Origin of the sequence: Insulibacter thermoxylanivorax (assembly GCF_015472005.1) — a bacterium.
In the GTDB taxonomy this organism is placed as follows: domain Bacteria; phylum Bacillota; class Bacilli; order Paenibacillales; family DA-C8; genus Insulibacter; species Insulibacter thermoxylanivorax.
In genome coordinates this window covers 57672-106987 of record NZ_BMAQ01000002.1, presented here as the reverse complement: position 1 = coordinate 106987, position 49316 = coordinate 57672, and the positions used below count along the sequence as shown (strand labels likewise).

39 protein-coding genes, 1 tRNA gene, 2 pseudogenes and 1 other annotated feature (1 of these 43 only partly in view) are annotated in these 49316 nt (G+C 52.4%); of the genes and pseudogenes, 14 read left to right on the top strand and 28 right to left on the bottom strand.

Annotated elements, in window-relative coordinates; all coding sequences use genetic code 11:
• From PRECH8_RS14680 to PRECH8_RS01610, 15 genes and pseudogenes are all read right to left on the bottom strand, one after another.
• Nucleotides 1–176: pseudogene (locus tag PRECH8_RS14680) on the bottom strand (IS1380 family transposase); the annotation flags it as partial.
• Between the two features lie 134 nt (nucleotides 177–310).
• Nucleotides 311–688: a DUF1878 family protein gene (locus tag PRECH8_RS01675; protein ID WP_200965335.1), complete on the bottom strand. Its 378-nt coding sequence runs from the start codon at nucleotides 686–688 to the stop codon at nucleotides 311–313.
• A 24-nt stretch (nucleotides 689–712) separates the two neighbouring features.
• Nucleotides 713–1153 carry a YqxI family protein gene (locus PRECH8_RS01670; RefSeq protein WP_200965334.1) on the bottom strand — a complete coding sequence of 147 codons (441 nt, stop codon included), beginning with the start codon at nucleotides 1151–1153 and terminating at the stop codon, nucleotides 713–715.
• 549 nt (nucleotides 1154–1702) lie between these two features.
• Nucleotides 1703–3004 (bottom strand): annotated as a pseudogene (locus PRECH8_RS01665) (IS1380 family transposase).
• Between the two features lie 367 nt (nucleotides 3005–3371).
• A complete protein-coding gene (locus PRECH8_RS01660; protein ID WP_200965333.1) occupies nucleotides 3372–5621 on the bottom strand; it encodes an alpha/beta hydrolase in 2250 nt (749 codons plus the stop codon).
• Nucleotides 5622–5712: 91 nt separating this feature from the next.
• A complete protein-coding gene (locus PRECH8_RS01655) occupies nucleotides 5713–6432 on the bottom strand; it encodes a nucleoside phosphorylase (protein ID WP_200965332.1) in 720 nt (239 codons plus the stop codon).
• A gap of 89 nt (nucleotides 6433–6521) precedes the next feature.
• The gene (locus PRECH8_RS01650) at nucleotides 6522–11408 is read right to left on the bottom strand and encodes a PKD domain-containing protein (RefSeq protein WP_371871159.1); all 4887 of its coding nucleotides are present in this window, start codon (nucleotides 11406–11408) and stop codon (nucleotides 6522–6524) included.
• Between the two features lie 257 nt (nucleotides 11409–11665).
• Complete coding sequence (locus PRECH8_RS01645) at nucleotides 11666–13189, bottom strand: S-layer homology domain-containing protein (protein WP_200965330.1); 1524 nt, start codon at nucleotides 13187–13189, stop codon at nucleotides 11666–11668.
• A 186-nt stretch (nucleotides 13190–13375) separates the two neighbouring features.
• Nucleotides 13376–13744 carry a hypothetical protein gene (locus tag PRECH8_RS01640; protein WP_200965329.1) on the bottom strand — a complete coding sequence of 123 codons (369 nt, stop codon included), beginning with the start codon at nucleotides 13742–13744 and terminating at the stop codon, nucleotides 13376–13378.
• A gap of 121 nt (nucleotides 13745–13865) precedes the next feature.
• Nucleotides 13866–15749: an FAD-dependent oxidoreductase gene (locus PRECH8_RS01635; RefSeq protein ID WP_200965328.1), complete on the bottom strand. Its 1884-nt coding sequence runs from the start codon at nucleotides 15747–15749 to the stop codon at nucleotides 13866–13868.
• A gap of 278 nt (nucleotides 15750–16027) precedes the next feature.
• Nucleotides 16028–16270: an S-layer homology domain-containing protein gene (locus PRECH8_RS01630; RefSeq protein ID WP_200965327.1), complete on the bottom strand. Its 243-nt coding sequence runs from the start codon at nucleotides 16268–16270 to the stop codon at nucleotides 16028–16030.
• A gap of 201 nt (nucleotides 16271–16471) precedes the next feature.
• Nucleotides 16472–17680 (bottom strand): ROK family protein, encoded by a 1209-nt coding sequence (locus PRECH8_RS01625; RefSeq protein WP_242457380.1) that lies wholly within the window; start codon nucleotides 17678–17680, stop codon nucleotides 16472–16474.
• A 22-nt stretch (nucleotides 17681–17702) separates the two neighbouring features.
• Nucleotides 17703–18248, bottom strand: coding sequence for a chromate transporter (locus PRECH8_RS01620; RefSeq protein WP_200965325.1), 546 nt, complete (start codon nucleotides 18246–18248; stop codon nucleotides 17703–17705).
• Between the two features lie 14 nt (nucleotides 18249–18262).
• Nucleotides 18263–18892, bottom strand: coding sequence for a chromate transporter (locus PRECH8_RS01615; RefSeq protein ID WP_242457379.1), 630 nt, complete (start codon nucleotides 18890–18892; stop codon nucleotides 18263–18265).
• Nucleotides 18893–19174: 282 nt separating this feature from the next.
• On the bottom strand, nucleotides 19175–20032 hold the full coding sequence (locus PRECH8_RS01610; protein ID WP_200965323.1) for an AraC family transcriptional regulator: 858 nt from the start codon (nucleotides 20030–20032) through the stop codon (nucleotides 19175–19177).
• Nucleotides 20033–20185: 153 nt separating this feature from the next.
• Here PRECH8_RS01610 and PRECH8_RS01605 point away from each other — a divergent pair, with 153 nt between their 5' ends.
• Nucleotides 20186–21475 (top strand): Gfo/Idh/MocA family oxidoreductase, encoded by a 1290-nt coding sequence (locus PRECH8_RS01605; RefSeq protein ID WP_200965322.1) that lies wholly within the window; start codon nucleotides 20186–20188, stop codon nucleotides 21473–21475.
• 1424 nt (nucleotides 21476–22899) lie between these two features.
• On the opposite strand, the gene PRECH8_RS01600 is transcribed toward PRECH8_RS01605, so the two are convergent.
• The 4 genes from PRECH8_RS01600 to PRECH8_RS01585 all read right to left on the bottom strand — a co-directional run bounded on the left by PRECH8_RS01600 (nucleotide 22900) and on the right by PRECH8_RS01585 (nucleotide 27724).
• Complete coding sequence (locus PRECH8_RS01600) at nucleotides 22900–23091, bottom strand: hypothetical protein (RefSeq protein ID WP_200965321.1); 192 nt, start codon at nucleotides 23089–23091, stop codon at nucleotides 22900–22902.
• 82 nt (nucleotides 23092–23173) lie between these two features.
• A complete protein-coding gene (locus PRECH8_RS01595; RefSeq protein WP_276569080.1) occupies nucleotides 23174–25276 on the bottom strand; it encodes an ABC transporter ATP-binding protein in 2103 nt (700 codons plus the stop codon).
• Between the two features lie 6 nt (nucleotides 25277–25282).
• Complete coding sequence (locus PRECH8_RS01590; RefSeq protein ID WP_200965320.1) at nucleotides 25283–27214, bottom strand: ABC transporter ATP-binding protein; 1932 nt, start codon at nucleotides 27212–27214, stop codon at nucleotides 25283–25285.
• A 213-nt stretch (nucleotides 27215–27427) separates the two neighbouring features.
• Nucleotides 27428–27724 (bottom strand): hypothetical protein, encoded by a 297-nt coding sequence (locus tag PRECH8_RS01585; protein WP_200965319.1) that lies wholly within the window; start codon nucleotides 27722–27724, stop codon nucleotides 27428–27430.
• Nucleotides 27725–27753: 29 nt separating this feature from the next.
• Between PRECH8_RS01585 and PRECH8_RS01580 the strand changes: the two genes are divergently transcribed.
• Nucleotides 27754–28575, top strand: a complete 822-nt coding sequence (locus PRECH8_RS01580; protein ID WP_200965318.1) for an AraC family transcriptional regulator — start codon at nucleotides 27754–27756, stop codon at nucleotides 28573–28575.
• Nucleotides 28576–28724: 149 nt separating this feature from the next.
• Entirely contained in the window at nucleotides 28725–29801 is a 1077-nt protein-coding gene (locus PRECH8_RS01575; protein WP_200965317.1) for a lactonase family protein, read from the top strand.
• 207 nt (nucleotides 29802–30008) lie between these two features.
• On the opposite strand, the gene PRECH8_RS01570 is transcribed toward PRECH8_RS01575, so the two are convergent.
• The gene (locus PRECH8_RS01570) at nucleotides 30009–30206 is read right to left on the bottom strand and encodes a hypothetical protein (RefSeq protein WP_200965316.1); all 198 of its coding nucleotides are present in this window, start codon (nucleotides 30204–30206) and stop codon (nucleotides 30009–30011) included.
• A 74-nt stretch (nucleotides 30207–30280) separates the two neighbouring features.
• Between PRECH8_RS01570 and carA the strand changes: the two genes are divergently transcribed.
• From carA to PRECH8_RS01540, 6 genes are all read left to right on the top strand, one after another.
• Entirely contained in the window at nucleotides 30281–31468 is a 1188-nt protein-coding gene (gene carA, locus PRECH8_RS01565; RefSeq protein ID WP_200965315.1) for a glutamine-hydrolyzing carbamoyl-phosphate synthase small subunit, read from the top strand.
• 147 nt (nucleotides 31469–31615) lie between these two features.
• Nucleotides 31616–32491: a hypothetical protein gene (locus PRECH8_RS01560; protein WP_200965314.1), complete on the top strand. Its 876-nt coding sequence runs from the start codon at nucleotides 31616–31618 to the stop codon at nucleotides 32489–32491.
• A 169-nt stretch (nucleotides 32492–32660) separates the two neighbouring features.
• Entirely contained in the window at nucleotides 32661–33230 is a 570-nt protein-coding gene (locus PRECH8_RS01555; RefSeq protein ID WP_200965313.1) for a hypothetical protein, read from the top strand.
• A gap of 167 nt (nucleotides 33231–33397) precedes the next feature.
• Nucleotides 33398–33988 (top strand): nitroreductase family protein, encoded by a 591-nt coding sequence (locus PRECH8_RS01550; protein WP_200965312.1) that lies wholly within the window; start codon nucleotides 33398–33400, stop codon nucleotides 33986–33988.
• 11 nt (nucleotides 33989–33999) lie between these two features.
• The gene (locus PRECH8_RS01545) at nucleotides 34000–34716 is read left to right on the top strand and encodes a DsbA family oxidoreductase (RefSeq protein ID WP_200965311.1); all 717 of its coding nucleotides are present in this window, start codon (nucleotides 34000–34002) and stop codon (nucleotides 34714–34716) included.
• 33 nt (nucleotides 34717–34749) lie between these two features.
• A complete protein-coding gene (locus PRECH8_RS01540) occupies nucleotides 34750–35757 on the top strand; it encodes an LLM class flavin-dependent oxidoreductase (protein WP_242457378.1) in 1008 nt (335 codons plus the stop codon).
• Between the two features lie 179 nt (nucleotides 35758–35936).
• Here the strand turns inward: PRECH8_RS01540 and PRECH8_RS01535 are convergent.
• Nucleotides 35937–36008, bottom strand: a tRNA-Thr gene (locus PRECH8_RS01535).
• A gap of 633 nt (nucleotides 36009–36641) precedes the next feature.
• Here PRECH8_RS01535 and PRECH8_RS01530 point away from each other — a divergent pair.
• Together PRECH8_RS01530 and PRECH8_RS01520 are read left to right on the top strand one after the other, a co-directional pair.
• Nucleotides 36642–36830 (top strand): hypothetical protein, encoded by a 189-nt coding sequence (locus PRECH8_RS01530; protein ID WP_200965310.1) that lies wholly within the window; start codon nucleotides 36642–36644, stop codon nucleotides 36828–36830.
• A 405-nt stretch (nucleotides 36831–37235) separates the two neighbouring features.
• Nucleotides 37236–37541 (top strand): LysM peptidoglycan-binding domain-containing protein, encoded by a 306-nt coding sequence (locus PRECH8_RS01520; protein WP_200965308.1) that lies wholly within the window; start codon nucleotides 37236–37238, stop codon nucleotides 37539–37541.
• 153 nt (nucleotides 37542–37694) lie between these two features.
• Here the strand turns inward: PRECH8_RS01520 and PRECH8_RS01515 are convergent, their stop codons facing one another.
• Nucleotides 37695–38321 (bottom strand): helix-turn-helix domain-containing protein, encoded by a 627-nt coding sequence (locus PRECH8_RS01515; protein ID WP_200965307.1) that lies wholly within the window; start codon nucleotides 38319–38321, stop codon nucleotides 37695–37697.
• Nucleotides 38322–38518: 197 nt separating this feature from the next.
• Nucleotides 38519–40495 carry a glycoside hydrolase family 15 protein gene (locus PRECH8_RS01510; RefSeq protein WP_200965306.1) on the bottom strand — a complete coding sequence of 659 codons (1977 nt, stop codon included), beginning with the start codon at nucleotides 40493–40495 and terminating at the stop codon, nucleotides 38519–38521.
• A gap of 323 nt (nucleotides 40496–40818) precedes the next feature.
• Between PRECH8_RS01510 and PRECH8_RS01505 the strand changes: the two genes are divergently transcribed.
• From PRECH8_RS01505 to PRECH8_RS01495, 3 genes are all read left to right on the top strand, one after another.
• Entirely contained in the window at nucleotides 40819–42216 is a 1398-nt protein-coding gene (locus PRECH8_RS01505) for an ABC transporter substrate-binding protein (RefSeq protein WP_200965305.1), read from the top strand.
• Nucleotides 42217–42366: 150 nt separating this feature from the next.
• Nucleotides 42367–43209 carry a carbohydrate ABC transporter permease gene (locus tag PRECH8_RS01500; protein ID WP_200965304.1) on the top strand — a complete coding sequence of 281 codons (843 nt, stop codon included), beginning with the start codon at nucleotides 42367–42369 and terminating at the stop codon, nucleotides 43207–43209.
• Nucleotides 43209–44051, top strand: coding sequence for a carbohydrate ABC transporter permease (locus tag PRECH8_RS01495; protein WP_200965303.1), 843 nt, complete (start codon nucleotides 43209–43211; stop codon nucleotides 44049–44051). Before PRECH8_RS01500 ends, PRECH8_RS01495 begins: the two co-directional genes overlap by 1 nt.
• A gap of 64 nt (nucleotides 44052–44115) precedes the next feature.
• On the opposite strand, the gene PRECH8_RS01490 is transcribed toward PRECH8_RS01495, so the two are convergent.
• From PRECH8_RS01490 to PRECH8_RS01470, 5 genes are all read right to left on the bottom strand, one after another.
• Nucleotides 44116–45048, bottom strand: coding sequence for a S1C family serine protease (locus tag PRECH8_RS01490; RefSeq protein ID WP_200965302.1), 933 nt, complete (start codon nucleotides 45046–45048; stop codon nucleotides 44116–44118).
• A gap of 429 nt (nucleotides 45049–45477) precedes the next feature.
• Nucleotides 45478–46563 (bottom strand): aspartate-semialdehyde dehydrogenase, encoded by a 1086-nt coding sequence (gene asd / locus PRECH8_RS01485; RefSeq protein ID WP_200965301.1) that lies wholly within the window; start codon nucleotides 46561–46563, stop codon nucleotides 45478–45480.
• An 80-nt stretch (nucleotides 46564–46643) separates the two neighbouring features.
• Nucleotides 46644–46907 (bottom strand) — a binding site (T-box leader).
• Between the two features lie 415 nt (nucleotides 46908–47322).
• Complete coding sequence (locus PRECH8_RS01480; protein ID WP_242457377.1) at nucleotides 47323–48048, bottom strand: SDR family NAD(P)-dependent oxidoreductase; 726 nt, start codon at nucleotides 48046–48048, stop codon at nucleotides 47323–47325.
• 89 nt (nucleotides 48049–48137) lie between these two features.
• Nucleotides 48138–48848, bottom strand: coding sequence for a response regulator transcription factor (locus PRECH8_RS01475; RefSeq protein ID WP_200965299.1), 711 nt, complete (start codon nucleotides 48846–48848; stop codon nucleotides 48138–48140).
• 134 nt (nucleotides 48849–48982) lie between these two features.
• On the bottom strand, nucleotides 48983–49316 hold the end of the coding sequence (locus tag PRECH8_RS01470; protein WP_242457376.1) for a sensor histidine kinase. The gene runs 863 nt beyond the window's last position; only the last 334 of its 1197 coding nucleotides appear in the window; its start codon lies beyond the right edge, outside the window; it ends in the stop codon at nucleotides 48983–48985.

The window sequence follows — 49316 nt, the reverse complement described above, 5'->3', positions numbered from 1 at the left end:
ATCCGATAAACGGGAAAGAGGGAGTTGCTGGCCTTGGCACTAGGAAGACATTGTAGAGCCTTCGCAAGCTTAATCTTTTCAAGGTACGCTAAGAAAATCTTAAATCCGCCGTAGCTGGTTGCATTCTCTAACGAAAATTGTGTTTTCATTTTACTAATAGTTGTGTTAGACTTCACCTTAAGGGTGCTCCTCTCTTTGTGGGTGATGTTGTAGGTAAACACCATTCTACCAAAGATTCGGGGCACTTTTCATGTTTTTAGAGCATGTTACTTTCGAAATTTAGGTTTAATACTGGACATCTCAGCCAATACTACTTGCCCTTTAAATAGAAGTCTGCAAGCTGATTGCAAATCTTCATATTTGACAGTCTTCTAATCATCTGCAATACAAACTTTTTGTCTACTTCAAAAGAAGCATCAGATCTTCTGACTGTGAGAATTTTCTTAATCTCTTCGGTAAAAGCTTCAAGAGATAAATCTTGATTGTCTTCATTTGAGTGCAGTAATTTCATGTTGTATTCCTTGGCAACATCAATAATTGCTCTAACCTCTTCCCTGTTTAGCCTGTGTGAGATCGCCCAATCCCAAAAAATAAAATGTTCTTGATCAACAATGTAATCCCGCAGAAGATCGATGTAATATTCAAGCCTTTCTACTTTTTCTTCCAATGTCTCACTGAAGTCTGACATAATACGCTCCTCATCTTCACATTTTCAGAATGCCAAGAATGTAAATATGTTGGCAATTGTTCGGGCTGTCGAAAGAGGTACACCCAGGTCGTAAAGAGCCCCTGCAATCTGATCAATGATAGTCTGTTCAAGAACTTGGGATTGTTTCGCAAGCTCGTCTAATACATCAGCAATATCATCAAGATGCTTTGTAAAATACTTCGCTTCTTTAGCTCCGAGTTGACTAGCGATATCGTCTATTAATGAACCTCCGTTCCTTAATGCCCAAGCTACTGCCTTAATTGTTTGCTGCGCAATCCATCTTTTGATTCCTTGTGGTTCTACTATACCATCATCGCCCGGATAAATGATCCGTTGATCGATTTCAAGATTTGAAATATTTGAAGCAGCAAAAGCACCAGAAGGAAGTAAAAAACTCAACGTCGAAATAGCCAAGATTAGTACTATTACCCTTTTTCTAAACATTCATACCTTCCTCAATTTCTAAAATTTGGAAGATCCATAAGTATATTATCATAAATACTAGTTTCTTTCCACCTTTTATATATAAATGAATAATAGTACTAATTTTGGTTTCTCGATAACTTATTACTATAGCCTGGTTAATACTGCTTTTGCCTCATAAGTTGATTGAGCAAATTTTTACGCATCTATCTCACCACGTTATTCATGATCTTTCTTGTTTCGATCAGCCATCATTCTCCTACCGAGCTGTTCAATCACAAACTGCCAAACAATGATACCCCCATTATAACCAACAAATGCATATCCAAGATAATGCATCCAACGGCAATCCAGACGTTTCTTTGACGATGACCCCGACGGGGGACGATTGTTAAACCTGAATTTCGAAAGCCCATGATATCAAGGACCGGGCATGAACCAAACGTCACATCAGCTGTAAAAAGAAGGGGATTTTCCAGTAGAATCGAGTCCGATCCTGCGTATGCGGATGGTTCTTCCCCCTCCCCATTGAAGAGGCTTCTCGGTTTCCATGTAAAATTGAGGAAGAAGTCATTCCAGTATGGCGATTCTGGCTTCGATTCGCTTCCAGACATGCCGATTCGCAAAATCCTTCGCGAGCTTGAGAATCACATTGCGGCTGTGCCGAATCAGCGTCGCGGCGCAATGAAAGAACTCCAGCCGGAAACGGGCAATCGTGTAACCTTGATGAACCGGCTCACAGCAGTCACGCTTGAACCGTTCGAACAGGTTATACGCCAGTAGTTTGACCAGCAGGTCGATTTCATTCGCCTCAAAATCGCTGGTCGCGATCCGGTTAATCGAGAAACCATGTTTGGCTTCCTTGATATAGTTCTCCATCGAGCAGCGCTGGTTGTAGAACCGCCATAGGTCAATCGGCTCCCATTCCAGATTGGTCACGATCGCTTCATATTGCCAATCGGTGTCCAGCACCAGACAGGCTTGCCCGTCTTCGATGACTTGCGTTTTGCGTATAACTACAACGCGGCGAGGCTTTTTCCAGGATGTCGCCTTGTAGATCAGTGTAATCCCTTCGATGATCCAGTCTTCATCGACAAATCGTTTCCAGTACCGGCAGGCCGCAACCTCTGCCGCAAGGCGCTTTGTCCACTTCAACTTGCCGACATAGCCGATGTTCTTGCTTTACCACAGGCTATAGAAATCTTCGCCGCCGAAGCCCTTGTCGAATCTGGCATATTTCACCGGGCGTTTGCCAAGGAGTTCGAATGTTTCGTTCAAGAACGAAGCGGCATCCGTAGAGGAATGCGTGTTCCCTGATCGGAGGACAGCATTAAGGCACAGACGGGACTGCCCCTCAAATGCCAGCAGTGGGTGGTAGCTTTTGCGGCCGGGCTTATGTGGGTTTGTGCCTTTCGCAGCGCCAGCCTGATCGCCGTATACGGTTTCCACCGTGGAGTCCAGATCCAGGATGAGCGCTGACGGCAGGCAGGGCTGAATGACTATCTGATTGAGCGTTCGCAGTTCCGATCGAAAATGGGGGCAAGATGTTCTCAGACGGATCAGTTCTTTATACAGTAAGGAGTGGTGTGGGCATCGCCCACCGAGAAATCGCTTTAGAAGCGAGTCGTGCTGCAGTTTGCGAAAATGAAAGAGCCGCTCGCAGCCAAGCATCCATCCAACGATGAGGTAAAGCAGAATGCGATAAACCGGAAATAACGAGTTGTGAGCTTTCCCACACGACAACCCGCGTAATGCCTGGGAAAGCTTGATTTTCTCCAGGTACTCCAGAAAGATTTTGACGCCACCGAAGCTGGTGGCATTCTCCAAGGAAAATTCAGTCTTGATTTTGCTGACGGGTGTGGTAGACTTCACCTGAAAGGTGCTCCTCTCTTTGTGGGTGATGTTGTCTGCAAACACCATTCTACCAAAGATTAGGGGCACTTTTCATGTTTTCAAAGAGCGATACTTTCGAAATTCAGGATTACTATTATACAATATTATACATCAAACAAGTAAGGTTTCGCTAGGTTCATTTCGATTTTCTTCATTCGAATCTTAATTCGATGATCTATCTTTCTAACTTACTTTGATTATTCTTCTGTCGCTGACAGAATCCCGATGGCTGATTCGGTCTGCCTCGTTCATTCCGGTCCACGATGCCGTGATCATCTTTTTACTTGATGCGGTGTTCGGGGTTCCATAAGCAATTAACCCAAGGAACCGATCCTGGATGTTGGAATCAGAGATATCTTTCCTCGACGAAACCGATGTCATCCAGCACAAATCTCGAAGGCCCTTCATCAAAATAAAACGTAATCCGCTCCAAACGCCCCGGCTCAAAATCCGTTTGTTCTAAATCCAACTGCTCGATCGAAATCTCCACCGTCTGGAACACCGGTGTCAGATGATTCTTGTACTTGCCGTCCCGCAGCCGATCCTCCAGCAAAGGAAACACGGTATACTGCGTCTTCGGCATCGTCAGGATATGAGAATAATCATCCAAGGGGATATGAACCGAAGCGCCGTCCAGGTCTTCAAGTTCAACGATAATCTCCAGCTCAGGGGACAGAGCAGAATCAGTCGTTTCCAATTCATGTTCAGCATTCATGATCGAGAAGGTGAATACCGCTTCCGATGGGTCTTCGATGGCTTCCAGCAGCTTATCCCGGTACTGTTCTGACAGTTCGATGGTGAATTCCGCCTGCTCTTCCCATTCAAGCACGGCGCCTTTTGTCCCTTTGGAAACGCCGTTCTTATTATTCACATCCTGCACTTCCCATACGGTGAATCCCTTCGCTGTAATCTCCGAACCGTCCATGGCGATGATGTCGCTGTCAACATGCTCAAAATCATGAAGCGGCAGGAATGCCCCGCTTTCGAAGCGGTTGAAGTACCGCGAATGTTCGGGCAGCCAATCACCGGCCGCACGGAAATCACGGAACATAGGCATATATTCCCGTTTATCGTGGAAGACGATCTCTAAGAAAGCTGATACATACAGCTTCGTGACCTCTTCTTGCTTTTCTCGCGGCATCGTATCCTGCTGATTCAGAAACACCCCTTCAGGCAGCGCAAGATCATACGGCCCCCACGATTCATTAAAATAACTGTGATTCGCACTCTCGATGAATAACGCGGATTTGAACCGATGGGGATCTGAGAAAGTCGTGCGGGAATATTGTTCATCGCCATTTAGCGTGTTGACATCCGCATCCCGTCCGCCGTAGATCGTAAGGTAATAGACATCATGCAGATAAGGGGCTTTGTGATCGACATTCACATCTGTCGGAGCGATCGCTGCTACGGCTTGAATCGTATAATCTTCCGGAGCGGGCAGCGCGTCCTCTTCGCCGAACCAGCGGCTTGCATCCGCCGCCATCGCCGCTGCCTGACCGCCTCGCGAGTGGCCGACGAGGGCGATCTGATGCATATCGATCTGCCCATAGAAGGGATTGCCCGGCTGTTCATTAAAATGCCCTAACTCTCGGATATGCTGCAACAAGATCCAGGTCCGCAGCTTGTAGTTATCATTAGGGATGCCGGACCAATAAGAGTAATTCAAGAAGTTCTGATCGACGGAGATCGCGATCATTCCTCGACTGGCCAGCAGTTCACCGAGGTACGCATAACCGTCATCGGAGAATTTCTCCATCGTATGGTTGCCGTGGACGATCAAGACCAGCGGATAGGGTCCTTCTCCCTCGGGCATCCACACCCTGCCGTTCAGCGGAAGTTCTGATTCGTCGAAGCCCCAGAAGATCCTTCGCCACTCCGGCCAATCCTGAATATAGTCCGAAGCATCCACAGAGCGGGAGTGCAGCGTCACTGCCTCTGCGAACTCCGGACGGTGTTTGTCGCTGCCGCTGCCATAGGTGAATATGGTATAAGCCATCTCACCGGGCAGCGCAGGATTGTCAGCGGTCATCGATAATTCTTCGGCATCACTTGCTGCCGCAGATGTGCTGTAGATTGCTGCTTCATCTTCAGGCGGTAACGATCCGCTGGTTACGGGAAGAATCCACTTGGAACTTACCAAAACAACAAAAATGCACATCATCATGAGCGAGATCAAACGAGTCCGCGGCCGGGACATGCGGTCGAAGATCAAATGCAGCAATACGCCGGCTGCCGATCCGCAGACTACTGATCCCATACTGATGACAAGCGAAGCGATGGCATCGAAGTCCACGGAGTAGTACATAATCGCAAAGGTTACCGGCAGCGAATAGAGGAATGTTCCTAGGTATACGCGTGGAATAGCTCGGTGCACGGGCAGCAGGAGCAATGAGAGGATGCCGATGCTTGCACTGGATCCGATCATATGGATGAGCAAAGCGACGAGTATATCGAAACCTCGGCCAATGCCCGTCGGCATCCCCAAAGCCAACAACACGAACCATACAGCTGTAGACAACCATAGACCAACGGAGGCGGACCAACTGCTTGGAGTATCATACTGCAGCATCTTGATCCGAAGACTTACCCACATATTCTATCTCCTCCCTCCACTCACATCCAGCTTTCCTCGGCCGCCGCTTGCTGTATCGATCAGTTGCATCAAGAGAAATGCACAGTCGCAATTACAGCGATGCTAATGTGCGCAGCGCAATATCCATCTCCGCTTCCACAGCTTTGCTGACTGCGTCGGTATAAGGATCATAGACATCCGCCAGATCCGCATCGGCATAACCGTCGGTGGCAACGATGGCAGCCGCTTTGGCTCCGCGAAGCGAAGCAATGGTATAGAGCGCGGAGATCTCCATCTCCACCGCGAGAACGCCTGCTTGTTTGTACAGTTTGTGCGGGAATTCCACGACACCGTTATAGAACACGTCCAAGGTTAAGGTGATTCCCTTGGCCGTGTTGATTCCTTCTACTTGCGAAGCTTGGTTGTAGAGGGCCAAAGCCAGTTCCGGATCAGCCACAGCAGGGAATCCTTCCGGTACCAGCTGTGCGGTCAAGCCGTCCGTGCGTACCGCCGCCGTGCTGACGACGAGGCTTCCGGGAGGCAGATCCTGAGTATAGGAACCGGCTGTGCCAACGCGGATCAAGGTCTTCACACCGCCGCGGATCAGCTCTTCGAAGCACACCGCTGCCCCCGGACAGCCGACACCGTGGCTGACAACCGCGATACAAACCCCCTGATACGTGCCGACGAAGGTGCGGTATTCCCGGTTATAAGCCAGTTCCTTCGCATCTTCCATACGATCAGCGATCAATTTCGCTCTGCCGGGGTCGCCGCAGACGACAGCGCGGTCAGGCAAATCTTCGGAATTCAACTTTAAGACTGGCAGAAACATTCGATCATTCTCCTTCTAGTTGGTAAGTATCTCAATCGTCCAAGATGGTTCATACTTGCACATTGTACCAAATTATTGGCCAAAAATCTTCACTGCCTCCGATGAACCCCCGCCGATTCCAACACGTGCCCGATGATGCGAATAGGAACGATCGCCGTCTTCACCGTTCCATTCATATAGCGAACACGGAACTTAACAGCATGCAGGCCGACCGCCAAACCCTCGTCCAGTGAGGAGAAGGACTCATCATAAAGTTCACCCTTGTAATGTTCACTGTCCCGAACACTTTCTAGTACGGTCTCCACCTGCACCGGCTGCCCCTGCCGATCAACAGCGACCAATACAGCACTCACTCGCTGAACAGGGACGGGAGACGTCATGGCGTTTAACAGGAATTTTTCACCCGAGTAATAATCCTTCGGATGCACCTCCGTCTCATGTCCTGCCTCACGATGGTGCTCGTACCAGTGATCCGTATGATGCACATCGGCACCAAGGGTCAATTCTCGTACCGCCAAAACCGCCTGCTTCATATCCGTAAACCTTCCGTCGGATACCGTCAATTGAACAGCGTGATTTCCAATCTGTGTTAAGCGCAGTTCAATATGCTGCTTATTCGATGTATATACCGTCCCATCCGGATAAGTGATACGCCAGGAATAGGTGAGCGGATCCCCGTCGGGATCATAAGATCGATTGCTAAAGGATACCGTGTCCCCTTCCCAGATCGTGCTGGGCGACCAAGTAAAATCTGCAACGGGCGGACGATTATTGATCACTTCTACAGTCCGATCGATGGACTGCGAATTGCCGTTGGGTGTAACAGCCGTAAATCTGACCTGATAATGTCCGTCAGGAATCACCGGAACTTGGTAGGATGCATGCCATGTCTTCAAGTCACCCTTTCGCGTTCCTGCAAGCTCTTGTCTGTTCTCATATCTCGTACCTCTGAACATCGTAACGGTAACGCTGCTTGCATATTTGCTCGTAGTTGCTTCCAGGGCGGTGAGTTCTCCTGTTAACAATTCTGATGCCAGATTCGGCACAAGATTAATCGGGGTGTTCACGCGAATCGGGAAATCGATGTCCGCTCTAATCCCATTCTGTCCAACAGCGCTTAGGCGTAAAACATACTGCCCATCCGGCAGCGTCTCTGGAATCGTATAGACGATATCCTCCCAGTAGATGTCGCTCCCCCGCTTCGTCCCCGTATGATTGGCCACGGTCACCGGGGTCGTCATTCGAGTCGTTGCTGCGCTGTTATAGATCGCTACTTCCAAATCATGCCGATAAGGATATCTCGTCCAGATCTCATAGATTCGCAATTGTTCACTGGCTGGAATATTGCGCAAGCTGAACCTAGCCAGCTCTGCCCGCGCCTTCGCATCGATCTGCGGCGGCGGCTCCTCAGCGAGCGTGAAGGTCAGCTTGTAGGGATCCGACCAAGCACCCTCGATATCACGGACGGTATATTCCAATTCGTAGCTCCCCGCTGTCAATTCATCTGGAATATAATACAGCCATTCACCGCTGTTCCTCCTAAACCGTATCTTCCTCTCCCGTATGCCCCGCTGCGGATCCCGATATTGATGATCCAGATCATAGGATTGATCCACCCAAGTCGTCTCATAGAGTCCGGTTGCAGGGTTATAGGTCCAGTCCAACACCGCTTGTGCGATCGGCTTGCGATGGGCGGCGATGCTCATATAGGCTTCGTTGGAGTAATAGGAATACTGCGGTTTGCTGACGGGATTGTCTCTAACCCTGCGGTAGATCGTATACAGCCCGGGTTTGTCCAGACTGTTGCGGAGCAGCTGGGATTGGTAATGATTCGCATCATATTCAGATACGGCATAGGAAGCGCGACCTTGGGGGTTATCGTAATAGTTCGGGTCATGCACGTATAACGTCTGCGGCTGGATGATCGGATCATCCTCCGGATCGATCTCGATCGTATGCATCGTGAACGGCTGATTGACCAGCACGGTCATTGAGGCACGGGGCGGATTCAGAGCTGCGATTTTCTCCACAACGGTTTGAATGATGGATTCGATCGATTGACCGTTGTTGGTGATGTAATGATCATGGGGAGCTTGATTCCGGATACTCGATTTCCCTGCCAAGATCACCTGCGCATCGGACTTCTGGACAACGTTCGTGAAGTCTGCCGGCTCGCTGATATTACCGTCGCTGATATATACGATGTACTTAGCAGAAGTCGTGCTTTCCCAAGGCGTGCGGTAAGGCTCGCGGACATGGCGGTAAACGGTGCCGCTGTAGTACCCTGTGTAATTGTCGTGGGTGATCGTATATGGAACCTCGATTGTCCTCGTGATCGTCTCGGTAACGACTTTGTACCACATATCTTCTGTGTGATTGCCGCATACCTTCACATCCCACAGCATCCAGGGTGAACCCGGCCAGGTTTTGGAACAAGTATATTCATAATAGGTTCTGTTCTCTGTGACCGTTTCAGTTCGCGTGTGATGGGTTGTATAGGGATTGTTGCTGACACTGTAGCGCTGCAGCGTGCCGCTGTAACCCTCCTGATCATAATAGTAGGTCGAGCTGGGATAACTGCTTCCTGTGTTCCTTGATGTGCTGACGGATTTAGAGTAGGTATAGGTTTTCATATCCCATTTTTTGACGAGCGGATCCAAGGACTCCTGTCGGAAGCGATTCGTGATGCCTATGACGTTCTGATTCACATAATCGATCTTCGCTTGTGCCAAGTTCTTGTCCAGCATGAAGAAGATCTCGACTTCCGCCTGTTCATAGGGGAGATCCGCGTAGATGTCTGCGTAAGGGATATAATTCTCTACCTTAAAATAGGTCTCCGACGCCGAAGAACGCTTGCTGTCTTCCGTAAGATGCTGTGTGAGCGTCAGTTGGCCGAACACCTCTTCAGCCGTCGTAACCACCTTATACTGACCAAGACCGTGCCTCGGCGTGTATTCCGTGAGGGGACCGAAGATCGTATCGACCAGTTTGCTGTAAGACTCGTCGCCCCGCTCGTCATAATAGATGCGATGCACTTCGTTTACGATCTCATCGCCGTCGATGCTGACCACATGGTTGTAGAAGGTAATAGTCTCGCCGCGCGCCGCTTCGCTCGAGTATGCATGCTGGATAATCGCCGGCGGCACGTCCTCGATGATGCTGAACTGGACCACGTAGGCATCCGATACTCTACCAAGGGCGTTGGTCGTCGTAAGCGAGATCTGATAGCGTCCGGGCTTGGTGTACATCAATTCCTTGTAGAGATCCGTGTCCGTTCCCATCTTGCGCTCGCCGGTGCTGCCATCCAGCGCCTCGAACGACCACTCATGGCTGACGATCGGATAACGAGCTTCCACATAGGGATCAACCGCTTGCGAACTCGTATTCCGCACGAAGATCGTACGGTTCTCCTTCCAAGTGCCGCCGTCCATATCAAATTCCGCCCGCGGCTTGGAATCATGGACAAGCACCCACTTGTCGAAGGTGCACTTCAGCCCCGAGCTCAAACGATACTCCACATAGACATGATTCAGTCCATCGGCATCATCGCCGAAGATATATCGGCCGGAGAAAAACTGCTCATAACTGACGACCTGGCCGTTCACCGTAACATAGACCGATCTGACCCGCGACAGATCCGTCGTCTCCGAGACATCGGTGAAGGGCAGGATATCGATGGCGTGATCGCCGATGTTCGGACTGCAGTATATGGGGTCGGGATCGCTCGAAGGCGGATCGCCTCCTCCCGGATGGGATGGAGAGCCGGGGTCATCGGGTTCATCGGGCGGATCCGGCAGAGGCGGCGGGGTGACTCCGAATCCTTGCTGATAACTGGTGACATGTTGCCGCTTCTCCCCGTCTCCGAAGGTGACCTGTGCGGTTACCGTGATCACCATCGTTCCCCCTTCGGGATAGTCGGGCTTGCGGATCGGTATCTTCACATCCGTATAAGCGTAAGCTCGGCCGTGGTCAATCACCAGATCATTGCCTGTATAGGTGCCAAGGGTAACTGCTGATTTGCCCGGATGCTTAACGGTGACCGTGAGGGCCCAGCTTTTTACATCATCTCTTGTATAATACTTCACCCGATCATAGCGGTTATGGTAATAGGCATCATCCAGCAGCCTGCCGCTTACTCGGTAAGGGAGTTCGAAGGTGTCGTGGATTTGTTTCTCCATCTTGTAATTGGGTGTGATGCCCGGTCCCGGTTCGATTCCGGCTTTCACCGGTGTGTTGTACTTCATCTTCCGCTGGTCGATTACATGCGAGGAATACCAGATCTTGCCCGTATGGTCAATGGACCACATCGTCCCCGCTCCCGGCGCCCAGACCGTAGGATCCTGCGTCACATAGATGTAGTCGAATAGGTTCTTATTCGGATCCTCTGCGAAGGTGGAGTACTTGACTTGTACGGCTTGTGATTTGATGATGCTGTTGACTTCGTTTACTCGATTTAGTTGGTATATATCATCTAAACTTCTATAAACAGAGGCTAACATCGGGCTGATATTACTAGGTTGATTAGAAACGTTTTTTAATAGAGGATTAGACCACGGACGGTAAACCCAAGTTCTTTCAGAACCTTTCTGTACTCTCATATCAGGTATGAAATACGGATTTACATAAGGTTGCCCGTTTCGATCATAACCAAGATAACGGTATTCCCCCTTAACCCCGTTTTTCGTAAAATACGGATGTTTGGGAGTAAGAGGACCGCCCCCATCGGGGTAATCTATTTCATGCTGAGGATCAGCGTAACCCGCCTTAAAGTTTCTTGGCCCCTGGTTAAAAGGCAACAGCTCTGGATTTCCGTATACGATAACTCCTAAGTCATCCCATAACTTTTGCTGAAATGGATATCCGTTTGTGCTGCAGTAAGGAAATCCTGGAGGTACATCAAATCTGTTTTTATATAATCTAATACATAGTTCATATTGAGTTTCTGCTAAGAGTATTGGAGGGAAAATTGATGGCATTATAGTGAATAGGCATAACACAATAATTATGACCTTTCTAATCAAACTCAAATCACCGCCTTATATTTGTTGCAATTCTTTAAGAGATTAGAGATCAAAGAGATTCAATATAACTCAAATAGTTGCTATTTGATTGTTGATTCCTTCCTATAACCATAAATAAAACCGTCTTTTCCAACATCTTTTGTGGAAAAGACGGTTCTTCCGTACACAAATACTTCGTTGAACCAAAATTATCTCACGCAATTCTACACTCTCTATTCGAATCGAATAGAAAAGTAAGGAATTTCCCTATAGAAATAACTTATAAGTATTTTATAGTCCCCTACTTCTTTTTCAGAATAGTAATTTGTGATATATTCAGTCTCATGTATTTTTTTGTAATTTTCCAAAATAAATAGCTTTGCTTCTATGTAATCATCGTATAAGATCGATTCTAATAAAATATCTAAAATGTTTTCATATCTATCTAGTGTTTCTTCAGTTGCTTTGATCACCAGGTCAAATCCTGATCCTAAAGGTCCTACTCCTAAGTCATATCTTAGTAATCCATCAAGCAAATCTCTAGATTCCATATGTCTTTCATATTGACTTTCGTCTTCATAAAAATAAAAAGAAGAAAACTCTTGAATTGAGAAAAAATCATCTTCATGTCTAACAGCCTGTACAATAATCTCATAAACCTCTTTCTGTTTCTCATTCATAAAGATGTGCACCTGATCCGGATAGCCGTTTGCTCCGGGTACGATCGCATACGGATACGGACTCAAGTCAATCTCAGCAGGTTCACGTAAGCTCTTATCATGGATGCGGGAGATGATCGTCAATGCCTCAGCCCGCGTCAGCTGCCTCTGCGGATTGAACTCCCCGCCCGGACCGCCTTGCATCAGTCCGAGAATAGCTGCCTTGCCGGCAAAACGTGCATACATGCTGCTAAAATGCCGAAAATCCTTAAATATCGTCGCCGCTATATCGCCGTATTCATTCTGAATGAACCCATCATATACCATGCTGAAATTCACAGCGATGGATGCTGCTTTCTCCCGAGTCAACGGCTTTGTATACTCTTCCTCGAATTGAAACCTGCCGATGAGCGAGATGTTCATCGCCATATCCACATAGTTCTGATACCAAGGATCTCCGTAACTAAAATCATGCCCGGCAAACTTCAAGATGTTCTTCTTCGACTGCGTGACGATCCGTTCCAGAAACGCTTCATCCCAATCGCGCACTCCTTGCTCATCCACGCGTGTACCGCTGTTTATAACCATCACGATGAACTCCGCCGTCGTCACTGGCTGATCCGGCCGGAAGGTTCCGTCAGGAAAGCCGTTGATGATGCCGCCATCCGCATACTGCATGATGATCTCCTCCGCCCAATGCCCTCGAATATCCGGGAAAGGCAAGGATGCGGCCGTCTCCGAAGAGGGGTCACCAGTATAGTCATTTGCCTCACCGGTTTCGGCAACAGACTCACCAGTTTCAGCATCAGTCTCAACAGATTCTGCAAGAGCTTCATCGGTTGCTGCATAAGCATTCTCAGAATCTGCATAAGACTCAACAGAAACGGAATCTGTAACAGATTCTCTGGCATCATCATAAGTTTCTCCAGACTCAGCATAAGACTCCGCGCCTTCTGCATCAGTCCCATCAACCTCATCAGACTCAGCAAGAAGCTCCTCAATACCCACATAAGCCTGATCGTGCTCAGCATGCACCAACTGCGGCGGTGTTAACAGCAGCAGTGCTGCCAAGATGATGAACATCTTTCTCATCTTCATCTCCCTTTCCTTCCATTCCACCAAAAAATAAAACCGTCTTCTGCAACAGATGTTGTAAAAGACGGTTCTTCCGCGCGCGAATATTCCATTTGAACTACCTACAACTTACCACGGGCAGATCCTTTCGTCAATATATTCCAGTGGAATTCTGTTATTTTAGTAAATTCGAACTATGCGATTGCTTGATCAACTCTGATTCACCACAAATTCAAAGCTTACCTCGCACCTCGGCTCATCGGCAGCAAATGCAAAATCCAAAGCATAATAATCGACCATCTTCCCAAAATGATCCTCCATCGTCAACCATTCGATCCCGTACCTTCCGATGCTCCCCTCTCTGAGGCCGCAGTGATCATCGGCGAAACGCGCTCGCAGGGTGGAAACCGGGATCTCAACTTCGGGGTACAGTTTCTTCATATAATGAGTTAGTCCCATATGTACATGGCCCGTCGCATCCGAGTCAGCGAAGTTCACGACGTGCTTGGTTCCAAACGGGTCATAACCGTTCCCCCTTCTAGATGTCCACTGCAAGTATGTATCAAGTATACCGTTCATTAAGCAAGCTCTTCACCACAGAATACAAACAAACACCCCAGGTCCATCACCTGAGGCGCGATCTCCAACATACGAATGCACTTCAAAAAATTCTTCTGTCATACAACTCTATACAACGCTCCTACTGCAAACTCTTCACGAGCAGCCGCGCTGCCTCCCGTGCGCTGGAGAAGGCTCGCTCCGCCAGCTGCCCCTTCCCTTCGCAGCCATCGCCGCAGAAGAAGAACGGCACGCCCTCCAGCTGCACCGGCAGCATGCGATTGCCCGCGATATGCTTCACGCTCTGCACCATCGCCTTCTTCGACATCCGCTTCACGACGATCTCGTCACGCCAACCGGGGTAATGGCGGTCGAAGAGTTGCTCCATCTCCGCCACGCGCCGCTCCTGATAAGCTTTACGCTCCTCATCGGATTCGAAGTTGTCATGCAGATAAGCGATACCCTGCAGCAGTTGACCGTCCGGCGGCGCGATCGTGTGATCCGTCGCCGAGATGTCGCTGATGAACACCTTGCGATCGATATCGCTGATATAGGAGAACGGCCGGTTCACCACCCGCTTCAAACCGACGTCGTACACCAGCACCTCCGTCGATTCGTTGTTCTCATAAGGGGCAAGCTCGCTTTCCCAGGGCGTTCCCTTGAGCAGCTTCGCCGCATGCTGCACCGGCATGGCGATGATCACATAGTCGAAGAGCTCGCTTCTCTTCTTCGTCGTCAAGCGGAACTGCTCCCCTTCCGCCGCCACCTCCTCGACGGCCTCCCGCACCGACAGCTCCCATCTTCCGGAACGCTCGACCTTCTGCGACAACTGATTGGTGATCACCGCCCAACTGCCCAGGATGTAGCTGACCGGCCGCTGCGCGAGGAAGAGATTCTGATAATATTCGCAGATCACCTGACCCGGCACCTTGCGCGCATCCTCCGGCGAGATGAAGAAATTCGAACAGACGAGGTGTTCCCACAGCTCCTTGATCTCATCGCTCACCGTCGACTCCGCGAGGAAATCTCCGAGTGCGGCATAATTCTTCATCTTATGGATGTTGGTGACGATGCTGACGATCTCGCCGACGAAGCGCACCTTCTCCATCGGTCCGAGCAGTTCCGTTCGCAGCATGTTGATCGCATCGAGGGGCGCCGGTGTCATTCGTCCGTTTTTCTCATAGATGACCTGCCGCTTATCCACCTGCTTGCTGCTGAAGGAGAGCCCCAGCTCCCGGCGAACCGTGCTGATCGTATGGCGGTCGATCCCGTAGATGGCATGAGCGCCGTAATTGAGGGTGAAGCCTTCTTTTTCATAAGTAAATGCCCTTCCTCCCAGCTGCGGACTGCGTTCGAACAGGATCCCCTCGATGTTCGGATGCTCGCTGAGATAGGCGGCCGCTGTTAAACCGGCCAAACCTCCGCCGATCACCCCGACACGAATCTTGCGCGAGCGGTCGATCGGTGTGATCCGCAGCTTGCCGTCGTCATCGACGATGCCATGCCACAGCACCTTCAGCCGCTGCTGCACCATGTCGTTCAGATCCCCGCCGTCCTCCAGCGACCATTGCAGCAAAGCGCCGATATACACCGTGATCAGCGCATCGACCTTCTCTTCTTCCGGGATCCATTTGCTGAGCGCCTTATGCAGGCGGCTGTACAACCCTGCATAGGATTCGCCGACCTTCTCATGCTGCACAGCTAAGGCGAGCATGCTGCCGATCAGCCTCGGCATCTCCTTGAGAGAATCGGACAGCTCCATGAACAGACGTTGGATATGCCCTTCCAGAGAGGCGATGTTCTTCGGACTGTCTTCCTCCCAGCGATCGATGATCTCGATCTGGCTCTTGCCGAAATCCAGCAGGATATCCTCTTTGCTCTCAAAATAATGGTAGAACGTCCCCTTCGAAATCCCCGCTTCCTGGAGAATCTCGTCCACGGATACGTTTTCATAACCGCGTTCAGCGAACATTCGCAGCGCCTGATCGATGACCCGCTGGCGCTTCTGCATCGTAACATCCCGCATCCCTATCACTTCCCCCGCTGTAACATCTTGCTAAACCCAACTTGAGTATAGAAGATTACACGGGAAGTGTCTATATATTTTTAGACTATCGGTCTATTATTGTGATGTTTATCATTGATCTAGGGTGATTAGGGGCGAAAATAATTCGGTTAAAGCGACGCGCTGCGAAAGTAATCGCGCACGGTGCGGATCCAATCTTGATAGAGGTCGATATGGATTACGTTCATGGATTTTTGCGTTCCTTTCTTAATTTATAGAATCAATGACGCATCATTCCTTCAACCATACCACAACTCGCAGCCAAACAGCATACACAAAAAGCCGATCAGCTGACCTTCCTCAGCTGATCGGCGTCGATAACCATTGATGATGCCGCGATCCGTCAAATACTCGATCTCCGCCTTCGCCCAGTAGTCCGCGCTGACATCGCTGAACGTTTTGGCCTCGGCTTCACTTCTTGGGCTGAATAAGCCGACAGCCAGAGCAAGTCCCAGGGATGCGGCGATCTTCGATAACTTCATAAGTATGTAACCTCCCATGCTGCGATTTGTTCGTCCCTACCATCGTAACCCTTCGGGGCCTGCATCACCAGCGAATATATGGAATCTGACCCAGATCGAACAATAGTATTTATTGCCTAAACACAAAAAAAGACACAGCGTCCGCCGGCCCAAACCCGGCTGAATCCCTGTGCCAATTTCCTGAATTGCCTGATCCCGTACCTAGATGCTTAACTGCTGGATGACCATCGACGCCGCACCGATGGCAACGGCATCATCCTGCAGCCTGCTCTTAAGAAACTTCACCTGATATTCCGGATAATAATACGTGTTCTGAATTGCGATGCGGATCCCGTCATCATAGAAACAATCGATATGACCGGCGATCGGCCCGCCAAGGATGACGATCTCGGGATGCAGGATATTGAGCAGATTCGCAAGCCCGATCCCGAAGGACGCCGCTGCATTCAGATAGATCTCCCGTGCCAGCGGATCCCCTTCTGCGTAGGCCTGTTCAAGATGCGCATAAGTCAGCTGTTCCACATCCTCGACCATGCCGCACATCCTTGACTCCCGCCCCCGTTTGATCTGGGAGACGGCGGTGCGTACCAGCGCATGCGTCGTCACATAGGACTCCCAGGCGCCGTAATTGCCCTTGCCGCTGATCGGGGCTGCGCCGTCGCTCTGGATGATCATCTGGCCGACAGCCCCTTCCATATCGAAGGCGCCGTGGGCGATCTTACCGCCCACCATCACCGCTGAACGGATGCCCACCCCAACATGCACATAGAGCATGTGATCCGATCGATGCACTGGATCACTCCAATATTCTCCGAGCAGTGCCGTATTCGCTCCGTTGTCGAGATAGACCGGCAATGCAAGGCGTTCGTTGAGGATGCGGCAGATCGGTATACTCATCCAACCTTCGGCCGGGAAGCCCTGCGGATCGAAGATCATACCCGCATGTCGATCAAGGGGTCCGACAGCTCCAATGCCGATGCCCAGCACATCCCCATGTTGTATATGGTGTTTGGCCAGCATGGCCTTCGCCGCGGCAACCGCCGCATCGATGAGATGCTCCGGCGTGCTGCGGGAATTCATCGGCCAGATAACGCTGTCCAGCTTGTTCAGGTGCATATCACAGAGCACGATGCGCGATGTTGCCCGGGAAATATCCAGCCCAAGCACATATCCGTAGTCCGCCCGAATTCGGTACAAAGTCGGCCGGCGCCCGCCGGTGGACTCGCCGAATCCAGTCTCCTCGATGAATCTCAACTCGACTAACTCCTCCAGCAGCCTTGTCAGCGTGCTGATCGTATATCCGGTAGCCTCCTGCAGTTCCTGTTTGGAGATCGTTCCCTTCAAGCGGATGCGCTGGAAAACCTCCTTCGCTTTGCGATTAGGCAGGCGGCTTGCTACAGGGTCCCTCACAACACCACTCCCCCGGTTCATATCAGCTATATAGTACCGCGCCGACCACACCGGAGACAAGGATGACGATGACGGGGTGCATTCGGAAGAGGAGCAGAGCAATCAGGCACCCAGCGAAGATCAGCAGCTGGCTGATCGTATGCCAGGACCAAGGTGCGATCAGACCGTTGTTCCACGCCATCGCGACAGCCGCATAGACGATCAGACCGGTAATCGCCGGTCTAAGTCCATAGAACGCCGATTGCAGCAGTTCGCCCTTGCCCCGCATCCGCATCATCAGTCCAGCCGCTATGAGGATGATCACGAAGGAAGGAAAGACGATGCCCGCTGTCGCGATCACGCTTCCTAAGAGTCCCGCTTGATGATAGCCGACGATCGCCGCGCTGTTGGCGGCAATCGGACCGGGGGACATGCCGGCGATCGCGACCATATCGGTGAATTCCGCGCCGTTCATCCAGCCGCTGCGGTCAACGATGAATTCATGCAGAAGCGGTACCATGGCATAACCGCCGCCGAAGGAGAGGAGCCCGACGATGAGGAAAACAACAAACAATTGCAAATAGATCAAGCCGTCATCCCCCTTCAGATCCCCTCACCGAGATCCATCTGCGAGGATTGCCCCTTCGCCGGCGGTTTCTTCTGCAGTCTCTTGCCATATCCCAATCTGCCGCGGATATAGACAAGGCAGATGCCTGCGACACCTCCGCAGATGATGATGAGCAGCGGATGTACGTCGAAAACGGTCAGCAGGACCAGCGCAAGAATGAACAACGCCGCCGAACCCAGATCAACGACGGCCGTCCTGCCGAAACGAAAGGCCGCATAAGCGATCAAGGCGATGACCGAGGCCCGAATCCCCGTAAAGGCCGCCGCGACGACTGGATGATGCTGAATCTGGAGGAAGAATAGACTGAGCAGCAGCACGATAAGGAAGGTGGGCAGGAGCACTCCGATCGTCGCTGCCGCAGCCCCCCAAGGTCCCGCCAGACGATAGCCGACATAAGCAGCGGAATTGATCGCGATGGCTCCCGGCACGGAACCGGCCACCGTGAAGACCTCATGCATCTCCTGCTCCTCCAGCCAGCGCCGCCGCTCGACGATCTCCCGTTCGATCAGGGGAAGCATTGCATATCCGCCGCCGAAGGTGACGGGACTGATCTTAAGAAAGGACATAAAAAGCCGCAGCAATAACTTCGTATTTGCAGATTTCAAGACGTCACTCCCCTGCTGTAGTCCGTTCATTCTGGTCTCATGATGGTTTCACGATCGGATCGGTTCATCATCGGTTCATGATCATGTTTTCTCATATAGGTTCATGATGGGTTCATGATGCATACATATTGTTCGTGATCGCATGATTGTTGTCACTATGTCCATTGTAGCAGACTTTCGTTCATTTTGATATAAACTCATAACTTGCATTCAGGGGAATCGACGAAATTTACACAAAATCAACAAAATTAATTCCATATATTCCGATCTATCTTCTTTACTTTATTTCAAAATAGAAGAATGTTCTGGGTGTTCCTTAAGGGTTTCCTGATATTCCTTGCGGTATTGCATTGGCGAGACATGAGAGATCTGTTTGAAGACGCGGCAGAAATGATGGACGTTCTCGAATCCGGAACGCTCGCAGATCGTCATGATTTTATCATCGGTCTCACGCAGCAAGCGCTGGGCTTCCCGGATGCGCAGCAGATTGACATAACTCGTGAAGGTATAGCCGGTATTCTGCTTAAACAAACGGCACAAATAATACTTGCTGATCGAGAACTTCTCCGAGATCTGTTCCAAACTTAAGGACGGATCGCGGAAATTCATGCTGATCCAGCCGATGATCTCGCGCAGCGTCGGATGGAAGACATCCCTTTGTTCCAGCGACTTGGGATTGCTGCGCGCCGCTCGGATGAGCAGATGGACGAGCAGCATTTTGATGTTCAGTTCACCGAAGGCTTGCTGCTTAGCACTTTCCCGCACCAGCTCGAAGAGGATGGATTCGATCTCCTTGCGCTCTTTCGCTGCCAGCCGAATGATCTGCCCGCCTCTGATGAAAAGTTCGGACAAGAGATCCGATGTTTCTATCTGCAGCGGCTTCAAGAACTCTGGAGCAAATTCGATCAAGATCCGTTCATGATGCGAGATTCCCGTATCCCTCGTCTGATGCAGCGCATATTGGTCGATGAAGACAAGATCGCCGGCTTGCACCAGATACATCTGATTATCTATAAAATAAAACCGCTCTCCAGACAGCAGGTAATAGATTTCATACCGGTCATGAAAGTGACTGTACATCATATCCATCCGCTGATCATGGCGCGACCGTTCGATGTGGATGATCTTCTTATGGGCCATCGTTCTTCCCCTCCTATCGTGCCCGCACAGAGGTTCACACTTAGATTATAGCAATATACGCAAAGTTTATCACGATATAAGCAATTTATACAAAGATATTTTAACCTAAATTGACTATGATGGAGACAAAGAATGAAGGAGGTTATGGATCCCATGGCACAACGCAAAAGATATGCACTGATCGGTACAGGCGGCCGGGCGGAGTTTTTCTGGGGAGCCCTTGTCAGAGATTTCCGTGAGACCTCTGAACTCGTCGCTTTCTGCGACATCAACTCGATTCGCATGGACTACTCCAACAAACTGCTGCAAGAGAAATACAATCATCCGCCGGTACCTGCCTATACAGCCGATCGTTTCGATGATATGATTCGTGAGACCAGACCGGATTATATCATCGTGACGACGATGGACCGCACACACCATACCTATATTATCCGTGCGATGGAGCTCGGATGCGACGTCATCTCGGAGAAACCGATGACCATCGACGAAGAAAGATGCCAGGAAATCCTCGATGCCGTGAAGCGGACAGGCCGCAATCTGCGTGTAACCTTCAACTACCGCTATGCACCGCATAATACCAAGATTCGCGAACTGATTCGCGACGGTGTGATCGGCGAAGTATACTCCGTTCATTTCGAATGGCTGCTGAACACGCAGCATGGTGCGGACTACTTCCGCAGATGGCACCGCGATAAGCGGAACAGCGGCGGTCTTCTGGTACACAAGTCGACGCACCACTTCGACCTCGTTAACTTCTGGCTGGATACACAGCCGAAGCGCGTATTCGCCCTGGGCGATCTTCGCTTCTACGGACGCGAAAATGCGGAGCGCAGAGGCGTGACGAAGTTCTATCAACGCGCGCATGGCAGCGAGATTGCGAAGAACGATCCGTTCGCGATCCAGCTGGCAGAGAACCCTCACCTGAAGGCCATGTATCTGGACGCAGAGTCCGAAGACGGTTACCAGCGTGACCAAAGCGTATTCGGCGACGGCATCAGCATCGAAGATACGATGGGCGTGCTGGTACAGTACAAGAACAAGGCGATCATGACCTATTCCTTAAACGCTTACCTGCCTTGGGAGGGCTTCAACATCGCGATCAACGGCAGCAAAGGCCGTATCGAAGCGAAGGTTGTCGAGCAATCCTACATCAACTCCGGCGGCGACAAAGCGCTGGAAGGTGCTGTAGTCGGCAAGACGATCAACGTCTTCCCGATGTTCGGTGAGCCGTACAACGTACCGATCGAAGAGGCCGAAGGCGGCCACGGCGGCGGTGACCCGATCATGCTGAACGACCTGTTCGGCGTACCGCAGGACGACCCGCTGAACCGTGCAGCCAGCCACATCGATGGCGCAATGTCCATCCTCACCGGAATCGCCGGCAACATCTCCATCCGCACCGGCATGCCGGTTGATATCGATGGTCTGGTGAAGTTTTAATATCACTGCATAATAGATAATTGACATCACTGCATAATAGATAATTGACGCGATACAAAAACGCCGGACGGCATGGCCGTTCGGCGTTTTTTCTTTGGTATGTGTGTACGCTGTATGCTGTGTGATTCGTGCTGCGACGTGTGTGCTGTATGCGCTGTGTGCTGCGCATGCTGTGAAGTGTGTGCTGTATGTGCTGTGTAACGTGTGCTGTGAAGTGTGTGCGTATGTGCTGTGTGGTAGGTGCTGCGAGGTGTGCGCAGTAAGCACTGGGTGGTGTGTATTGTATGATCTGTGTGTGCTTGCTGTTTTTGATGTATTTCCTGTACGGGAGCGCTTAGATTGCATTGCCTACCGCGTCTACTGCTCCAATGGATTTTGTGCGATTTTTAGGATAAAATCGCATTGTGTTTGCATGTTGTGCGCACGCTGGTGCTAACGGAACAGGAGAACCTTATTTGGCTGTTTGGGGAGGTTTTTTCGAGCTAACGGAACCTGGGTGCGTTATTTCATCGTTTTGGATCTGGATCCCATGGATTCGATGCGAATAGCGTACTGTAGTTCCGTTAGATTTATATAACACCGCTTTTTGACGAAATAGCGTACTGTAGTTCCGTTAGCGAGGGTTGCGGGGGTGCAACAGCTGCGCGTGTGCTGCGACGATTGCAGCTGCGTTTGCATGTTATGCGCATGCCGGTGCTAACGGAACAGGAGAACCTTATTTGGCTGTTTGGGGAGGTTTTTTCGAGCTAACGGAACCTGGGTGCGTTATTTCATCGTTTTGGATCTGGTTCCCATGGATGCGATGCGAATAGCGCACTGTAGTTCCGTTAGATTTATATAACACCGCTTTTCGACGAAATAGCGTACTGTAGTTCCGTTAGCGAGGGTTGCGGGGATGCAACAGCTGTGCGTGTGCTGCAGCGCTTGCAGTTGTGTTTGCATGTTGTGCGCATGCGTGTGCTAACGGAACAAGAGGACCTTATTTGGCTGTTTTGGATCAAAAACCGGATCTTAGCCCATTCCTCTGAGGTTTCTGTCCTAATTTTCGTATAAAACGCCCGGGCTCCACCCGCCACAAACTTCCCCATCCGCTCCGTCACCATCGTCATCCACCGCATCTCCATCATATGGTCATCTGCCGCCATCCTGCCTACATCCGACACGGCATTGTCCATCATCTGCCATCATCATCCGCCGACATCCATCGCCTTCCGGTCGTGATCCGACTGCATCACTATCCACCGCCATCACCTTCCGCTATAAGGACTCGATCCACTGCATCACTATCCACCGCCATCACCTTCCGCTATAAGGACGCGATCCACTGCATCACCATCCACTGCCATTACCTTCCGCTATCGGGACACGATCCGACACCATCGCGATACGATCCACCGCCCTTCCCTACCATACACCACTCACCCTTACCATACCGCATCCTGCTGAAACTCCACCCGATCCCGCATCATCTCCCCCTGCCTTATACAAAAAAGCCTGCCGCACGCATGGCTGCACCCCATCACCATCATGATGATACCGTGCAGATGCGTACAGCAAGCTTGCAGTTCCGCTGCATATTCAGCAGGTATTTCGATGATCTGCTTATTGCATGTCACTTATATTCGCATATGCACTTATTCGCACATCCGCTTATCCAAATGCGCATTAATTCGCATATGCAATACTCCTCAAATCCGCTTATCCCGCAGTTGTGGCCGACGCCGCAGCGCGGCTTTCGCCCAGCTGCATCTGATACATCTGATAATAGCGGCCGCGCAGCTTCATCAGGGTGTCGTGATCGCCGCGCTCGACGATTTCGCCGCGGTCCATGACGAGGATGAGATCGGCGTTCTTGATCGTCGATAAACGGTGCGCGATGATGAAGGTCGTACGTCCTTTCTTCACGACCTCCAACGCCTCCTGGATGATCGCCTCCGTCTCGGTATCGATGTTCGATGTCGCCTCATCGAGGATGAGGATCGCTGGATTGAACACCAGAGCGCGGGCGAAGGAGATGAGCTGCCGCTCCCCGGAGGACAGCGTCCCGCCGTTCTCGTGCACCGGTTCGTCCAGTCCACGCGGCAGGCGCCTCAGCATCCGTTCCGCACCGACATCCTTAAGGGCCTTCTCCACCTGCTCCCGCGTGATCGACGGATCATCGAGGGACACGTTCGATAAGATCGTGCCGGTGAACAGGAAGGGATCCTGCAGCACGATGCCCATATGCTCGCGCATCGCCTGTCTTGGCAGTTTGCGAATATCGATGCCGTCGATGGTGATGCTGCCCTTCTGCGGATCGTAGAAACGGAAGAGGAGGTTGAGCACCGAGCTCTTGCCGGAGCCGGTATGACCGACAAGCGCCACCGTCTGCCCTTGTTTCGCCTCAAAGTTGATGCCCTTGAGCACATATTCATCATCTTGATAAGCGAACCAAACATCGCGGAAGACCACGTCGCCCCGATAGCGCTCGATGCGCTGCTCGGATACGTCCTCGCCCTCTTGATCCATCAAGACAAACACCCGCTCCGCCGAGACGAGGGCCGTCTCTAAGTTCGGCAGCTGATTGATGATGTTCACCACGGGTTGGAACAATCGATTCAGATAATCGACGAAAGCATAGAGCACCCCGACGGTAACAAAGCCGGCAGCCCCCGTCAGCGTAACCCCGCCGAAATACCAGATCATCGCTACGAAAGCGATATTACGCACCACGCCGATCAGATTCCATCCCGTTAAGGAATTAAGATTCAGCATCTTATTGCGGTACGTAAAGTGCCGCATGTTGTGTTCCTCGAACTCCTCGAAGATCTCCTGTTCCTTGCGGAACGCTTGGATCAGCGGCATCCCTTGGATCGCCTCGTTGATCCTGCCGTTCATCTCGCTCACTTCACTGCGGATGATCCGGTTATAACGCTTAGCCAGTTTACGGTAGAAATAGATCCACACTGCCAGCACCGGAATGATGAACAAACAGATCAGCGCCAGCCGCACATCCAGGAGGAACAGCATGCCGAGGATTCCAATCATATACACGGCACCGGAGAAGAAATTCGCCAGCACAGTGACATACAGCTCGCGGATCGCCTCGGTGTCGTTGGTTACCCTCGAGACGACCTTCCCCGCCGGCAGGTTATCGAAGAAGCGAACCGGCAGACGGTGAATATGGGCGAACACCTGCGTGCGCATATCGCGGATGATGCGGTTCGCCGAGTACTGAAGATAGAACCGCTGCCCGTAGCTGAACAGCGCCGAGATCAAGATCAATCCGAAGTAAAAAGCACTGAGCTGCAGCACGCCGCTAAGCTCGCTCATGAAGAACGGCAGCACCTCATTGACCTGCAAGGGTTTACCCGCATATTCATGCACACTTCCATCCTCAGCGGTGATGCGGATCTGCCCTGTCTCCGTTACACTGCGTTGTCCATCGGCTTCGATGCTCTGCGGGATCCAGTAGAAGCGCTGGCCGATCTGCAGGATCCTTGCCTCGCTCCCCCGCTCTTCCCCTTCTGCAAAGCGGTCTGCTCGCTTATAATGTTTGCCTTCGAAGGAGACGGCATAGCTGTCCCTGCTCGCCGTCTCATACCAAGGCCGTTCGATGCCGGCGATATGCTCATCGATGATCCGCTTCGCCACCAGAGGACCGGCGATGTCCGTCCCCACGGCGATCAGCAGCATGATGAGCGCACTGATTAGATGGATCTTATAGCGCATCGCATATTGGATGAGTCGTCTGCCGGTGCGCAGCTCTTTGCGCGTTTTTCGGTTGAGATCCAGATCGAATATATCTATATCTATGCTCATATCCTATCACCTGCTTTCATGATCAGACCGGGTTATATTCCGGTCAGATTGGGGACGATCCGGGCTAACTTGCATGCTGTTCTTGCCAGCTTCGTTCATCGATGAACCGGAATCGGACCTGTTCGGACCAGTTTGAATCATATCCTGACCAACCGGAATTCTCTTGTGACCAACTTCGATTACATCCTGATCCGCTTCGATCATCGTCCCTTCCAGCTGCTGGCGTTCATACTGTATCTTATACCAGCCGCCAAGGGCCATCAGTTCATCATGGGTTCCCCGTTCGACGATGCGTCCCTCATCGAGTACGAGGATCAGATCCGCATGGGCCACCGCCGACATGCGGTGCGTCGCGATCAGAGTCGTCTTGCCCCGGCGGACGCGGCGAATATTCGCGATGATCTCCGCCTCCGTACGGGCATCGACGGCCGAAAGGGCGTCATCAAGGATGAGGATCTCCGGTTCAGCAACCAGAGCCCGTGCGATCGACGCGCGCTGCTTCTGACCGCCGGAGAGCGCGACCCCCTTCTCCCCGACCAGCGTATCCAAACCTTGCGGCAGAAATTTCATGTCCTTCTTAAGGGCGGACAGTTCCAGGGCCTGCTCCAGCTGCTCCTCACTTGCTCCGCGATTGGCGAACAGGATGTTATCGCGCAGCGGCTTCGAGAAGAGGAATTGCTGCTGCGGCACATACCCGAACCATCTCTTCAGCTGATCGAACGGAATCTGCTCGATCGGCACGCCCGAGATCGTGATCGATCCTTCGCCGAGCGGATACTCCCTGAGCAGCTGCTTGAGCAGTGTCGATTTGCCGCTGCCTGTGCGGCCGACGATGCCGATGGTCTGCCCCCGTTCGATCGTAAAGGAGATATCGACGAGATTATCCGCCTTGGATGACGGATAGCGGAAGGTCACCGAACGGAACTCGATGCGCTCCGGCACCTCCACCTCCACCGGGTCTACAGCATCTTGAACGTCTTCCTTGGCCGCCAGCGTCTCGTTTACCCGATCCATGCTGGCGTTGCCGCGCTGCATGATGTTGATCATCTCGCCGATGGCGAACATCGGCCAGATCAAGAAGCCGAGGTAGACGTTGAACGTCACAAGAGTTCCGATCGTCATTTCGCTGTGGTAGACGAGATAGGCTCCGTAACACAGCCCGATCAAGTAACTCGCCCCGACGAGGATCTTCACCGTCGGATCGAAAAGCGCCTCGATGCGCACGACGGAAAGATTCTTGTCCAGGACATCCTGCGTGATCTTCGCAAAGCGCTGCATCGCCGATTTCTCCTGCACGAAGGCACGGATCACGCGAATGCCGGAAACGGTCTCCAGCACATCATCATTCATCCGGCCGAAGGCATCCTGCGCCGCAGTGAACCGACGGTGGATCCAATTGCCGTAGATATTCACGAGGATCGCCAGCACCGGCAGCGGCAGGATCGAGGCCAGCGTCAGCTTCCATGAGATGAAAGTGCACATCGTGATGAGGACCGTTCCCATCCACAGCGTCGAATCGATGAACGTCAGCACACCGAAGCCGGCGGTCATCGAAACCGCATGGAGGTCGTTGGTCGCCCGCGCCATGAGATCGCCGGTACGGTTCCGCTCATAGAAGGACGGCGTCATCCGCAGCAACTGGCGCAAGAATCTGGAACGCAGCATTCTCTCTACCAGATGGGAGCCGGCGAACAAGCGGACGATTCCGACGTAGTTCACGATATATGCGAAGATGGCAATCGCTGCGATTAGCAGCAGGGTCTCCGTGAGACTTTGCCAAGTAATCGTGCCCATCGCAATCTCATCGATCGATCGACCGATCAGCATCGGCGGGATGATCTCACAGACCCCGGTAAGCAACAGACAGATCACTGCTATGGTATATCGCTTCCACTCCTGGCGGAAGAACCAACCCAATTTGTGTACGATCCCAAACATAAACCTCTACCCCCTGTATCCGCTGAACAGAAGGAACCATCACGAGCTCCGACTGGTGAAATCTCGATCATGATTCCTGAGTGATAGACCCCAAGATAAAGACAAAAAAACACACCGCCCCAGCGATGTGCTCAGAATCTTCGCATACAAAAAAGCGCACGCTGCGGATCTAGCAGCCCGCGCATTCGAAACTCATTCGGAACGAAACGTCGTTTATGGGCATACCAACCCTTCAACCGCTAAGTTCGCTGCGGAGGCCGCATCATGAATCTTATTCAATTTCATCCCACCCAGAAGAATAACGTTAAACTTTATCATGATGATGACCCCTCCTTTCGCAAACTTATCATGATATCGGTAAATTACCACGATTTCCATACAGGTGTCAACCATTTTTTTACGAATGATCTCAAACACCCATTCTTGAAGCCTCTCTAACTTATGCGGCTTGCGGTTTTGCAGTTTACAAGCCTGATCGCCAATTCCTATAATAATGGCAGCAAGAATCATGGGAGCAGCAAGTGCAAGGGGGAACGCCGATGAACAAGCCGCATCAGGAACATCTCGGAGTCCAGGTATATGCCGCTGGATATGCCTATCATCAGAAGCCCTATTACGGCAAAAATGAACCCCGGTCAAGCTTCCTCCTCCGCATCCAGACCGAGGGACTGAGCCGCACATGGATCGACGGTGAATTCAAGCTCGTCGAAGCCGGGGATGTGCTGATCGTGCCCCCGGATGCCTTCTATGAGTTAAAGATCGATGAGGAAGATCATCGGGGCGAACGCAAGATCGAGAGCGGGGATTATTTTATCTTCTTCGACGGTGATTGGGCAGCGGATTGGTGGCAGCAGCGAACGCGCCCCTTCAAGCTGAAGGTGCCCCTGGAGGAAGGATTCCTGCAGCTCTGCCGCTTAACCGTCGTTGAGCATCGGCGCGATTCCGCAGAATCTAAGAAGATGACGGATTACTTGATGCGGGTCATCCTGATGACCATCGACCGCATCATCACCGAACACCGCCCGCAGAAAGGGAACGCCTTCCTCGCCTACCGGATCAAAAACTACGTCGAAGAAAATGCCGCGAACAACTTCCAGCTGCAAGACATCGCGGATTACTTCAACATCAGCGTATCCCGCGCCGTTCATCTCTATAAGGAGATGTTCGGGAAGAGCATCATGCAGCATGCTCTCGACGTGCGGCTGGAACTCGCCCGCGAGCGGATCATCTACACGAGCATGCCTCTTGAGCTCATAGCCGAGATGTCGGGCTTCTCCAGCTATACGTATTTTTATCGTACATTTAAGCGAAAGTTCGGGTTGGCACCGAAGGAATACCGCATGCAGAACCGGCTGTTGTAGATACGGTATGATAAGCAGCTTAAGGCGGTGAATCAGCCGCTTGCAGCTGCCCTAGATTCGATCATCAGGTTGCTTATCCTGATGCGTCATGATACGGTATAGGGGAATTGGTACAAGGTCCTAATCTTCGATAAGGAGTGATCATTGAGATGAGTGCAGCCGACACGAAGCAGCTGTTTGCTTATATCGGTTCCTATGCCGATCCTTCCGGGCCAGGTATATATGCTTGCATATATGACACGGAGACGGGGCAGTTGAAGATCCAGAGTGAAGTCAGTGGTTTGCAAGATCCGACGTTCTTAGCCGTTGACCGGGAGAATCGGAAGTTGTACTCCATTGGTTCAGTGATGGACGAGCAAGGCAAGAAGACAGCGGAAGCCTATGCCTTCCAGATCACCGAGGAAGGAAACTTGTCGCTCCTGAACAAACAGCCGACGATCGAGCCTACTTGCCATATCACCTTGGACGCAACGAAACGCAGTCTCATCGTCTCCAGCTATCACGGCGGGACGATCGGCATCTGCCCGATCGAAGCCGACGGCACGATCGGTCCGATCCGAGAGGTGCACCAGCATGAGGGTTCCAGCGTTCATCCGAACCAGCAGAGCCCGCACCCCCACTCCGTGTTCATCGATAGAAACAACCGCTACGCGGTTTGCTGCGATCTCGGCATCGATCAGATCATCATCTATAAGCTGGATGCGGAGAACAGCCGCTTGATCCCGCACAGCCGAACGGCCGTGCAGCCCGGTGCAGGTCCGAGGCATTTTGCCTTCCATCCTGCCAAGCCCTATGGCTATGTGATCAACGAACTGGATTCGACGGTGAACGTGTACGAATATGACGAAGAAGCGGGCACCTTGAAGGAGATCCAGTCGATCAGCACACTGCCTTCGGATTACTCAGCAGCGGACAACGCTTGCGCGGATATCCATATCTCGAAGGACGGACGCTTCCTCTATGGCTCCAACCGCGGTCACGACAGCATCGTCGTCTATGCGATCAATCCTGACAGCGGCCGCTTGACGCTGGTAGAACATGTATCGACCGAGGGCCGGCATCCGCGCAACTTCGCCTTATCGCCGGATGACCGCTACCTGCTCGCGGCCAACCGCGATACGAACAACATCGTCACCTTCGCCCGCGATGCAGAGACCGGCACCCTGCAGGCGACGGGCTTCGAGCTCAGCGTATCCAAACCGGTGTGCATTAAATTTATGGCGTAACTCAAGTCATATGGCATAACTCGTGCCATAGGCGAACGTAACTTCTTCCATGCATGTTCTGAGCAAACAGCAGCTTCCCATATCTACAGCTAAATGGATCTCCTCAGTGCAGCCCGCCTCTGAACTCAACCGTTCTGCGGGTCTAACACGGGAGCCGGTTCTGCAGCCGGCTCGCGCTTATGCGCTGAAGGATCCGTTTTCTTATGCTCAAACTTCAACCTTGCCGACAAGCTCGCGGATCTCCCGAATGCCATAGCGCAGCATATAATCGCAGATCCCATCCAAGATCTCGATCATCGCCGTCGGCCGGATGAAACTGGCCGTACCGACCTGCACAGCTGAAGCCTCTGCCAGCATCATCTCGATCGCGTCTTCTCTTCCAATCGATCTATTAACAAATGTCACAAATATATTGTATATTTATTCACTATGATGTATAGTAATACAATAAAATCTTTTCATGAACAGGGGTATGGACAGTGAAAGCGAAACTTTATTTGGCTGACGACACCGTCCTCTCCGGGAAGGCCTTCGGCGCCCAAGGAGAAACGGTCGGTGATCTCATATTCTATACAGGTATGACCGGCTATCAGGAGATGTTGACGAATCCTGCGAACAGCGGCAAGATCCTGACCTTCACCTATCCGCTTATCGGCAATTACGGTCTGAGCCGCGAGGACAGCGAGGCCCTTACGCCTTGGGTACAGGGGATCATCGTACGTGAGTACGCCGACTATGCGAGCAATTGGCGGGCGGTCAGCGACCTGGATATGTTCATGAAAAAACACGGCATCATCGGCATCTCAGACATCGATACGCGCATGCTGACGCGCATCCTGCGCCGCCGCGGCCGGATGAAAGCCGTCCTGACTACGTATGACAAGACCGATGCGGAACTTAAAGAGCGCTTGCACGCGGATCCCGAACCCGCTGATCTCGTCGCCCGCGTCTCCACCCGCCACGTTCAGCGCATCCCCGGCACAAGAATCGGCCGGGGCAGCGGCAAGCGCGTTGTCATTATCGACTATGGCTGCAAGATGAGCATCATGCAAGCGCTCATCGACCGCGGCGTTGATCTTGTCATCGTGCCATACGATACGCCCGCTTCGGAGATTCTCGATCTTGGACCGGACGGCGTCCTGCTCTCCAATGGACCCGGCGATCCGAAGCATCTATTGTCCACGTCCGTTCCTGTCGTCCAGCAATTGCTGGGCACCGTTCCTCTCTTCGGGATCGGGCTGGGACATCAAGTGTTTGCTCTGGCAAGCGGTGCGGATACGATTCGTATGACCTCCGATCACCGCGGCAGTCAACCGGTGAAGGATCTCTTGTCCGGCCGCAGCCTGATCACTTCGCAGAACCATGAATATACCGTGGAGCCGTCTTCTCTGGCGAGGAGCGGGCTCATCGTTACCCATCTCAATCAGCATGACCAGTCCATCGAAGGGCTGATGCATCCCAAACACTCCGCTTTTTCCGTGCAGTTCTATCCCGAGGCTTCTCCCGGGTCTGAGGATTGCGTGTATCTGTTTGACCGCTTCCTAAGCATGATTGAGAAGTATCAAGAGCGTCCGATGGGAAAGCGGGTGAATGCGGAAAGGCAGCGTGCGGCAGCGTCTGGAGACGGAGACGGCAAGCACACGATATTAGAAGGAGCCGGGGCATAATCAAGGGGGTCCTTCTCTGGGAGCCATGCGCTGATGGTTCAGACTTCCTATTCTAGTCAGTGTCCGACTTTATTTTTGCCTTTATATTGATTAGAATTTAATTAGATTGAACAGGTCCTACTACTATATACGAAGGAGTAATCGCGCATGGATCTGAAAGAAGCATATGAGATTATGGGTTTGCCCGAGTCGGCCGAGCGAGAGGAAGTTGAGAAACAGTACGCCGTCTGGGTTCGCAAGGACCGTGCCAATCGCCGCGCCAAGCCTGAGGAGAAGGACGAAAGCTTTGATTTTGAGAAGATCAACGAGGCCTACCGGCGGATTCTCCAACATTTCCATGAGATGGAAAGTGCGGCGAAACCGAAGCGCAATCCGCGGGTCGAGAAGTTGGAACATTTCTGGACTTACTATAAGTGGCATGTCATCGCAGGACTGATCATCCTGATCGGAATCGGTTACATCATCAATACCATCATAGAGAATCGACTGGAGCAAGCACGCCTCGCGCAGCTCCCGCCGCCTGATGCTACCTTCATGATGTACGGCAACTTCTATGAACCTGATCTGGAGCTGATCGAGGAGAGGATCATGGCTGCGAAACCCGAATGGCAGCGGGTCGTCGCGAGTCACACCTATCTTCCTTTGGAAGTCAGGGATTCCTTCGACATCGCCTTTCAACAAAAGGCTGTTGTCAACCTCGTGGTCGATCGTTCCGATGTCTATATGACGGACAATTACCAGTTCCAATCCCTGGTAAACCTCGAATTGTACCAGCCGCTGGACGAGTATGAGGAGCGGCTGAAGGCTTCTGTCGGCGAGGAGAATCTTGTCTACGCCCAGACCTTGCCTTCCGGTCTCGATCCTGAGGAGCAGCCTGGCGAGATTCATCTCTATGCAGTCAAACTGCCGATCAGCGATCTATACCACACAGCTGCAGAAGAAATCTATGCCGGCATCCATGTCAATTCGGAGAACATCGAGAATGCTCTGCAGCTCATCGAAACCTTGGCTCAAGGATTGTAAGCATTCGGATCACTCGAAGCTGTCATAAGCCCTCCCCGGCGCATGCGGCGGTCTGCCCCTCGCGCAGGGGCTTTTTTTTTGGTCTTCTTTGCATGCTGCGGTTGGACTATTTTTACATGTGAATGCTCATAATATGCTTACCAACGTTCGAGTGAAGGGGATATCATCCATGATCAGCATTCGCGAACTCAAGGAAGAGATCGAACTGTTGACCGCACAGAATCGAACGATGTCTGACGAGATCAAGGAACTGCGCAGACTGCTTCGCGACCAGGCTCGTTCGCATCGCAGCCAAGGAGGACAGAGCTACCCAGCGATGAACAATCACAGACAACAGGATCAGCAAGGAAACCAGGATCAATGGAACCAGAACGGCCATTATGGTCAGGGCGAACCGCATAATCAACAGCGAGAACAGGGAAACCAACAAGGGGACCAGCACCAGCAGAGGAACCAAAACGGAAACCAGAATCAGCAAGGTCAGCAGAGCAACCTGAATCTACAGCCTTCAAATCAGCAAGGCCATGGGCAGATCGCGAATATCGCCAATGAATTCCTGCAGCTTAAAGGTCTGACGAGTCAATTGGAGACGAAGGTGATCAATTATATCTCCAGCCAGACAGGAGGCAATCAGCTTAGGCAAGAAGACGTCGCTTATCTCATATTGAATATGATGAACGGCATGATCGACTGGACGATCGAATATGTATCCAGGCAGCAAGGAGGTCAGAACGGTTAACCATCCTATGCCGCCGGATTCCGCTGTGATCTTCAAGAGGTGCATCGATGCAGGGCTGATGGCTCCTCTATTTTTCATGAATACGTACAAATGTATAGTAGCTTTCATAAATAAGTGAACAGTGATAGAATAGGAGGAAACCAGAAGATCTTAGGAGGATTGCAAGCATGACCAGCAATACGATATCCAGCAGAAAGACGGATCATCCCATCGATTCACTGTTCACCAGACGTTGGTCCCCTCGTTCGTTCATGGAGAAGACCGTGCCCGACGAATTGTTGATGCGTCTGTTTGAAGCGGCGCGCTGGGCTCCGTCGGCTTACAATCATCAGCCCTGGCGGTTTATCGTGATGCGCACGCAGGAAGAGCGGGAACGAATCTTCCCTTGCATCAGCGAGTTCAACCTCGCCTGGTGCAAGAAGGCGCCCGTACTTGTGATGATCATCTCCGAGAAGAACCGCGACGGAGAGCCTAACCACTCCCATGCCTTCGATACGGGCGCAGCTTGGAGCCACTTTGCATTGGCGGCTGTGATGGAAGGGCTTATCACCCACCCGATGACGGGGTTTGATTTTGAACAGGCACGCAAGATCCTGCAGATCCCGAACAGCTATGAGATTCAAGCGCTGGTGGCCGTCGGCTACCAAGGCTCTGCCGATGCGCTGCCTGAGCCGCTCAGGGCAAGAGAACAGCCGAACAGCCGTCGGCCGGTCGAGGATTCCATCTACTCCGGATCTTTCGGGAAGAAGTTCAGTTAAGGAGGCAGAAGATGAAGGTTGAGATCTGGTCTGATATCGTTTGTCCTTTCTGTTACATCGGCAAACGCCGATTTGAACAAGCTCTGGAGCAAGTTCCCTATCGGGATGAAGTTGAGGTTATCTTCCGCAGCTTCGAATTAGATCCCCATGCCCCCGTGAAGGTCGATCATGACATTCACGATATGCTCGCTGCCAAGTACGGCATGAGCCGTGAGCAGGCGAAGCAGATGAACGATCAGGTAAGTGAGCAGGCACGTTCCGTCGGCCTCACCTACAATCTCGATCAGGCGGTGCCGACGAACACCTTCGACGCCCACCGGCTTACCCACTATGCTAAGCAGCACGGCAAGCTGATCGAGATGACGGAACGGCTGTTTATGGCTTATTTTACCGAGGGCAAGCATATCGGGGACCGTGAGGTCCTGGCGGACTTGGCAGCAGATATCGGGCTGGATCGTACAGAGGCGAACCAGGTTCTGGAGGACGGCTCCTTCGAAGAAGATGTACGCGCCGATCAGCAGCAGGCCGCGCGCCTCGGCATTCGGGCTGTGCCCTTCTTCGTCATCAACAACAAATACGGCGTATCCGGCGCTCAGCCCGTGGACGTATTCGTGAATGCTCTGAACAAAGCACACAGCGAGGAACAACCCGCGATTCAAGTGCTGCATGAAGAAACCCAGGCCGATGCCGCCTGCACGGATGGAGCGTGCGTTCCTAAGAAACCGTAAGAGCAACGCATCAAGGAGAGAGGAGTTGGATCTTTGGATATTCAGAACATCCCCATCTCAGTCTTAGATCTCGCCCCCGTCGTTGAAGGAGCAACCGCTCGTGATGCCCTGCGCAACACATTAGACCTGGCCCGGCATGCGGAACGCTTGGGCTTTCATCGCTTCTGGCTGGCCGAGCACCACAACATGCCCGGCATCGCCAGCTCCGCCACTTCAGTGCTGATCGGCTATGTGGCCGGCGGCACCTCGAAGATCCGTGTCGGTTCCGGCGGCATCATGCTGCCGAATCATTCGCCGCTCGTAATCGCGGAACAATTCGGAACCCTCGAATCCCTGTATCCCGGCCGGATCGACCTTGGCATCGGCCGTGCACCCGGCTCCGATCCGCTCACAGCGGCAGCGCTGCGCCGCGGTCCGGGCAGCGACGGTCAGGACTTCCCGGAGCGGCTGGAAGAGCTCCGCACCTACTTTGATCCCTCGCGTGCGGAATACTCTCCCCGCGTCCGAGCCTATCCCGGGGAAGGGCTGCACATCCCAATCTGGCTGCTTGGCTCCAGTGATTTCAGCGCACGGCTGGCAGCGAAGCTCGGTCTGCCCTTCGCCTTCGCCAGCCACTTCGCACCAGACTTTGTGATCCCGGCGCTTGAGCTGTATCGCAGCAGCTTCCAGCCGTCAGCGGAGCTTGCCGAACCCCGCACGATGATCGGCGTCAACGTTTTCGCAGCGGATACCGAGCAGGAAGCTTCGCGGCTGGCAACCTCTCAGATTCAGCAGTTTCTGAATCTCATCCGCGGCCGCACAGGCAAGCTGCAGCCGCCGGTGGACGACATCGAATCCCTGTGGACCCCGCATGAGAAGGCGATCGTCAGCAAGCAGCTGGCGTTCACCGTCGTCGGCGACAAGGCTTCAGTGAAGGATAAACTGCAGTATATCCTAGACCTGACGAAAGCCGATGAGATCATCGTCAGCTCATCGATCTATGATCACGAAGCCCGCCTGAGGTCCTATGAGATTCTGGCAGAAGCGGTTGGCATGATCTAAGCTTGATCTTCCATGCTTCTGCATATGTTTTCTAATTTCACGGTGTTGGATATATGTGAAGTGCGCAATCTGTATCGTTCAAGCGCATGAGCGTGTGATAACAAAAAACCTCCACGATGTCGTCATCGTGGAGGTTTCTATCATCTGCCGACGTCCGTCGGTGATCCGTATAGACGATATGCTGGTGAAGGGAATTGAACCCCCGACCTACGCATTACGAGTGCGTTGCTCTACCCCTGAGCTACACCAGCCCGCGATCTAACCTCTTAAAATCACCCAACGAATATTATTTATAACACGTTTTTTTGTGTTTCGCAACAGGTTTTTTCTTCCTTCATAGGATTGTCGATCAGATCCGCTGACAGCCTTCATCTACAAAACAGCTCAGCCGGGCTTTAAGGCATCCTAAGCAAGCCGGCTGAGCATCTCGTGACACAGGTTATGACAAAATGCCGTTATCTATGTATGATCATCAGTTCCTGAAACGCTTACACTCTAATCCTGCATCTGCCTCCAATCAGCGCGAAATCCTAAATCCGCCCTAAAGGAATCCTCCCTATGTTCCCCTCTGCAAACATCGCATGTCGAATAATGAATAATCACCTTCTCCGCGTCATACACTTCAATGTCTTCATCACAGATCCGGCATTTGATCAAACCGAGCATCATACAACCTCCCGAGGTTTGGAATAAGAGATGTTGGAGGAATCGCGTTCACTGCTCAGGTTAAGGTAAAATAATACTATAATAACATATACCGACATCTCACATTTATATAATACACTATATTTCTAGAAAATCAATAATTAAGTCGCATTAAATAAGAAAATAATATGTGTTAATCAATGTTGGTTATATTATCACAGCAGCACCCTCCCGTCCCCTTGTATGATGCAACCAACATTCGGAGCTTATCTGTATCGATCTGTCTGTTCGTCGCTGCTTGCATCCTGTGCACTTTAAGCCTTGAACATGCCCAGAGAACCGCCTATGCAGGCGTTCCGCAATCCGGCTTCACCGATGTGCAGCTGAGCGATTGGTATTATGAAGATGTCAAGGCATTGCCGAGATGAATCTTATGAACGGATATTCCGACGGCACTTTTAAGCCCGGTGCGTTGATCCGGGCAGATGAACTCGTCAAGATTCTGCTGTCTGCTCTGGGGGAATCGGTTGAGCCTTCAACGAGCGAAGTATCTGAAAAGCAAAGGGTTAGAACTTGGGAAATGGTACGAAGTTGATAGAGGTATATATGACGGCTTCCATAGATGGTTCAGCCAAATACCGGGACCGCTGGCCGAACTCTGTATTAGGGACATCGTATTATTCGCAGTTAGGAAGCATCAGGGCGATGGATGAAATCAAAGATGCAGCAGATTAGGCGGTTCCCCTATACCGCTTAGCTGGTCCGGGTCATATATATATCATGGTTATCTCACCATGATGAATGGTTATCCAGCCATGATAAGGAGGTAGAAGATGAACTATACGGTCAGACCCGGGGATAACCTGTGGTCAATCGCTGCACGCTTCGGCGTTACAGTCGAAGCCTTGATGCGGGAGAATGGGATCACGAATCCGAATGCGATCTACGTCGGACAGACGCTGCGGATCCCGATCGGCGGCGGATTCTTCCCGCCGGCACCCGGTCCCGGCATAGGCGCGGGGATCAATCAACGCGTGGAGAGATTGGAACGGCAATTCAATCAGCTGGAGAGGCAGGTTTCCCGTCTCGACCAGCGGGTCGATCGCTTGGAGGCGAGGGTGCGCCGGCTGGAATCCTGAGAACATCTGTCGACTCAGGCACGGGGAAGCACGAACAGCGTGCGGTTACTACGCCCAAGTGAAGACAAACGATAGATTCTGTTGTCTCAGAGCCCGTGTACGGATAGCAAGTACGGATAAGCGGAATCTCATACGCGCGGGGCTGTCCACCGGTCAGTCATAGCTGACTGGATGGACAGCCCCTTCTGCTTGATTATGCTTGCTTCTTCCATCACGCAGGGAACGTCCTTCATGGAACAGGATATGCGGCGGCACGCGGAAGAAGCCTGCTAAGCGGTCCATGTATTCTTGCCGTCCTGTAACCACACCTTCATGCACGTACTTGCGCAAGGTACCGCCGGCCATATTGCACCATCTGGCGACATCCGTCGGCGATACATCATGCACTTTCATCAGGCCAGCCAACACGCGGTTCACCACCTTCTTCCCCCACACCCGTTCGAGGAAACGGGAGGGTTCCGGCACGTCGATGTCCAGACCGATCAGCGATTTATCGAAGATATATTCTGCAGGAAAATTCAATATCTCCTCGATCATCGGCCAGCGCTGGGCTTTGGGAATAGTCCCCTCATAGATCCAGCCGGCTGCGGTCCGATGGTGAACGCCGAGTCTCTTCGCCAGTTCTGAGATCTTGATATCCTCTGCATACAGCAGTGCCATCAGAATGCGGTTCTTGATCTTCCAGCGCCTCGTCTCCCTGAACCGCGGTTTACGGATGCCTTTCCCAAGGTACTGCTTGGCCAGTTCCTGCGATGTTCGCCTTGAAGTAACCTCTAACATGATGTGAAATCCTTCCCCTGTGTACAGCTGGTAGTCTATAAAAATTATAAAGAATTTCTATGCCGGCGCCAAGCCTCTCAGCAGCGCCGCAATCTAGACAGGCGGAGGATCGAACATCGGGACATGCATCTTTGTGCTTCCTTCATTAACGGACTGTTTGGGGACAACGTTGACGGATTACACGGGTTGGACCGCCGCTAGCCGGTCCTCTCCGCCTCTGCCAGCATCCAGACCGCCAAGACGAACATCGCGTGGGACCAAGTAAGCGGCACCACCCAGGCCGTCTCGCCGGTCTCTCTGTCCACTTGTTCCGGCAGCAGTCCGCAGCGCGTGCGATGGGCGAGCGCCCAGTCGATCAGCTTGCGCGCCTCGTCCAGCTGCCCCGTGCGAATGCGGTATTGAGCAAGCCACAGCGTCGTCAGGATCCAGGGATTCCCGCCGACATAGGGATCTCCTTCATATCGCAGGATGCCGCCGACACCGGGGACAGTCAGAGCCTCTTCCACCTTATCTGCGGTCAGCCGCATCCTCTCCGATTCCGCCGGCATGCAGTCAAAGGGAACCGCAACACCCAGCAGACTAACGTCAACTACGGGATCCACATCGAGCACATGCTTAACATATCCCTTGTCTGTCTCCACGATCTTACCGGAGGCACCATCGGCCAGTGCTTGTTCATACTGCGCCGCATCGACCGTCAAGCGCAGACCGCGGTACAGGCAGCCTCTTGCTTCATTCCAGCACAGCTCATCGATGCGCTGTTTGATGCGCAAAGCTGCCTCTGCCCATCTTTCAGCCGATGCCGCATCGCCGTTTAATTGGGCGAACTCCGCTGCGGCCGTCAATCCTCCATACACCGCAGCCGCGCTGTACGTATGGATGGCCTCCCGCTCTTCCCAGAGATCTCTGCTGGGCTGCGGCAGTCCCGTCTCCTCATCGAGGAAGTTCATGAGAAATTCTGCGCCCAGACGCACTGCCGGCCATACTTTGCGCAGGAAACCGGCGCTCGGCCGATGCACATAGTGCTGATACATCCCCCATAAGATCGAAGCCCCTTCGTCGATCTGCAGTCCCCACGACGGAGCCAGACTTCCATCATGATAGTGCCGCTGCTGCCAAGATCCATCGGGGGATTGGGCCGTGAGTGCCCAGTCATAAAACTTATCCGTCAGATGAGTCAGTCCGGCGCGGTCAAGGGCAGTGGTGATAAAAGCCGCATCCCGTCCCCAACAGTACCCGTAGCCGCCGCATAGGGTGAAGTACTCATCGAACTCCGGCGCGGCGATGATGCTGCCCGTCTTGCCGTCGGACATCAGACTGAACATGAGCAAGGAACGCTCATACAGTTCACAGACAGCCGGGTCCTGCAGCGGACATGGCGCTGCTTGTGCAAGATATTGCTGCCAGTATACGATAGTCTCTTCATACCATTGATCGCTCGTTTTCGTGCGGGCTTCCTCCACATTGCGCAGCACCTGTTCCAGCGTATGCCCTGCCGCCAGATACAGCGGCAGCACGACGGACTCCCCGGGCGCGATGGTCTCCACAGACCATGCACAGGCGCCGCCGGAGTGCATATCGATCTCCACGCCCCGCAGTGCTTGCAGCCCCTCATCTGCAGCTTCGAAGGACAAGCCTGCTTGGAACTTCGCACACGTCTGGTCCCCCGCCCAAGCGAGGTAATACTGTTTCTTGAAGTGAACGAGGGCATCCACCGCCGGCTCGAACATCGTCGTCTGATAGAGCGGATTCTCATCGATCTGCATCGACGAATATAGGATCAAGGACACGGATAACGGGGACGAGCCTTTATTGGTCAGCGTATATTCTCTCACGATGAGATCTCTCTCCGGCACGGCAAAATGCAGGCTGTCCACGACGATCGGATGCTGCGCCGATGCGGCTCGTACATGAAATACATTGCTTCCTGCCACATATTGCGCTTCGTGCTGCCAGCCCGCAGCTTCATCCTCAAACCAATGAACCTTCCCCTGCTCCTCTGTCACCAACCCGATCCTTACCTCATCGATAAGCTGCGGCGTATCGATATGCGGCCACCAAGCGCGGTACATCCGCCCATTCGCTCCAAGCGATGAGAGCCAATGGGAATTGCCGATGATCGCATCGATGAGATAGGGTTTATTCCGCAATCGCTGTTCCAAATGAACATTCATAAGGCATTCTGTGCTCCTCACATTGAACTGATGTTTCTTCATAAGCGTTACATCAAAATTTAATCTTTTGTGATTCATCTATGTCCGGTGTTTCATCTTACTAATGCGCAACCTTTCATGACTTTATACATTCTGGAATATTCGCTTATCGCTTAGTCCATATTAACGGTGGATACAGGAACGATGGATCAGGCTGTTCCATACGCAGAAGCTCTCTTCACGCGCTTCTCAAGCGCTTCTTACTCCAATGCAGATCGAAGTCAGAACATCCCACTACAGGCAGCGCACATGCTGCTCATCGCGAAAGGACAGGTGTCAATTCCATGAAACGAATCCGCAGAAAATCTCAGCATCTGCTTATGATCCTCGCAGCCCTGCTTCTGCTGCTCGCCGGCTGCGGCAGAGCGGAGAGCAACGGCGGCGATAAGCAGCAAGGCGGACAAGGCGGCGGGAACAAGCAGGCCGGGGAGATTTATTTTCTTAATTTCAAACCTGAGATTGCTGAGATCTATAACCAAATCGCCAAGGACTATGAACAAGAAACCGGCGTTCGCGTGAAAGTCGTCACGGCCGCCAGCGGCACCTACGAGACAACGCTGCGCTCGGAGATCGCGAAGAACGATGCGCCGACGATCTTCCAGATCAACGGTCCGATCGGTTACCAGACGTGGAAGGATTATACCCGGGATCTGAAGGATACGGAGTTGTATGCGAATCTTACGGATCAGGGGCTGGCGGTAACCGACGGGGACGGCGTCTATGGTATCCCCTATGTCGTCGAGGGCTATGGGATTATCTACAACAACGCCATTATGGAGAAATATTTCGCGCTGCCCAATCGGGCGACGGAGTTCAAGTCCATGGATGAAGTGAATAACTTCGCGGCGCTTAAGGCGTTGGTCGAGGATATGACCGCGCATAAGGATGAGCTTGGCATCAAGGGCGTATTCGCCTCCACCTCCCTCGCCGCCGGCGAACAGTGGAGATGGCAGACGCACCTGGCGAATATTCCGTTTTATTATGAATTCCTTGAGGATACACAGGAAGGCGATAGTCCGACGCTGACGGCCCTGGCAGCAGATGAGATCGAATTCCGTTATGATCAAAATTTCAAGAATATCTTCGACCTCTATCTCAACAATTCCATCACGAAGAGCACGCTCCTCGGCAGCAAATCGACGGCCGACGCCATGGCCGAGTTCGCCCTCGGACAAGTGGCCATGGTACAGAACGGAAACTGGGCCTGGGCACAGATCAACGGCGTAGAGGGGAACGTTGTGAAGGCGGAAGATATACGCTTCCTGCCCATCTACACAGGGATCGCCGGCGAGGAAAACCAAGGGCTGGCGATTGGAACGGAAAACTATTTTGCCATCAATAAGAACGTATCCGAAGAGAAGCAGCAAGCCTCCATCGAGTTCCTGGAATGGCTCTTCACCAGTGACAAAGGGAAGGATTATGTGGTGAACCAGCTCGGCTTCATCGCTCCGTTCCAAACCTTCGATGAGTCAGAGCAGCCGAGCGACCCGCTGGCACGGGAGATCGTCCGCTGGCTGGAGAGCGGCAAGGAGTCCATCGAGTGGATCTTCGCGGCCTTCCCCAGCGAGGAATTCAAGAATCTCTTCGGCAACGCGCTGCTGGAGTATGCACAGGGCAATTTCAGCTGGGAGGAAGTCGTGACAGAAGTCCGTGAAGCTTGGAGGAGTGAAAAAGCGAAGTAACCCCATCGGTGCCGCTGGATGTGCTTCAGACGCCGCTGGACGTTAGACCAGCTGTCTAACTGCGCCTTGCTCGTCAGACCAACGGTCTCATGCAGCGGCACCAATGATCTAATTTCGTGACCAAATGCTGTATAGGAGTTGCATCGTACTATGCAGAAACAGCTGAAGAAATATTTTTTATTTTTTACCATACCGACCTTGCTGGCTTTCGCGATCGCCTTCGTGATCCCGTTCCTGCTGGGCATATTCCTATCTTTCACGCAGTTCACCACGGTGACCAATGCCATCTGGGTGGGCTTTGCCAACTATGCTTATGTCTTCACTGATCCAGATTTCCTGCAGGCACTGTGGTTCACCGCGGCATTTGCTGTGGTATCCGTGATCACCATCAACCTTATCGCTTTCCTCTTTGCTTTAATGCTGACGCGCGGGATCAGGGGGACGAATGTGTTTCGGACGATTTTCTTCATGCCCAATCTGATCGGAGGAATCGTCCTCGGATACATATGGCAGCTGATATTGAACGGGATTCTATATCGGTTCGATGCCACATTGACCGTCAGCCCGGTGTATGGATTCTGGGGACTCGTGATCTTGATGAATTGGCAGTTAATCGGTTATATGATGGTTATCTATATCGCCGGGCTGCAGAACGTACCGCGCGATCTGATCGAAGCCGCCGGCATCGACGGCGCCAACCGCTTGCAGACCTTAAGGAATGTCACGTTGCCGCTGGTTATGCCGTCGGTGACGATCTGTCTGTTCCTGACGATCTCCAATTCCTTTAAGCTGTTTGACCAGAACCTGGCCTTAACCGCCGGCGCCCCGTCGAAGAAGACGACGATGCTTGCGCTGGATATCTACAATACGTTCTACGGCAAGTCGGGCTGGGAAGGCGTCGGGCAGGCGAAGGCCGTGGTGTTCTTCCTGATGGTCGGACTGATCGTTCTCGCTCAGCTGCTTATTACGCGGAGAAGGGAAGTGGAAAGCTGATGGCAAAAGCTGCACGAGCCGAGGGGAATCATCCCGTTGTGTTTACCGTTCTGGTGATCTTGGCAGCGCTGTTCATCAGCCCGATCTTGATCGTGTTTATGAACTCCTTCAAAGGGAGGTTCTACATCAGCGATACGCCCTTTGAGCTGCCGAACAGCGAGACCTTCGTCGGCTTGACGAATTATACAAGCGGCGTGGCGAAAACGGGGTTCTTCCAGGCTTTTGGTCTCTCTTTGTTCATCACCGTGGGCTCGGTGGCCGTGATCGTCTTGTTCACGGCGATGACCGCCTATTATATAACCCGGGTGAAGAACGGGCTGACCAGCGCCCTGTACTACATGTTCACTTTCTCGATGATCGTGCCTTTTCAGATGGTGATGTTCACGATGACGAAGACAGCCAATGTGCTGAATCTCGACAATCCTGTCGGCATCATCTTCATCTATCTCGGCTTCGGCTCCGGACTGTCCGTCTTCTTGTACAGCGGCTTCGTCAAATCAATCCCGCTGGAGATCGAGGAAGCCGTGATGATCGACGGATACAATCCGATCCAATCCTTTTTCAAGGTGATCCTGCCGCTGCTGAAGCCGATCGCGATCACCGTCGCCATCCTCAACGTGATGTGGATCTGGAACGACTACTTGCTGCCGCTGCTCGTGATCGGATCGGAATACAAGACCGTACCCATCGCCATCCAATACCTTAAGGGCGGTTACGGCTCCATCGACATGGGCGCGATGATGGCGATGCTCGTCCTTGCGATCGTGCCGATCATCATCTTCTATCTGCTGTGTCAGCGGTATATCATCGAGGGCGTCGTCGCGGGTGCGGTGAAAGGGTGATGCTGCCTCGCTTGTCCATCCGATCCCGGGATTCAACGGAACGGATGTTCATCAGCCCCCCTTATCACTCGACAATGATCTGATGTTGGGATGACAGCTCATGCAGCCATTGCACAGGTACCGCTAAACCGACCTTCGTATCCTTGCCGTCTAAACGCAGTGTAGTCGTAGCATATACAACCCCGATCACGCGTCCCGCTTCATCGATGACGGGACTGCCGCTGTTGCCTTTGTATACAGGTGCTTGAAGTACCAGCATCGGCGGCTGGTAGTCGATGAGCCCCAGCGTCTCCCCCTGATTCACGATCCTGTCGAAGAACAGCGGATTGCCGATGATGTAGACGGGCAGCGCGGATTCGCCATGATAGTGTTCGGCCAGCTGCAAGGCCGGCAGGCCTTCTGCTTCGATCTGAAGCAGGGCGAGATCCACCTGATCACTGACCGCAGCCACTCGCGCCGGCAGCCTGTCACCGTTAGGCAAGCTCACGGAGGGTTGCTCTGCGCCATCAATCACATGCCGATTGGTGACGATCCAGCCATCTTCCGATATGATGAATCCCGTCCCCTTGGCATCCTCCGTGCGCACTACGACGACGGACTGCTTGTAAGTCTGAATCTCTTCGGACTGTGACAACTGCGCAGAAATCCTCAAGAAGCGGATCGCATCGAGGGAGAAGATCTGCGGCCACCACGCAACGACCTGCAGCCCCATCACAATGCCGATTACAGCCAGCACAATCTTACGAAAGAGCGGAGATGCGAAGAATGGGACATAAGTTTCCTCTTCCTCCTCCGCTTCCTTGAACATCTGTGCGAGCTCTTCCTCCGTAAACTCTCTGCCTTCGTCAAATTGGTCCTGATCTTCATCGGATGGGTCCTGACTTTGATTGGACAGCTCCTTATCTTCTATTATTTCTGTTGTTACATCAGCCGGCTCGTTTACCTCAACGGCTGATTCTGGGCCGTGATCGATCCGTTCTTCATCCCGCTTCGTCATCTAGTTCCTCCCGTATATCTAACGTCTGTTTAATGAATGTTTAACGATGATTCGATTCTGAAATAGTCACGCGTTTAGTCACACAAGTCACGCTTCTGTCACACGACAAGTCACGCGTTTAGTCACACGTTAGTCGCATGTTTAGACGCGTCTGTCATGCGATGCACGATATTACTTCTGCATCTGCCGGCTCCTTCCTGCAAGAGGATCTTCATCCTTTAGGTCGCCTCCTTCGTTTTTTTCTATGCAAGCTGAATGCTGAGCTAAGCACACATTAAAATGACTGACTCAGTGGCTGAGACGACAAGATCTGTCGACTCACGCATCAGCTCCGTTTCAGACGCATCCCACGCAAAAAAATCCCCAAACCAATACGACAAAGTCGATATCGATCGGGGATTTGACCTTTACCTGGCTTGCTTGAATATCTTACTTAGCCTGGATATAGCCTTCTGCCTTCAACAGTTCGGCGATCAGGACTGCACCGCCGGCGGCTCCGCGCACCGTATTGTGCGACAGGCCGACGAACTTGTAGTCGAAGAGATGGTCTTCACGCAGTCTGCCGGCCGTCACGCCCATGCCGCGTTCGATATCGCGGTCGAGTTTCGTTTGCGGGCGGTTGTCTTCCTCGAAGTACGTGATAAACTGCTTCGGCGCGCTCGGCAGATTCAGCTCCTGCGGACGTCCTTTGAAGTTTACCCAGCGCTCGATCATCTCCTCCTTCGCCGGCTTCTTCTCGAAGGAGACGGATACCGTCGCCAGGTGCCCATCGGTTACCGGAACGCGGATGCATTGAGCCGAGATCACAGGTGCTGAAGCCTTGACGATCTCGCCGCCGGATACCTCACCCCAGATGCGCAGCGGCTCTTGTTCACTCTTCTCCTCTTCACCGCCGATATACGGGATCACGTTGTCGACCATCTCCGGCCAGTCGCTGAAGTTCTTGCCCGCACCGGAGATCGCTTGATAGGTCGAGACGACCACCTGTGTTGGCTTATAATCGAGCAAAGCATGCAGCTGCGGCACATAGCTCTGGATGGAACAGTTTGGCTTTACAGCGATAAAGCCCGAAGCTGTGCCAAGACGCTTTTGCTGTGCTTCGATCACCTCTAGGTGATGCGGGTTGAGTTCTGGAATCACCATCGGCACATCCGGCGTCCAGCGATGCGCAGAGTTGTTGGATACTACCGGCGTACCGGTTTTTGCATATTGTTCCTCGAGCGCTTGGATCTCTTCTTTTCTCATATCAACAGCACAGAATATAAAATCAACCCCGCCTGCAACTTCCTCCACCTTCGAAGCATCTTGTACAACGATGCCCTTCACCGCTTCCGGAATCGGGGTAGCCAGCTTCCATCTGCCTTGCACGGCTTCCTCATACGTCTTGCCGGCAGAATTCGCACTTGCGGCGATCGCCGTAACTTCAAACCAAGGATGATTCTCCAGCAGCTCCACAAACCGTTGTCCAACCATCCCTGTTCCGCCGACGATCCCGACTTTCAATCTCTCTGCCATGATGCATTACCATCCTTTCGTTGGTTCACATGATTATTTATATCAGATACAAAAAAATCCCATCCATAAGACAACCTTGTCTTAGGGACGAGATCTGCTCGCGGTACCACCCTATTTTACGAATATGTCACCATATTCGCCTCTTCGGGTACGGCATGTCACTATGGCATGCGTATACCCTAGCTCTGTAACAGGAGCACCTGGCACGCCATCCCCCATGCTGGGACAGGTTCCGACGTACAGCTCAGAGTCTTTCTTCAATGGGGCCGTTTCACTCCTTCCCACCAACCGGAGCTCTCTGCAGAAACAAATCCGCCATCTACTCTTCTCGTCATCGCTTTTTGATATTCGTCACTTATTGATATATGGTTTATCATATCAGATTTGTTCCCGAATGGGAACGCCTTTTTGCAGGAATTTTCGGGACTGCTCCCTTCGCGGACTGGGACGCTGGTGTTTTATACGATTTTTAGGATAAAAACCCGTCGAACACCTGCCAATTCCGGGTTTTTATCCGATTTTTAGGACAAAAAACGCTCGCGAGCCGCGCCATCGAATGTTTTTATAAGGAATCTCGGACAAAAACCCCGCCTAATGCACGCCATTCCATGGGTTTTGTCGTGTTTTTAGGACACAAAAAGTTCTCAAGCTGTATCCACCTCTCGCTCACAACCTCACACCCGTCCCCGCTACAGGGCTTCATGGTATGGGTAGCATGGCATGATCGTGTCTATCGGACAGCACCATAGGATCGCTATATCACCATAATTGACGTTTGCCGTTCACATCGACGAAGATCGGCTGTTCTTCCTGCAACTCCGCATGGTCAGCGATGACCCGCATTAACTTCGCTGCGGATTCCTCAGGCGTCAGATGCGCCTCATCCAAGAATCTGCTTCCCTCGAGCCAGCTTTTCACCCAGCCGGGATGCAGGTTGAGCACTTTCACGCCGAGTTCCCTCACCTTGTTGTAGATAATGGTGGAGTGCATGTTCACAGCCGCCTTCGCCATACAATAGCCGAACATATTCGTCCGCCAGCTCTGGCCGATGCTGCCCGCCTCCGACGAGATATTGATCAGCAGCTTCTCTTCACTGTTGATGATCAAAGGCATCAGGGCATGGGCCATGCGCAGGGAACCAAGCGCACAGACATTGATTGTGTTGAGCATCTCATCAAAATCCAGCTCGCCCAGGATATCGCCTGTAAGATCCTTGCGGCCGAGCACTGCCGCATTGTTGATGAGCCGATCCAGTTTGTCAGTCCTGGCAGCGATCGTCTTCGCCGCCGCTCGCACGCTCTCGTCATCGCGCACATCCAAGGGGAAGATGACCAGCCGCTCGCCCGCTTCCTGCACTAATTCATCCAGACCCGGCCAGTCCGTCAGGTATCTGCCGGCGAAGACCGTATAACCCGCCGCAAGCAGCTCCTTGGTCAAAGCGAAGCCCAGGCCCCGCTCCGCACCGGTTACACACGCATATTTCATCTCGCTCCGCCTCCCTGTCATTATAAAGCGACTAGAAATCTATGATATCGGAACCTAATGGTCCCATGTGTTTGTTCCGTGCTGCGCACTTAGACGATAAATTTATACCCCGATCCCCATACGGTAGCGATGTACTGCGGCTTGGAAGGATGATCTTCGATCTTCTCGCGGATGCGTGCGATATGAACGGTGACGGTCGAGGCGTCGCTGAGCGCATCCATGCCCCATACGCGTTCGAACAGTTCCTCCTTGCTGAAGACGCGGTTCGCGTTTTGCAGCAGGAACAACAAGAGATCGAATTCTTTCTGCGCAAGGACGACCTCCCGGCCGTTTACGAACACCTGCCGCGAATCCTTATCAATGACCAGTCCGCGCACCTGCAGCCGGCTGTTTCTCCGCTCTCCCCCCATGCCGGAGAATCGCTCCCGCATCCGGTCATAGCGGCTGAGATGCGCTTTCACCCGGGCTACGAGTTCCGCCGAACTGAACGGTTTTGTGATATAGTCATCGGCTCCGAGATCAAGGCCTTTGATTTTGTACAACTCCTCTTCCCTCGCTGATACTAGCAATACAGGGATATCCTCTTCCTCACGGATCGTCCTCAGCACGCTGAAGCCGTCCATCCCTGGCAGCATGATGTCCAGGATGACCAGATCATAGGTGCCCTTCTCCCGTTCCAGCACAGCCAGTGCTTCATCCCCGCTGGCCACGATCACAACCTCATATCCTTCTAATTCCAGATAATCCTTCTGCAGATTGGCGATGCTCAGGTCATCCTCTACAATTAAGATTCGCTTCATGCTTGCGGCGCCCCTCCTATGTAGCTAAGTAACAACAGCCTCCTGATGACGGCGGTGTTCCAGAAGGTACTTGAATGGTTTTACAACGATATGCCATTATGTGCAGCGGTTCCTGCTTCCCTGTCTTCACACCCTCACAACTTGCGCAGCGAGATCATCATCCGCGTCCCTTCACCGGGCTTGCTGACGGCCCAGATCCGGCCCTCATGCCCCTCCACGATCTGCTTCGCAATCGCCAGGCCCAAACCGCTGCTCTCCGCATTGGTGCGCGAGCAGTCGCCGCGGTAGAAGCGCTCGAAGATATGCGGCAGATGTTCCTCGGGAATCCCCGGTCCGTTGTCGCGCACCTCGATGATCGCCGAGGTCCGCGTCTCCCGCAGGATGAGTTCCACCTTGCCGCCGCTGTTATCTTGCGGCACATGTTTGAGCGCATTGTCGAGGATATTCTGCATCACCCGCTTGAACCGT

Bases quoted from the DNA above. Each gene is read 5' to 3' on its own strand.
- PRECH8_RS01675 (WP_200965335.1), bottom strand. From the start codon at position 688: ATGTCAGACTTCAGTGAGACATTGGAAGAAAAAGTAGAAAGGCTTGAA.
- PRECH8_RS01670 (WP_200965334.1), bottom strand. From the start codon at position 1,153: ATGTTTAGAAAAAGGGTAATAGTACTAATCTTGGCTATTTCGACGTTG.
- PRECH8_RS01660 (WP_200965333.1), bottom strand. From the start codon at position 5,621: ATGTGGGTAAGTCTTCGGATCAAGATGCTGCAGTATGATACTCCAAGC.
- PRECH8_RS01655 (WP_200965332.1), bottom strand. From the start codon at position 6,432: ATGTTTCTGCCAGTCTTAAAGTTGAATTCCGAAGATTTGCCTGACCGC.
- PRECH8_RS01650 (WP_371871159.1), bottom strand. From the start codon at position 11,408: ATGCCATCAATTTTCCCTCCAATACTCTTAGCAGAAACTCAATATGAA.
- PRECH8_RS01645 (WP_200965330.1), bottom strand. From the start codon at position 13,189: ATGAAGATGAGAAAGATGTTCATCATCTTGGCAGCACTGCTGCTGTTA.
- PRECH8_RS01640 (WP_200965329.1), bottom strand. From the start codon at position 13,744: ATGAACGGTATACTTGATACATACTTGCAGTGGACATCTAGAAGGGGG.
- PRECH8_RS01635 (WP_200965328.1), bottom strand. From the start codon at position 15,749: ATGCGGGATGTTACGATGCAGAAGCGCCAGCGGGTCATCGATCAGGCG.
- PRECH8_RS01630 (WP_200965327.1), bottom strand. From the start codon at position 16,270: ATGAAGTTATCGAAGATCGCCGCATCCCTGGGACTTGCTCTGGCTGTC.
- PRECH8_RS01610 (WP_200965323.1), bottom strand. From the start codon at position 20,032: ATGGCCCATAAGAAGATCATCCACATCGAACGGTCGCGCCATGATCAG.
- PRECH8_RS01605 (WP_200965322.1), top strand. From the start codon at position 20,186: ATGGCACAACGCAAAAGATATGCACTGATCGGTACAGGCGGCCGGGCG.
- PRECH8_RS01595 (WP_276569080.1), bottom strand. From the start codon at position 25,276: ATGAGCATAGATATAGATATATTCGATCTGGATCTCAACCGAAAAACG.
- PRECH8_RS01590 (WP_200965320.1), bottom strand. From the start codon at position 27,214: ATGTTTGGGATCGTACACAAATTGGGTTGGTTCTTCCGCCAGGAGTGG.
- PRECH8_RS01585 (WP_200965319.1), bottom strand. From the start codon at position 27,724: ATGATTCTTGCTGCCATTATTATAGGAATTGGCGATCAGGCTTGTAAA.
- PRECH8_RS01580 (WP_200965318.1), top strand. From the start codon at position 27,754: ATGAACAAGCCGCATCAGGAACATCTCGGAGTCCAGGTATATGCCGCT.
- PRECH8_RS01575 (WP_200965317.1), top strand. From the start codon at position 28,725: ATGAGTGCAGCCGACACGAAGCAGCTGTTTGCTTATATCGGTTCCTAT.
- PRECH8_RS01560 (WP_200965314.1), top strand. From the start codon at position 31,616: ATGGATCTGAAAGAAGCATATGAGATTATGGGTTTGCCCGAGTCGGCC.
- PRECH8_RS01555 (WP_200965313.1), top strand. From the start codon at position 32,661: ATGATCAGCATTCGCGAACTCAAGGAAGAGATCGAACTGTTGACCGCA.
- PRECH8_RS01550 (WP_200965312.1), top strand. From the start codon at position 33,398: ATGACCAGCAATACGATATCCAGCAGAAAGACGGATCATCCCATCGAT.
- PRECH8_RS01545 (WP_200965311.1), top strand. From the start codon at position 34,000: ATGAAGGTTGAGATCTGGTCTGATATCGTTTGTCCTTTCTGTTACATC.
- PRECH8_RS01520 (WP_200965308.1), top strand. From the start codon at position 37,236: ATGAACTATACGGTCAGACCCGGGGATAACCTGTGGTCAATCGCTGCA.
- PRECH8_RS01515 (WP_200965307.1), bottom strand. From the start codon at position 38,321: ATGTTAGAGGTTACTTCAAGGCGAACATCGCAGGAACTGGCCAAGCAG.
- PRECH8_RS01510 (WP_200965306.1), bottom strand. From the start codon at position 40,495: ATGAATGTTCATTTGGAACAGCGATTGCGGAATAAACCCTATCTCATC.
- PRECH8_RS01505 (WP_200965305.1), top strand. From the start codon at position 40,819: ATGAAACGAATCCGCAGAAAATCTCAGCATCTGCTTATGATCCTCGCA.
- PRECH8_RS01500 (WP_200965304.1), top strand. From the start codon at position 42,367: ATGCAGAAACAGCTGAAGAAATATTTTTTATTTTTTACCATACCGACC.
- PRECH8_RS01495 (WP_200965303.1), top strand. From the start codon at position 43,209: ATGGCAAAAGCTGCACGAGCCGAGGGGAATCATCCCGTTGTGTTTACC.
- PRECH8_RS01490 (WP_200965302.1), bottom strand. From the start codon at position 45,048: ATGACGAAGCGGGATGAAGAACGGATCGATCACGGCCCAGAATCAGCC.
- asd (WP_200965301.1), bottom strand. From the start codon at position 46,563: ATGGCAGAGAGATTGAAAGTCGGGATCGTCGGCGGAACAGGGATGGTT.
- PRECH8_RS01480 (WP_242457377.1), bottom strand. From the start codon at position 48,048: ATGAAATATGCGTGTGTAACCGGTGCGGAGCGGGGCCTGGGCTTCGCT.
- PRECH8_RS01475 (WP_200965299.1), bottom strand. From the start codon at position 48,848: ATGAAGCGAATCTTAATTGTAGAGGATGACCTGAGCATCGCCAATCTG.